Origin of the sequence: Variovorax davisae (genome assembly GCF_030316845.1) — a bacterium.
Taxonomy (GTDB): Bacteria; Pseudomonadota; Gammaproteobacteria; order Burkholderiales; family Burkholderiaceae_C; genus Variovorax; species Variovorax davisae.
This window is the reverse complement of sequence record NZ_JASZYS010000018.1, coordinates 1-55,226: the sequence shown is the minus strand read 5'-3', so window position 1 is coordinate 55,226 and position 55,226 is coordinate 1. Positions and strand designations below refer to the sequence as shown.

Annotated in this window: 54 protein-coding genes and 3 tRNA genes (2 of these 57 only partly in view); 44 read left to right on the top strand and 13 right to left on the bottom strand. The window is 70.5% G+C overall.

Annotated elements, in window-relative coordinates; genetic code table 11:
- Positions 1 to 6: the 3' end of a succinylglutamate desuccinylase/aspartoacylase family protein gene (locus QTI33_RS30505; protein WP_286510315.1), read on the top strand. 1,014 nt of this gene lie to the left of the window's left edge; only the last 6 of its 1,020 coding nucleotides appear in the window; the start codon falls outside the window, past its left edge; its stop codon occupies positions 4 to 6.
- Here the strand turns inward: QTI33_RS30505 and QTI33_RS30500 are convergent.
- Positions 1 to 577, bottom strand: the 5' portion of a protein-coding gene (locus QTI33_RS30500) for a phenylacetic acid degradation protein PaaY (RefSeq protein ID WP_286510314.1). The gene continues 26 nt to the left of window position 1, outside the view; the window shows 577 of its 603 coding nt (coding positions 1-577); the start codon lies at positions 575 to 577; the stop codon falls past the left edge of the window. The genes QTI33_RS30505 and QTI33_RS30500 overlap by 32 nt on opposite strands.
- Positions 578 to 738: 161 nt before the next feature.
- On the opposite strand from QTI33_RS30500, the gene QTI33_RS30495 reads away from it, so the two are divergent.
- The 17 genes from QTI33_RS30495 to QTI33_RS30415 all read left to right on the top strand — a co-directional run bounded on the left by QTI33_RS30495 (position 739) and on the right by QTI33_RS30415 (position 18,794).
- On the top strand, positions 739 to 1,545 hold the full coding sequence (locus QTI33_RS30495; protein WP_286510313.1) for an enoyl-CoA hydratase-related protein: 807 nt from the start codon (positions 739 to 741) through the stop codon (positions 1,543 to 1,545).
- 17 nt (positions 1,546 to 1,562) lie between these two features.
- A complete protein-coding gene (paaI, locus tag QTI33_RS30490) occupies positions 1,563 to 2,009 on the top strand; it encodes a hydroxyphenylacetyl-CoA thioesterase PaaI (protein WP_286510312.1) in 447 nt (148 codons plus the stop codon).
- Positions 2,010 to 2,045: 36 nt separating this feature from the next.
- Complete coding sequence (gene paaK / locus QTI33_RS30485; RefSeq protein WP_286510311.1) at positions 2,046 to 3,365, top strand: phenylacetate--CoA ligase PaaK; 1,320 nt, start codon at positions 2,046 to 2,048, stop codon at positions 3,363 to 3,365.
- Between the two features lie 24 nt (positions 3,366 to 3,389).
- Positions 3,390 to 4,403: a 1,2-phenylacetyl-CoA epoxidase subunit PaaA gene (gene paaA / locus QTI33_RS30480; protein WP_286510310.1), complete on the top strand. Its 1,014-nt coding sequence runs from the start codon at positions 3,390 to 3,392 to the stop codon at positions 4,401 to 4,403.
- A gap of 28 nt (positions 4,404 to 4,431) precedes the next feature.
- Positions 4,432 to 4,737 (top strand): 1,2-phenylacetyl-CoA epoxidase subunit PaaB, encoded by a 306-nt coding sequence (gene paaB / locus QTI33_RS30475; protein ID WP_286372007.1) that lies wholly within the window; start codon positions 4,432 to 4,434, stop codon positions 4,735 to 4,737.
- A 10-nt stretch (positions 4,738 to 4,747) separates the two neighbouring features.
- On the top strand, positions 4,748 to 5,521 hold the full coding sequence (paaC, locus tag QTI33_RS30470) for a 1,2-phenylacetyl-CoA epoxidase subunit PaaC (RefSeq protein WP_286510309.1): 774 nt from the start codon (positions 4,748 to 4,750) through the stop codon (positions 5,519 to 5,521).
- Positions 5,515 to 6,036: a 1,2-phenylacetyl-CoA epoxidase subunit PaaD gene (gene paaD / locus QTI33_RS30465; protein ID WP_444814914.1), complete on the top strand. Its 522-nt coding sequence runs from the start codon at positions 5,515 to 5,517 to the stop codon at positions 6,034 to 6,036. The genes paaC and paaD overlap by 7 nt, the downstream gene beginning before the upstream one ends.
- 10 nt (positions 6,037 to 6,046) lie before the next feature.
- Positions 6,047 to 7,132: a 1,2-phenylacetyl-CoA epoxidase subunit PaaE gene (paaE, locus tag QTI33_RS30460; protein ID WP_286510307.1), complete on the top strand. Its 1,086-nt coding sequence runs from the start codon at positions 6,047 to 6,049 to the stop codon at positions 7,130 to 7,132.
- A 23-nt stretch (positions 7,133 to 7,155) separates the two neighbouring features.
- Positions 7,156 to 7,779: a TetR/AcrR family transcriptional regulator gene (locus QTI33_RS30455; RefSeq protein ID WP_286510306.1), complete on the top strand. Its 624-nt coding sequence runs from the start codon at positions 7,156 to 7,158 to the stop codon at positions 7,777 to 7,779.
- A 54-nt stretch (positions 7,780 to 7,833) separates the two neighbouring features.
- The gene (locus QTI33_RS30450; RefSeq protein WP_286510305.1) at positions 7,834 to 8,988 is read left to right on the top strand and encodes an ABC transporter substrate-binding protein; all 1,155 of its coding nucleotides are present in this window, start codon (positions 7,834 to 7,836) and stop codon (positions 8,986 to 8,988) included.
- An 88-nt stretch (positions 8,989 to 9,076) separates the two neighbouring features.
- Entirely contained in the window at positions 9,077 to 10,105 is a 1,029-nt protein-coding gene (locus QTI33_RS30445) for a branched-chain amino acid ABC transporter permease (protein ID WP_286510304.1), read from the top strand.
- Positions 10,102 to 11,931, top strand: coding sequence for a branched-chain amino acid ABC transporter ATP-binding protein/permease (locus tag QTI33_RS30440; protein WP_286510303.1), 1,830 nt, complete (start codon positions 10,102 to 10,104; stop codon positions 11,929 to 11,931). Before QTI33_RS30445 ends, QTI33_RS30440 begins: the two co-directional genes overlap by 4 nt.
- The gene (locus QTI33_RS30435) at positions 11,928 to 12,674 is read left to right on the top strand and encodes an ABC transporter ATP-binding protein (RefSeq protein ID WP_286510300.1); all 747 of its coding nucleotides are present in this window, start codon (positions 11,928 to 11,930) and stop codon (positions 12,672 to 12,674) included. Before QTI33_RS30440 ends, QTI33_RS30435 begins: the two co-directional genes overlap by 4 nt.
- Before the next feature lie 22 nt (positions 12,675 to 12,696).
- Positions 12,697 to 14,742, top strand: a complete 2,046-nt coding sequence (gene paaZ, locus QTI33_RS30430) for a phenylacetic acid degradation bifunctional protein PaaZ (protein WP_286510299.1) — start codon at positions 12,697 to 12,699, stop codon at positions 14,740 to 14,742.
- 77 nt (positions 14,743 to 14,819) lie between these two features.
- Entirely contained in the window at positions 14,820 to 17,363 is a 2,544-nt protein-coding gene (ligD, locus tag QTI33_RS30425; protein WP_286510298.1) for a DNA ligase D, read from the top strand.
- A 55-nt stretch (positions 17,364 to 17,418) separates the two neighbouring features.
- The gene (locus QTI33_RS30420) at positions 17,419 to 17,808 is read left to right on the top strand and encodes a hypothetical protein (RefSeq protein ID WP_286510297.1); all 390 of its coding nucleotides are present in this window, start codon (positions 17,419 to 17,421) and stop codon (positions 17,806 to 17,808) included.
- 68 nt (positions 17,809 to 17,876) lie between these two features.
- The gene (locus QTI33_RS30415) at positions 17,877 to 18,794 is read left to right on the top strand and encodes a hypothetical protein (protein ID WP_286510295.1); all 918 of its coding nucleotides are present in this window, start codon (positions 17,877 to 17,879) and stop codon (positions 18,792 to 18,794) included.
- Here the strand turns inward: QTI33_RS30415 and QTI33_RS30410 are convergent, their stop codons facing one another.
- Positions 18,795 to 19,409: a hypothetical protein gene (locus QTI33_RS30410; protein WP_286510294.1), complete on the bottom strand. Its 615-nt coding sequence runs from the start codon at positions 19,407 to 19,409 to the stop codon at positions 18,795 to 18,797.
- A 158-nt stretch (positions 19,410 to 19,567) separates the two neighbouring features.
- Between QTI33_RS30410 and QTI33_RS30405 the strand changes: the two genes are divergently transcribed.
- A complete protein-coding gene (locus QTI33_RS30405; protein WP_286510293.1) occupies positions 19,568 to 20,536 on the top strand; it encodes an AraC family transcriptional regulator in 969 nt (322 codons plus the stop codon).
- Positions 20,533 to 20,973 (top strand): cyclophilin-like fold protein, encoded by a 441-nt coding sequence (locus QTI33_RS30400; protein ID WP_286510292.1) that lies wholly within the window; start codon positions 20,533 to 20,535, stop codon positions 20,971 to 20,973. The genes QTI33_RS30405 and QTI33_RS30400 overlap by 4 nt, the downstream gene beginning before the upstream one ends.
- On the opposite strand, the gene QTI33_RS30395 is transcribed toward QTI33_RS30400, so the two are convergent.
- Complete coding sequence (locus QTI33_RS30395) at positions 20,951 to 21,424, bottom strand: YqhA family protein (RefSeq protein ID WP_286510291.1); 474 nt, start codon at positions 21,422 to 21,424, stop codon at positions 20,951 to 20,953. The genes QTI33_RS30400 and QTI33_RS30395 overlap by 23 nt on opposite strands.
- Before the next feature lie 68 nt (positions 21,425 to 21,492).
- The gene (locus QTI33_RS30390) at positions 21,493 to 22,311 is read right to left on the bottom strand and encodes a transglutaminase-like domain-containing protein (protein WP_286510290.1); all 819 of its coding nucleotides are present in this window, start codon (positions 22,309 to 22,311) and stop codon (positions 21,493 to 21,495) included.
- 296 nt (positions 22,312 to 22,607) lie between these two features.
- On the opposite strand from QTI33_RS30390, the gene katE reads away from it, so the two are divergent.
- Complete coding sequence (katE, locus tag QTI33_RS30385) at positions 22,608 to 24,788, top strand: catalase HPII (protein ID WP_286510289.1); 2,181 nt, start codon at positions 22,608 to 22,610, stop codon at positions 24,786 to 24,788.
- A gap of 1 nt (position 24,789) precedes the next feature.
- Here katE and QTI33_RS30380 read toward each other — a convergent pair whose 3' ends face one another.
- Both QTI33_RS30380 and QTI33_RS30375 read right to left on the bottom strand, forming a co-directional pair.
- A complete protein-coding gene (locus tag QTI33_RS30380; RefSeq protein WP_286510288.1) occupies positions 24,790 to 25,449 on the bottom strand; it encodes a glycine zipper 2TM domain-containing protein in 660 nt (219 codons plus the stop codon).
- 25 nt (positions 25,450 to 25,474) lie between these two features.
- Positions 25,475 to 26,308, bottom strand: coding sequence for an amidohydrolase family protein (locus QTI33_RS30375; RefSeq protein WP_286510287.1), 834 nt, complete (start codon positions 26,306 to 26,308; stop codon positions 25,475 to 25,477).
- Between the two features lie 130 nt (positions 26,309 to 26,438).
- On the opposite strand from QTI33_RS30375, the gene QTI33_RS30370 reads away from it, so the two are divergent.
- The 6 genes from QTI33_RS30370 to QTI33_RS30345 all read left to right on the top strand — a co-directional run bounded on the left by QTI33_RS30370 (position 26,439) and on the right by QTI33_RS30345 (position 33,762).
- Entirely contained in the window at positions 26,439 to 29,933 is a 3,495-nt protein-coding gene (locus QTI33_RS30370) for a response regulator (protein ID WP_286510286.1), read from the top strand.
- Positions 29,930 to 30,790, top strand: a complete 861-nt coding sequence (locus QTI33_RS30365; RefSeq protein ID WP_506555364.1) for a CheR family methyltransferase — start codon at positions 29,930 to 29,932, stop codon at positions 30,788 to 30,790. The genes QTI33_RS30370 and QTI33_RS30365 overlap by 4 nt, the downstream gene beginning before the upstream one ends.
- Positions 30,787 to 31,386 carry a chemotaxis protein CheB gene (locus QTI33_RS30360; RefSeq protein WP_286510285.1) on the top strand — a complete coding sequence of 200 codons (600 nt, stop codon included), beginning with the start codon at positions 30,787 to 30,789 and terminating at the stop codon, positions 31,384 to 31,386. The genes QTI33_RS30365 and QTI33_RS30360 overlap by 4 nt, the downstream gene beginning before the upstream one ends.
- Entirely contained in the window at positions 31,376 to 32,581 is a 1,206-nt protein-coding gene (locus QTI33_RS30355; protein WP_286510284.1) for a hybrid sensor histidine kinase/response regulator, read from the top strand. The genes QTI33_RS30360 and QTI33_RS30355 overlap by 11 nt, the downstream gene beginning before the upstream one ends.
- 91 nt (positions 32,582 to 32,672) lie before the next feature.
- The gene (locus QTI33_RS30350; RefSeq protein ID WP_286510283.1) at positions 32,673 to 33,029 is read left to right on the top strand and encodes a response regulator; all 357 of its coding nucleotides are present in this window, start codon (positions 32,673 to 32,675) and stop codon (positions 33,027 to 33,029) included.
- Between the two features lie 7 nt (positions 33,030 to 33,036).
- A complete protein-coding gene (locus QTI33_RS30345; RefSeq protein WP_286510281.1) occupies positions 33,037 to 33,762 on the top strand; it encodes a hypothetical protein in 726 nt (241 codons plus the stop codon).
- Positions 33,763 to 33,767: 5 nt separating this feature from the next.
- On the opposite strand, the gene QTI33_RS30340 is transcribed toward QTI33_RS30345, so the two are convergent.
- The 4 genes from QTI33_RS30340 to QTI33_RS30325 all read right to left on the bottom strand — a co-directional run bounded on the left by QTI33_RS30340 (position 33,768) and on the right by QTI33_RS30325 (position 39,170).
- Positions 33,768 to 33,986: a hypothetical protein gene (locus tag QTI33_RS30340; RefSeq protein ID WP_286510280.1), complete on the bottom strand. Its 219-nt coding sequence runs from the start codon at positions 33,984 to 33,986 to the stop codon at positions 33,768 to 33,770.
- Positions 33,987 to 34,164: 178 nt separating this feature from the next.
- On the bottom strand, positions 34,165 to 36,156 hold the full coding sequence (locus tag QTI33_RS30335; protein ID WP_286510279.1) for an ATP-binding response regulator: 1,992 nt from the start codon (positions 36,154 to 36,156) through the stop codon (positions 34,165 to 34,167).
- Positions 36,153 to 37,094, bottom strand: coding sequence for an ABC transporter substrate-binding protein (locus tag QTI33_RS30330; RefSeq protein ID WP_286510278.1), 942 nt, complete (start codon positions 37,092 to 37,094; stop codon positions 36,153 to 36,155). The genes QTI33_RS30335 and QTI33_RS30330 overlap by 4 nt, the downstream gene beginning before the upstream one ends.
- Positions 37,095 to 37,271: 177 nt before the next feature.
- Positions 37,272 to 39,170 carry an ATP-binding response regulator gene (locus QTI33_RS30325; protein ID WP_286510277.1) on the bottom strand — a complete coding sequence of 633 codons (1,899 nt, stop codon included), beginning with the start codon at positions 39,168 to 39,170 and terminating at the stop codon, positions 37,272 to 37,274.
- Positions 39,171 to 39,424: 254 nt separating this feature from the next.
- Here QTI33_RS30325 and phnD point away from each other — a divergent pair, with 254 nt between their 5' ends.
- Together phnD and QTI33_RS30315 are read left to right on the top strand one after the other, a co-directional pair.
- The gene (gene phnD, locus QTI33_RS30320; RefSeq protein WP_444814915.1) at positions 39,425 to 40,420 is read left to right on the top strand and encodes a phosphate/phosphite/phosphonate ABC transporter substrate-binding protein; all 996 of its coding nucleotides are present in this window, start codon (positions 39,425 to 39,427) and stop codon (positions 40,418 to 40,420) included.
- A 4-nt stretch (positions 40,421 to 40,424) separates the two neighbouring features.
- Positions 40,425 to 41,426 (top strand): phosphate/phosphite/phosphonate ABC transporter substrate-binding protein, encoded by a 1,002-nt coding sequence (locus QTI33_RS30315; RefSeq protein ID WP_286510275.1) that lies wholly within the window; start codon positions 40,425 to 40,427, stop codon positions 41,424 to 41,426.
- Here the strand turns inward: QTI33_RS30315 and QTI33_RS30310 are convergent.
- Positions 41,423 to 41,815, bottom strand: coding sequence for a hypothetical protein (locus QTI33_RS30310; RefSeq protein ID WP_286510274.1), 393 nt, complete (start codon positions 41,813 to 41,815; stop codon positions 41,423 to 41,425). The two genes, QTI33_RS30315 and QTI33_RS30310, sit on opposite strands and share 4 nt — an antisense overlap.
- A gap of 101 nt (positions 41,816 to 41,916) precedes the next feature.
- On the opposite strand from QTI33_RS30310, the gene fusA reads away from it, so the two are divergent.
- Positions 41,917 to 43,977 (top strand): elongation factor G, encoded by a 2,061-nt coding sequence (gene fusA, locus QTI33_RS30305; protein ID WP_286510273.1) that lies wholly within the window; start codon positions 41,917 to 41,919, stop codon positions 43,975 to 43,977.
- 6 nt (positions 43,978 to 43,983) lie between these two features.
- Here the strand turns inward: fusA and QTI33_RS30300 are convergent, their stop codons facing one another.
- Positions 43,984 to 45,315 carry a DotU family type IV/VI secretion system protein gene (locus QTI33_RS30300; RefSeq protein WP_286510272.1) on the bottom strand — a complete coding sequence of 444 codons (1,332 nt, stop codon included), beginning with the start codon at positions 45,313 to 45,315 and terminating at the stop codon, positions 43,984 to 43,986.
- Between the two features lie 252 nt (positions 45,316 to 45,567).
- Between QTI33_RS30300 and QTI33_RS30295 the strand changes: the two genes are divergently transcribed.
- Together QTI33_RS30295 and gph are read left to right on the top strand one after the other, a co-directional pair.
- The gene (locus tag QTI33_RS30295; protein WP_286510271.1) at positions 45,568 to 46,254 is read left to right on the top strand and encodes a response regulator transcription factor; all 687 of its coding nucleotides are present in this window, start codon (positions 45,568 to 45,570) and stop codon (positions 46,252 to 46,254) included.
- A gap of 39 nt (positions 46,255 to 46,293) precedes the next feature.
- Positions 46,294 to 47,010, top strand: a complete 717-nt coding sequence (gene gph, locus QTI33_RS30290; protein WP_286510270.1) for a phosphoglycolate phosphatase — start codon at positions 46,294 to 46,296, stop codon at positions 47,008 to 47,010.
- Here the strand turns inward: gph and QTI33_RS30285 are convergent.
- On the bottom strand, positions 46,971 to 47,564 hold the full coding sequence (locus QTI33_RS30285; RefSeq protein WP_286510269.1) for a chalcone isomerase family protein: 594 nt from the start codon (positions 47,562 to 47,564) through the stop codon (positions 46,971 to 46,973). The two genes, gph and QTI33_RS30285, sit on opposite strands and share 40 nt — an antisense overlap.
- Before the next feature lie 284 nt (positions 47,565 to 47,848).
- Here QTI33_RS30285 and trpE point away from each other — a divergent pair, with 284 nt between their 5' ends.
- The 12 genes from trpE to QTI33_RS30225 all read left to right on the top strand — a co-directional run.
- Positions 47,849 to 49,351, top strand: a complete 1,503-nt coding sequence (gene trpE / locus QTI33_RS30280) for an anthranilate synthase component I (protein ID WP_286510268.1) — start codon at positions 47,849 to 47,851, stop codon at positions 49,349 to 49,351.
- Positions 49,348 to 49,737: a GxxExxY protein gene (locus QTI33_RS30275; RefSeq protein WP_286510267.1), complete on the top strand. Its 390-nt coding sequence runs from the start codon at positions 49,348 to 49,350 to the stop codon at positions 49,735 to 49,737. Before trpE ends, QTI33_RS30275 begins: the two co-directional genes overlap by 4 nt.
- Positions 49,734 to 50,318: an aminodeoxychorismate/anthranilate synthase component II gene (locus tag QTI33_RS30270; RefSeq protein ID WP_286510265.1), complete on the top strand. Its 585-nt coding sequence runs from the start codon at positions 49,734 to 49,736 to the stop codon at positions 50,316 to 50,318. Before QTI33_RS30275 ends, QTI33_RS30270 begins: the two co-directional genes overlap by 4 nt.
- Before the next feature lie 5 nt (positions 50,319 to 50,323).
- Positions 50,324 to 51,382, top strand: coding sequence for a low-specificity L-threonine aldolase (gene ltaE / locus QTI33_RS30265; RefSeq protein ID WP_286510264.1), 1,059 nt, complete (start codon positions 50,324 to 50,326; stop codon positions 51,380 to 51,382).
- Complete coding sequence (locus tag QTI33_RS30260) at positions 51,375 to 52,031, top strand: LysE family translocator (RefSeq protein ID WP_286510262.1); 657 nt, start codon at positions 51,375 to 51,377, stop codon at positions 52,029 to 52,031. The genes ltaE and QTI33_RS30260 overlap by 8 nt, the downstream gene beginning before the upstream one ends.
- A 19-nt stretch (positions 52,032 to 52,050) precedes the next feature.
- The gene (trpD, locus tag QTI33_RS30255) at positions 52,051 to 53,076 is read left to right on the top strand and encodes an anthranilate phosphoribosyltransferase (RefSeq protein WP_286510261.1); all 1,026 of its coding nucleotides are present in this window, start codon (positions 52,051 to 52,053) and stop codon (positions 53,074 to 53,076) included.
- A gap of 14 nt (positions 53,077 to 53,090) precedes the next feature.
- Complete coding sequence (trpC, locus tag QTI33_RS30250) at positions 53,091 to 53,891, top strand: indole-3-glycerol phosphate synthase TrpC (protein ID WP_286510260.1); 801 nt, start codon at positions 53,091 to 53,093, stop codon at positions 53,889 to 53,891.
- A complete protein-coding gene (locus tag QTI33_RS30245; protein WP_286510259.1) occupies positions 53,888 to 54,610 on the top strand; it encodes a uracil-DNA glycosylase in 723 nt (240 codons plus the stop codon). The genes trpC and QTI33_RS30245 overlap by 4 nt, the downstream gene beginning before the upstream one ends.
- Before the next feature lie 96 nt (positions 54,611 to 54,706).
- Positions 54,707 to 54,792 (top strand) — tRNA-Tyr (locus QTI33_RS30240).
- A 66-nt stretch (positions 54,793 to 54,858) separates the two neighbouring features.
- Positions 54,859 to 54,932: transfer RNA gene (locus QTI33_RS30235), tRNA-Gly, on the top strand.
- A 39-nt stretch (positions 54,933 to 54,971) separates the two neighbouring features.
- Positions 54,972 to 55,046: transfer RNA gene (locus QTI33_RS30230), tRNA-Thr, on the top strand.
- On the top strand, positions 55,037 to 55,226 hold a 190-nt coding region (locus tag QTI33_RS30225; protein WP_286510258.1), incomplete at its 3' end, for a GTP-binding protein. The genes QTI33_RS30230 and QTI33_RS30225, both read left to right, overlap by 10 nt.

Genomic DNA, 55,226 nt, shown 5'->3' with positions numbered 1-55,226 from the left:
GCTTGACGTCCGGCGCCGCCACGCGCGGCCGTTCGGCCTCGACCGCGGTCAGCGCCGGCACCTCCTGCATGCTCGCCAGGCTGCGCAGCGTCAGCGCCTGGTAGGTGCGGGTGCCTTCCAGCTTCCAGGCCACTTCCTGGTCGCTGAGGGCGCGCATCACCTTGGCCGGCATGCCGGCGGCCAGCGAGCGCGGCGGGATCTTGCGGCCGGCCGGCACGAAGGCGCAGGCGGCGACGATCGAGGCCTCGCCGATCTCGGCCTCGTCCATCACCACCGCGTTCATGCCCACCAGCGCATCGCGCCGCACGATGCAGCTGTGCAGCACCGCGCCGTGGCCGATGTGGCCGTTCTCCTCGACCACCGTGTCCTGGGCCGGGAAGCCATGGACCACGCAGGTGTCCTGCACGTTCGAGCCGCGCTCCAGCACGATGCGGCCGAAATCGCCGCGCAGCACGGCGCAGGGCCCGACATAGCAGTCGGGGCCGACGATCACGTCGCCGATCAGGACCGCGGTCGGGTGCACGTAGGCGCTCGGGTCGATGACCGGCACCACGCCTTCGATGGAATAACAAGGCATCGCGAAATCTCCGTCGTTTGAATTAAGGGTTATCCCTCGGCGTTTTTGACTTGCGTCAATCTTTTTCCGATCCTATGATTAACCGACCGGTCGGTCAACGATACTTTTGACGCCGGTCAAGACCCCCGCCCCACGCCAAGAACCCAGACAGGAGACACAGCTTGTCCGACTCCCTCGTCCTCGCGACCCAGCAGGGTCCGGTCCTGACGCTGACCTTGAACCGGCCCGCCGCCCTCAACAGCTTCACCGAAGCCATGCACCAGGCGCTGCGCGCGGCGCTCGACGCCGCCGCCGCCGCCGCCAACGCCGACGTGCGCTGCGTGGTGCTGACCGGCGCCGGCCGCGGCTTCTGCGCCGGCCAGGACCTGGCCGACCCGATGGTCGCGCCGGCCGCGCCCGGCGAGCCGCCCAAGGACCTGGCACTCGCGATCAACACGCTCTACAAGCCGCTGGTGCAGCGCCTCAAGTCGATGCCGGTGCCGGTGATCGCCGCCGTCAACGGCGTGGCGGCGGGCGCGGGCGCCAACCTGGCGCTGAACTGCGACTTCGTGCTGGCCGGGCAGTCGGCCAGCTTCATCCAGGCTTTCGCCAAGATCGGCCTGGTGCCCGACACCGGCGGCACCTGGCTGCTGCCGCGCATCGTCGGCCGCGCCCGTGCCCTGGGCCTGGCGATGCTGGGCGACAAGCTGCCCGCGGCCGAGGCCGAGCGCATCGGCCTGATCTGGAAATGCGTGGACGACGCGGCCCTGGCCGACGAGACCGCCAAGCTGGCCCAGCGGCTGGCCGCCATGCCCGCGAAGGCGCTGGCAGCGACGCGCGCCGCCATCGACGGCGCGCAGGCGCTCACGCTCGACCAGGCGCTCGACATGGAAGCCGCGCTGCAGTCGCAGCTCGGCAGCGCCCACGACTACCTCGAAGGCGTGGCCGCCTTCGGCGCCAAGCGCGCCCCCGTCTTCACCGACCGATGAACGCCAGCTCCGCAGACATGTCCCACAGCACCGACCGCACCCCCCAGCAGACCGCCGAGCGGGTCCGCGAGCGCATGTACGCCAACGACCCCGCCGTGCGCGGCCTGGGCATCGACGTGACCGAGGTCGCGCCGGGCCAGGCCACGGTCACGATGACCGTGCGCGGCCACATGCTCAACGGCCACGCGACCTGCCACGGCGGCTTCCTGGCGGCGCTGGCCGACACCGCCTTCGCCTACGCCTGCAATTCGTACAACGAGCTCACGGTGGCCTCGGGCTTCTCGATCGACCTGGTGGCGCCGGCGCGCGAGGGCGACGTGCTCACGGCCCGCAGCTTCGAGCTGTCGAAGGCCGGCCGCACCGGCGTCTACGACAGCGAGATCACCAACCAGCACGGCGAGCGCATCGCGATGTTCCGCGGCCGCTCCTACACCATCAAGGGCAAGCCGGCGGTCGCCGACTGAGATCGCCGCCGACCGAACCGCCAGAGGAGACACCCCATGCCCGTCAAGCAACCCCAGCCCGGCGACCTCGACGCCATCGAGACCGCCAGCCGCGACGAGATCCAGGCGCTGCAGCTGCAGCGCCTGCGCTGGACCCTGCAGCACGCCTACGACCACGTGCCGCACTACCGCCAGGCCTTCGATGCCAAGGGCGTCCATCCGGCCGATCTCAAGCAGCTGGGCGACCTCGCCAAGTTCCCGTTCACGGCCAAGAAGGACCTGCGCGACAACTACCCCTTCGGCATGTTCGCCGTGCCGCGCGAGCAGGTGGCGCGCATCCATGCCTCGTCGGGCACCACCGGCAAGCCGACCGTGGTCGGCTACACGCAGGGCGACATCGACCGCTGGGCCGACCTGGTGGCGCGCTCGATCCGCGCCGCCGGCGGGCGCCGCGGCGACATCATCCACGTGGCCTATGGCTACGGCCTGTTCACCGGCGGCCTCGGGGCCCACTACGGCGCCGAGCGCGCGGGCTGCACCGTGATCCCGATGTCGGGCGGCCAGACCGAGAAGCAGGTGCAGCTGATCCGCGACTTCCGGCCCGACCTGATCATGGTCACGCCGAGCTACATGCAGGTGATCATCGAGGAATTCGTGCGCCAGGGGCTGGACCCGCGCGAGAGCTCGCTCCAGGTCGGCATCTTCGGCGCCGAGCCCTGGACCGAGGCCATGCGGCGCGAGATCGAAGGCAAGGCCGGCATCGACGCGGTCGACATCTACGGCCTGTCGGAAGTCATGGGCCCGGGCGTCGCCAGCGAATGCATCGAGAGCAAGGACGGCCCGGTGGTCTGGGAAGACCACTTCTATCCCGAGATCGTCGACCCCGAGACCGGCGAGGTGCTGCCCGACGGCGCGGAGGGCGAGCTGGTCTTCACCTCGCTCACCAAGGAGGCGCTGCCGATCATCCGCTACCGCACGCGCGACCTCACGCGCCTGCTGGCGCCGACCTCGCGCAGCTTCCGCCGCATGGGCAAGATCGTCGGCCGCTCCGACGACATGCTGATCATCCGCGGCGTCAACGTGTTCCCGACCCAGATCGAGGAGATCGTGCTGCAGCACGCCAAGCTCTCGGGCCAGTACCAGATCAACGTGGCGCGCGACGGCCTGCTCGACACCGTCGTGGTGCAGTGCGAACTGCAGCCGCAGGCCGCGGCGGGCACCGATGCCGCCGAGCTGCGCGAGATCACGCAGTGGCTGCAGCAGCGCATCAAGACCCTGGTGGGCATCTCGACCACGGTGAACGTGCTCACCGCCGGCACCATTGAACGCACGCTGACCGGCAAGGCCCGGCGCGTGGTCGACCAGCGACCGAAATAAGGCCCCGCGCCTGAAAGGATCAACATGTACACCCAAGCGATGGATACGATGGGCAAGGAGCCCGGCGACGCCAAGAAGCCGATACGCTCCGCCGAGGAGCTGCAGCTCGAGCAGCGCTTCGACGCCCGCATCGACGAAGGCGGCTTCATCGAAGCCAAGGACTGGATGCCCGAGCACTACCGCAAGACGCTGGTGCGGCAGATCAGCCAGCATGCGCATTCCGAGATCGTCGGCATGCTGCCCGAAGGCAACTGGATCACGCGCGCGCCGACGCTCAAGCGCAAGGCGATCCTGCTGGCCAAGGTGCAGGACGAGGCCGGCCACGGGCTCTACCTGTACTCGGCCGCCGAGACCCTGGGCACCTCGCGCGACCAGATGGTCGACGCGCTGCACAGCGGCCGCGCCAAGTACAGCTCGATCTTCAACTACCCGACCTTGAGCTGGGCGGACATGGGCACCATCGGCTGGCTGGTCGACGGCGCCGCGATCATGAACCAGGTGCCGATCTGCCGCTGCTCCTACGCGCCCTATGCGCGCGCCATGATCCGCATCTGCCGCGAGGAGAGCTTCCACCAGCGCCAGGGCTTCGAGGCCCTGCTGACGATGATGCAGAACGGCACCGAGGCGCAGAAGGCGATGGTGCAGGACGCGGTCGACCGCTGGTGGTGGCCGTCGATCATGATGTTCGGCCCGCCGGACGACCAGTCGCCCAACTCGGCGCAGTCGATGCGCTGGGGCATCAAGCGCTTCACCAACGACGACCTGCGGGCCAAGTTCATCGACGCCGCGGTCGAGCAGGCCAAGGTGCTGGGCGTGACCCTGCCCGACCCCGACCTGAAGTGGAACGAGGAGCGCCAGCACCACGACCATGGCCCGATCGACTGGAGCGAGTTCTGGCGCGTGATCGGCGGCGACGGCCCCTGCAACCGCGAGCGCCTGGGCGCCCGGGTCAAGGCCTGGGACGACGGCGCCTGGGTGCGCGAGGCCGCGCTCGCCCATGCCGCCAAGCGCGCCGAACCCACCTCCCTGGCGGCCTGAGCGCCGCCGCCTGCAAGGAAGAAACGACATGACGAACCCCACCCCCGCCTCCGCCGCCGAATGGCCCCTCTGGGAGGTCTTCGTGCGCAGCCGCTCGGGCCTCGACCACAAGCATTGCGGCAGCCTGCACGCGGCCGACCCCAAGATGGCGATCCAGATGGCGCGCGACGTCTACACCCGGCGCCAGGAAGGCACCAGCGTCTGGGTGGTGCGCTCCGACCAGATCGTCGCCAGCGACCCGGCGGACAAGGACATGTACTTCGACCCGATGGAAGACAAGGTCTACCGCCACCCGACGTTCTACAAGCTCCCGGGTTCCGTGGACCACATGTGAGCGCCTGACCATGCAAGCCTCCATCGCCATCGAATCCACGCCCGCCGTGCAGTACCTGCTGCGGCTCGGCGACACCTGCCTGATCCTCGGCCAGCGCATCGCCGAGTGGTCCGGCCACGCGCCGATCCTCGAAGAGGACATCGCCCTGTCGAACATGGCGCTCGACCTGATCGGCCAGGCCCGCGCCGTGCTGACGCACGCCGGCCGCATCGAGGGCCTCGGCCACGACGAGGACCAGCTGGCCTTCCTGCGCGACGAGAAGGACTACCGCAACCTGACGCTGGTGGAACTGCCGCGCGGCGACTTCGCCTTCACGGTGCTGCGCAATGCCATGGTCGCGACGCTGATGAAGTTGCTGTGGGAGCGCCTGCGCGAGTCCGCCGACGACGAACTGGCCGGCATCGCCGGCAAGGCGGTCAAGGAGGCGCGCTACCACCAGCAGCATGCGGCCGACTGGGTGGTGCGCCTGGGCGACGGCACCGAGGAATCGCGCCGTCGCATCGAGGCGGCGCTGGCCGACCTGTGGCGCTACACGCCCGAGATGTTCGAATCCGACGCGGTCGACGAGGCCGCGGCCGCCGCCGGCCTGGGGCCGCGCTGGTCCGAGCTGCAGGGCGGCTGGCTGGCCGAGATGGACACCATCCTCGGCGAGGCCTCGCTGGCGCGGCCGGCCGATTCGGCCTTCCGCAGCACCGCCAAGCGCGGCGTCCACACCGAGCACATGGGCTACATCCTGGCCGAGATGCAGCACCTGCAGCGCGCTTTTCCCGGAGGCGTGTGGTGACTGCGCCCGCCGCGGCCGAGACGCGCTGCGCCCAGGCCTGGGACGTGCTCGGCACCGTGCTCGACCCCGAGGTGCCGGCGCTGTCGGTGCGCGACCTCGGCATCGTGCGCGACGTGATCGAGCACGACGACCGGCTCGAGGTGGTGCTGACGCCGACCTATTCGGGCTGCCCCGCGACCGAGGTGATCGAGCACGACGTGCTGGCGGCGATCGACCAGGCCGGCCTCGGCCCGGCCTATGTCACCCTGCAGCGCGCACCGGCCTGGACCACCGACTGGATCAGCGCCGACGGCCGCCGCAAGCTGTCCGAATACGGCATCGCACCGCCCGGACCGGCCGCGACCGACGGCACGGTGCCGATCCGCTTCTTCGGCCGCCGGGTCGACGCGGTCGCCTGCCCGCGCTGCGGCAGCAGCAACACCGAGCGGCTGTCGGCCTTCGGGTCCACGGCCTGCAAGGCGATGTACCGCTGCGTCAGCTGCCGCGAACCCTTCGAACATTTCAAACCCATCTGACGGGCCTCCCATGAGCGTCACCTTCCATCCGCTTCGCGTGCGCGCCGTCGAGCCCGACACCGACGAAGCCGTCATCGTCTCGTTCGATGTGCCGACCGAGCTGCGCGAAGCCTTCGGCTTCACCCAGGGCCAGTACCTCACCTTGCGCAAGGACATCGAGGGCCAGGACCTGCGCCGCTCGTACTCGATCTGCGCCGGCGTCGACGACGGCGAACTGCGCGTCGGCGTGCGCAAGGTCAAGGGCGGCACCTTCTCGAACTGGATCAACGAGAAGCTGCAGCCCGGCGACACGATCAACGTGATGGCGCCGCAGGGCCGCTTCTTCGTGCCGATCGAGCCGCAGTCCAAGCGCCAGCACGTGGGCATCGTCGGCGGCAGCGGCATCACGCCGATCCTGTCGATCATGAAGACGGTGCTGGCGCGCGAGCCGCAGTCGCGCTTCACCCTGATCTACGGCAACCGCAAGCTGCAGTCCACGATGTTCAAGGAAGAACTCGAGGACCTGAAGAACCGCTACATGACGCGCCTGGTGCTGCACCACGTGTTCTCGGGCGAGCCGACCGACGCGCCGCTCAACATGGGCCGCATGGACCGCGCCAAGCTCGGCGACTTCCTGTCCAGCGTGGTGCCGGCCGGCAGCATCGACCATGCCTACATCTGCGGCCCGTTCCAGATGAACGACGAGGCCGAGGCCGCGCTGCTCGCGGCCGGCGTGCCCGAGGAGCGCATCCACATCGAGCGCTTCGGGGTCGCCGCGCCCGAGGGCGCGCCGGTCGGCGCGGTGATCCACGAGGCGAAACCGGGCGACGCCGAAGTGGCGAAGATCGTCATCGTGCGCGACGGGCTGCAGCGCGAGATCGAATTCCGCCGCGACCAGCCCAGCATCCTCGACTGCGCCTCGGCGGCCGGCATGGAAGTGCCTTTCTCCTGCACCTCGGGCGTCTGCGGCACCTGCCGCGCCAAGGTGATCGAGGGCAAGGTCCGGATGGAGCGAAACTTCGCCCTCGACAAGAACGAGGTGGCGGCCGGCTTCGTGCTGACCTGCCAGGCCCACCCGCTCACCGAGCGCGTGGTGCTCTCGTTCGACGAACGCTGAAACCAACACCCCCGAAGGAAGCCATGGCCCGAGGACGCGCTGCCGGATACGACGACCAACGCGACATGATCCTGGAGCATGCCGCGCTGCTGTTCGCCAATCGCGGCTATTCGGCCACCTCGATGAACCAGGTGGCCGAGGCCTGCGGCTTCTCGAAGGGCCTGCTCTATCACTACTACCGCGACAAATACAGCCTGCTCGTGAGCATCGCCGAGAACCACGTCTCGCGCCTCGAGGACCTGGTGAGCGACGTCGAGCGGCAGGGCCTGGCGCCGGCCGAGCGGCTGCGCGAGCTGATCCGCCGCTTCGTCGAGGAATACGCCGGCGCCAAGCACGCCCACCGCGTGCTCACCGAGGACGTCAAGTTCCTCGAGGAAGGCGACCGCGAGCGCGTGCTCGGCACCCAGCGCACCGTGGTGGCGGGCTTCGCGCGCGTGGTCGCCGAGCTGCGGCCCGACCTGCAGCGGGCCGCGCTGGCCAAGCCGCTGACCATGCTGCTGTTCGGCATGATCAACTGGATGTTCATCTGGATGCGCCCCGATGGCGAACTCGACTACGACTCGATGGCGCCGGTGGTGGCCGACCTTTTTCTCGGCGGCCTGCCCGCCGTGCAAGCGCCTCTTCGCGTGACGGCCATCGACGACTGACGGCCCCGCTTCCCGCTTATCCTCAACCCCCTCGAAAAACCGGAGACAACCCGCATGAAACTACTGAAACCGATCGCCCTCGCCGCGATGCTGCTGGCCTCGGCGCTGGCCCAGGCCGACATCAACGTCGGCGTCACCGTGTCGGCCACCGGCCCGGCCGCCTCGCTCGGCATCCCCGAGAAGAACACGATCGCGCTGATGCCCAAGACCATCGGCGGCCAGAAGATCAACTACATCGTGCTCGACGACGCCAGCGACACCACGGCCGCGGTCAACAACACGCGCAAGCTGATCTCCGAGAACAAGGTCGACATCATCCTCGGCTCGACCACCACGCCGAACTCGCTGGCGATGATCGACGTCGCGGCCGAGAGCCAGACGCCGGTGATCTCGATGGCCGCCTCGGCCCGCATCATCGAGCCGATGGATGCCAAGAAGCGCTGGGTCTTCAAGACGCCGCAGAACGACATCATGATGTCGCTCGCGATCGCCGAGCACATGGCTGCCAACGGCGTCAAGACGGTCGGCTTCGTCGGCTTCTCCGACGCCTACGGCGAAGGCTGGTACCAGGAGTTCGCCAAGGCGGCCGAGCTCAAGAAGCTGCAGATCGTGGCCAACGAGCGCTATTCGCGCACCGACACCTCGGTCACCGGCCAGACGCTCAAGCTGATGTCGGCCAAGCCCGATGCGGTGCTGGTCGCGGGCTCCGGCACGCCGGCCGCCCTGCCGCAGAAGAGCCTCAAGGAACGCGGCTACGGCGGCAAGGTCTACCAGACCCACGGCGTGGCCAACGCCGACTTCCTGCGCGTCGGCGGCAAGGACGTCGAAGGCACGCTGCTGCCGGCCGGCCCGGTGCTGGTGGCCGACCAGCTGCCCGCGAGCAACCCGGTCAAGAAATCGGCGCTGGCCTATGTCGCCGCCTACGAAGCCGCCAACGGCAAGGGCTCGGTCTCGACCTTCGGCGCCCACGCCTGGGACACCGGCCTGCTGATGACCGCCGCGATCCCGGTCGCGCTCAAGAAGGCGCAGCCGGGCACGCCCGAGTTCCGCGCGGCGCTGCGCGATGCGCTCGAGCAGGTCAAGGAGCTGCCGGGTGCGCATGGCGTGTTCAACATGACGCCGAACGACCACCTGGGCCTCGACCAGCGCGCCCGCGTGATGGTGAAGGTCGAGAACGGCGCCTGGAAATACATTCCCCCCGCGAACTGAGCGCAGCCGCTTGAAAGGAGGCGCCGCGCGGCGCCTCCTGCCTCCCTCCGATGAATGAAGGCCGCCGCACGGCCGATCCGGAATCAATATGGACTTGCAGATTGCCCTGTTGCTGGGGCAGGACGGCATCGTCAACGGCGCGGTCTACGGACTGATGGCCTTGGCCCTGGTGCTGGTGTTTTCCGTCACGCGGGTGATCTTCATCCCGCAGGGCGAACTGGTCGCGTTCGGCGCGCTGTCGATGGCGGCGCTGACCGCCGGGCGCGTGCCGGCCACGCTGTGGCTGCTGGTCGCCCTGGCCGCGATGACCTTGGTGGTCGAGGCCTGGCGCTGGAAGCGCGGGGCCACGGTCGACTGGAAGTCGACGCTGGTCTGGACCGTGCTGTTTCCGGTGCTCGCGGCCGGCCTGGTGCTGGGCCTGCGCCCCGCGTCGCTGGCGCTGCAGGCGGTGACCACGCTGTTCCTCATCACGCCGCTGGGGCCGCTGCTGTACCGGCTGGCCTACCGTCCGCTGGCCGACGCCACGGTGCTGATCCTGCTGATCGTCTCGGTCGCCCTGCATGGCGTGCTGGTCGGCCTCGGCTTGCTGTTCTTCGGCGCGGAAGGTTCACGCACGCCGGCCTTCTCTGAAGCGCGCTTCGACATCGGCGGCGTGCCCATCAGCGGCCAGTCGTTGGTGGTGGTCGGCGTCGCCTTCGTGCTGGTGGTGCTGATGTTCCTGTTCTTCGAACGTTCGATCGTCGGCAAGGCGCTGCGCGCCACCGCGATGAACCGGGTCGGCGCGCGCCTGATGGGCATTCCGACCGACCTCTCGGGCGACCTGAGCTTCGCGCTCTCGGCCCTGATCGGCGCGGTATCGGGCCTGCTGATCGCGCCCCTGACCACGGTCTACTACGACACCGGCTTCCTGATCGGCCTCAAGGGCTTCGTGGCCGCCATCGTCGGCGGCCTCGGCAGCTACCCGATCGCGCTGCTGGGCGCGCTGCTGGTCGGCCAGCTCGAAGCCTTCTCCTCTTTCTGGGCCAGCGCCTTCAAGGAAGTGCTGGTGTTCACGTTGATCATTCCTGTGCTCTGGTGGCGCTCGCTGCGCAGCCGTCACGTGGAGGACGAGGAATGACCCGCCGCCACCTCACCCTCCTGTGCATCGCCGCGCTGGCGCTCAGCTGGCCCTGGCTGCCCGAGTTCACGGTCACGATGTTCAGCTACATCGCGCTCTATTCGCTGGTCGCGGCCGGCCTGGTGATGCTCACCGGCGTCGGCGGCATGACCTCCTTCGGCCAGGCGGCCTTCGTCGCGGTCGGCGCCTATGCCACCGCCTGGGTCTGCACCTCGCCGACCGCCACCGCCGCGCTCGCCGGCCTCGTGCCCGCGGCACTGCTGCCGTGGGTCGGGCTGCTGTTCGGCCTGGTGCTGACCTTCCTGGTCGCCTGGAGCCTGGGCGCGATCACGCTCAAGCTCTCGGGCCACTACCTGCCGCTGTGCACCATCGCCTGGGGCCTGAGCCTGTACTTCCTGTTCGGCAACCTCGAGTTCCTCGGCGGCCAGACCGGCATCACGGGCGTCCCGGCATTGACCATCGGCGGCCTCTCGCTGGCCTCGCCGCGGGCGCTCGGGCCGCTGATCTGGGCGGTGCTGCTGCTGGCGCTCTGGGCGCTGCACAACCTGCTCGACTCGCGCGAGGGCCGCGCCGTGCGGGCGCTCAAATCGGGCCGCGTGATGGCCGAGTCGATGGGCGTCGACACGGCGCGCTACCGGGTCAAGGTGTTCGTGCTGGCCGCGTTGCTGGCGGCCCTGTCGGGCTGGCTCTACGCGCACCTGCAGCGCTTCGTGAACCCGACGCCGTTCAACATCAACATCGGCATCGAGTACCTGTTCATGGCGGTGGTCGGCGGCTCGGGCCACCTGTGGGGCGCGGTGCTGGGCGCGACCTTGATCACGCTGGTCAAGGAGCAGCTGCAGGACCTGCTGCCGAAGCTGTTGGGCGCCAGCGGCAACTTCGAGGTGATCGTCTTCGGCCTCCTGATGCTGTTCGTGCTGCAGCGCTTCGCCGAGGGGCTCTGGCCCACGCTGGCGCGCGTCGCCGGGCGCTTCCTGAAGGCGGAGCCGGTGAAGCCGGCGAAGGCGATGGCGCCGCTCGACGCCCCCACATTGCCGGCCGCCGGCGAACTGCTGCTCGAGGCCGACCGCGTGACCAAGCGCTTCGGCGGCCTGGTGGCCAACAACGCGGTGGCGATGACGCTCAAGGCCGGCGAGGTGCATGCGCTGATCGGCCCCAACGGCGCCGGCAAGAGCACCTTCTTCAACATGATCTCGGGCGTCGACGACCCGACCGAAGGCGAAGTGCGCCTGCTCGGCGCCGCCATGACCGGCAAGCCCTCGCGCGATTTCGCGGCGCGTGGCCTGGGCCGGACCTTCCAGCACGTGCGGCTGCTCGGCAACCGCAGCGTGCTCGAGAACGTCGCGCTCGGCGCCCACCGGCGCGGGCATCGCGGCTGGATCGCATCGATGCTGCGCCTCGACCGCGCCGAAGAGGCCGCGCTGCTGGCCGAAGCACGGCGCCAGATCGAGCGCTGCGGACTCGGCGCCCATGCCGATGCGCCGGCCGCCTCGCTGGCGCTGGGCCAGCAGCGGGTGGTCGAGATCGCGCGCGCGCTGGCCGGCCAGCCGGCCGCGCTGCTGCTCGACGAGCCGGCGGCCGGCCTGCGCCACCTCGAGAAGCAGGCCCTGGCCGAGCTGCTGTCGCAGCTGCGCGCCGAGGGCCTGGGCATCCTGGTGGTCGAGCACGACATGGAGTTCGTCATGAACCTGGCCGACCGCATCACGGTGCTCGAGTTCGGCGCCGTCATCGCCGAGGGCACGCCGGCCCAGGTGCAATCCAACCCCCGTGTGCTGGACGCCTACCTGGGCGGCAGCGACGACGAACCCATCGCGGCAGCGGCATGACATCTCTTTTCCAACTCCAGGACTTCAGCGTCGCCTACGGCGCGGTCGAGGCCGTGCACCAGGTCGCGCTGCAGGTGAACGAAGGCGAGATCGTCACCGTCATCGGCCCCAACGGCGCCGGCAAGACCACGCTGCTGTGCGCCGCGATGGGCCTGCTGCCGTCCACTGGCAGCCTGACCTTGGCGGGCGAACGCATCGCCCGGCCCAGCGTCGAGGCGATGGTGGCGCGCGGCGTGGCGCTGGTGCCCGAGCGGCGCGAGCTGTTCGGCGAGATGCCGGTCGAGGACAACCTGCTGCTCGGCGGCTTCTACCGCTGGCGCACCGGCCAGCGTGACCAGAAGGAGCGCATGGCGGAGGTGTTCGCGATCTTCCCGCGCCTGAAGGAGCGCCGCGCGCAGCTCGCCAGCACGCTGTCGGGCGGCGAGCGCCAGATGCTGGCCATCGGCCGGGCGCTGATGGCGCGGCCGCGCCTGCTGATGCTCGACGAGCCCTCGCTGGGCCTGGCGCCGCTGATCGTGCGCGAGGTGCTGCACGTGGTGTCGTCCTTGCGCGCGCACGGCGTCTCGGTGCTGCTGGTCGAACAGAACGCGCGCGCCGCGCTCCAGGTCGCCGACCGTGGCTATGTGCTGGAGACCGGCGCCGTGGCGCTGACCGGACCGGCGCAGGACCTGCTCCACGACCGGCGAATCATCGACACCTACCTCGGCCTCGGCAACAAGAGCGCTGCCGTCGCCGCCCCCTGACCCTTTTCCAGGAGAGAACACCATGTCCCAGATCCTTCAGAGCTTCATCGGCGGACGCTGGTTCGGCACCGAGGGCGCGACCGTGCTGCGCAGCGCGGTCAACGGCCGGCCGGTGGCCAGCACGCACGCCGAGGCGATCGACTTCGGCGAGGCGCTGCAGCATGCGCGCACGGTGGGCCTCGCGAACCTGCTGGCGATGGACTTCCAGCAGCGGGCCCAGCGCCTGCGCGCGCTCGCCAAGTACCTGGCCGAGCACAAGGAAGAGCTCTACGCGGTGTCGGCCCACACCGGCGCCACCCGCGCCGACAGCTGGGTCGACATCGAGGGCGGTGCCGGCACCCTGGCGGCCTACGCCGGCATCGGCGGCAACGAGCTGCCCTCGGGCAACCTGGTGCACGAAGGCCCCGCCATGCCGCTGGGCAAGAAGGGCGGCTTCGCCGGCACCCACATCCTGGTGCCGCGGCGCGGCGTCGCGGTCCACATCAACGCCTTCAACTTCCCGGTCTGGGGCCTGCTCGAGAAATGGGCACCGAGCTTCCTCGCGGGCATGCCCTGCATCGGCAAGCCGGCCACTTCGACCAGCTACCTCACCGAAGCGCTGGTGCGCCTGATGCACCGCTCGGGCCTGTTGCCCGAAGGCAGCCTGCAGCTGGTGATCGGCAGCACCGGCGACCTGCTCGACCGGCTCGACGGCATGGACGTCGTGACCTTCACCGGCTCGGCCGACACCGCGGCCAAGCTGCGCGTGCATCCGAACATCGTGCGCCAGTCGATCCCGTTCAACGCCGAGGCCGATTCGCTGAACTGCGCGATCCTGGCTCCGGACGTGATGCCCGAAGACGAGGAGTTCGACCTCTTCGTCAAGGAAGTGGCGCGCGAGATGACGGTCAAGTCGGGCCAGAAATGCACCGCGATCCGCCGCGCCATCGTGCCGCGCCAGCACATCGACGCGGTGGCCGAGAAGCTGCGCGCGCGGCTGGCCAAGACCGTGGTCGGCGACCCGGCGCGCGAGGACGTGCGCATGGGGGCGCTGGCCTCGCATGCGCAGCAGGCCGACGTCGCCGAGCGCGTTCAGATGCTGATGAAGGATGCCGAGTTGGTCTTTGGCGCGCGCGACGGCTTCGCGCCGCAAGGCGAGGGCGTGGCCGAAGGCGCGTTCTTCTCGCCCACGCTGCTGCTGGCGCGCGATCCGCTGGGCAACGATGCGGTGCACGACATCGAGGCCTTCGGCCCGGTCAGCACGCTGATGGCCTACGACGGCCTGGACGAAGCGCTGGCGCTGGCCGCGCGCGGCCGCGGCAGCCTGGTCGGCACGCTGGTCACCAAGGACCCGGCCACCGCGGCGCGCGCGATCCCGATCGCCGCCGCCCACCACGGCCGGATGCTGGTGCTGGACCGCGAGGCCGCGGCCGAATCGACCGGCCATGGCTCGCCACTGCCCTTCCTCAAGCATGGCGGCCCGGGGCGCGCCGGCGGCGGCGAGGAGCTCGGCGGCCTGCGCGCCGTCAAGCACTACCTGCAGCGCGCGGCGCTGCAGGGCTCGCCAAGCATGATCGCGGCCGTGACCGGCGAGTACATGCGCGGCGCGAAGCTCAACGAATCCGAGCTGCACCCGTTCCGCAAGCACTTCGAGGACCTGGCCATCGGCGACTCCCTGCTGACGCACCGGCGCACCGTCGGCGAGGCCGACATCGTGGCCTTCGGCGGCATCTCGGGCGACTACTTCTACATGCACTTCGACGAGATCGCGGCCAAGGAAAGCCCGTTCGGCAAGCGCATCGCGCACGGCTACTTCGTGCTGTCGGCGGCGGCCGGGCTGTTCGTCTCGCCGGCCCCCGGCCCGGTGCTGGCGAACTACGGCCTCGACACGCTGCGCTTCGTCAAGCCGGTGGGCATCGGCGACACCATCCGCGCCCGCCTGACCTGCAAGCGCAAGATCGACCGCAACAAGAAGGACGCCAACGGCGTCGGCCAGGGCGTGGTGGCCTGGGACGTCGAAGTGACCAACCAGGACGGCGACCTGGTCGCGAGCTACGACATCCTGACGCTGGTGGCGAAAAAAGCCTGAGTTCGGGCGCCCCTCGGGGCGCGTTCCTACAGGCGGGTGCTCCGGCGCGCACTAACGTGCCAGCCTGGAGATCCCCCATGCCCGCAGCCTCCCGCACCCGCGAAGCCCTGGCGCCGTACCACGGCAAGCGCGATTTCAAGAAGACGACCGAACCTCGTGCCGGCGGAAAGTCGGCGCAAGGCGTGCTTTCCTTCGTCGTGCAGAAGCACCATGCGAGCCATCTGCACTACGACTTCCGGCTCGAACTCGACGGCACGCTGAAGAGCTGGGCGGTGCCCAAGGGGCCTTGTCTCGATCCGACGGTCAAGCGCATGGCGGTGCAGGTCGAAGACCACCCGATCTCCTACGCGAACTTCGAAGGCACGATCCCGCCGAAGCAGTACGGCGCCGGCACCGTGATCGTCTGGGACCGCGGTGCGTGGTCGGCCGAGGGCGATGCGCGCGAGGCGCTGGCCGAAGGCAAGCTCAAGTTCGAACTGCGCGGCGACAAGCTGCGCGGCCACTGGACCCTGGTGCGCATGCGCGCCAAGGGCGAGAAGCAGGCGCCCTGGCTGCTCATCAAGGAGCGCGATGCCGAGGCGCGCCCGCTGGCCGACTACGACGTGGTCGAGGCCGAGCCCGACAGCGTGCTGAGCGGCCGCGGCGTGGACGACCCGGTGCGGGGCGAGGCGCCGGCCGCGAAGAAAGACGCCGCGAAGAAGAGCGCCGCCAAGAAGAGCGCGGCCAAGGGCGAAGGCCGCAAGGCGACCCTGCCCGCGGCACTGGCCCCGCAGCTGGCAACCCTCGCCTCGGCGCCGCCCGCCACGCCCGGCGACTGGCTCTACGAGCTCAAGTTCGACGGCTATCGCCTGCTGGCCCGCATCGACGGCGACAAGGTGCAGTGCATCACGCGCAACGGCCACGACTGGAGTGCGAAGCTGCCGGCGCTCGTCACGTCGCTCGCCAGGCTGAAGACCACCTCGGCCTGGCTCGACGGCGAGATCGTGGTCGCCGGCGCGCACGGTGCGCCCGACTTCCAGGCGCTGCAGAAAGCCTTCGACAGCGGCGCCACCTCGGACATCGTCTACTGGCTGTTCGACGCCCCCTTCCTCGACGGCCTGGACCTGCGCGCCCTGCCGTTCGAAGCCCGGCGGGACCGGCTGGCCCGACTGCTCGGCCGCCGGCCGCCGGCACAGCTGCGGCTCAGCGAGGTGTTCGACGCAGCGCCGCGCGACCTGCTGGCGTCATCGGCGAAGCTGGGCTTCGAGGGCATCGTCGGCAAGCGCAAGGGATCGGCCTATGTCTCGCGCCGTTCACCCGACTGGATCAAGCTCAAGAACCTGCGCCGCCAGGAGTTCGTGATCGGCGGCTGCACCGCGCCGAAGGGTTCGCGCTCGGGCTTCGGCGCGCTGCTGCTGGGCGTGCACGACGAGGCCGGCACGCTGGTCTACTGCGGCAACGTCGGCACCGGCTTCGACCAGAGCCGGCTGGCCGACATCAAGGCCCGGCTCGACAGGCAGGCCAGCGACCGATGCCCGTTCGGCGAGAAGCCGGCCGGGGTCAAGGCGCAGTGGGTGAAGCCGGTGCTGGTGTGCGAGGTGTCCTTCGGCGAGTGGACTCGCGAGGGCCGCATCCGCCACCCGGTGTTCCAGGGGCTGCGCAGCGACAAGCCGGCGGCCCAGATCCGGCGCGAACGCGCCGAGCCGCCCGAGGCCGCGCCCGCGCGTGCCGACGGCCACGCACGAGGAGCGAAGAAATCCATGGCGATGCGCATCACCCACGCCGAGCGCGTGATCGACACCCAGAGCGGCACCACCAAGGGCGAGCTGGTGGCCTACTACGACCAGGTGGCCGAACTCATGCTGCCGCACCTGAAGGGGCGGCCGGTGTCGCTGGTGCGGGCGCCCGAGGGCATCGGCGGCGAGCTGTTCTTCCAGAAGCATGCGCAGCACAGCGAGATGCCGGGCGTGAAGCTGCTCGACCCTTCGCTCGACCGCGACCACGATCCGCTGCTGCAGATCGACAGCGCGCGCGGGCTGCTGTCGGCGGCCCAGATGAACGTGATCGAGTTCCACACCTGGAACGCGACCTCGAAGGCGATCGACACGCCCGACCGCATGACCTTCGACCTCGATCCGGGCGAGGGCGTGCCGTGGGCGCGGATGCAGGAGGCGGCGCTGCTGGTGCAGACGCTGCTGGCCGAACTCGGCCTGCCGGCCTTCCTCAAGACCAGCGGCGGCAAGGGGCTGCACGTGCTGGTTCCGTTCAAGCGCCAGCACGGCTGGGATGCGGTCAAGGGCTTTTCGCAGGCCGCCGTGCAGCACCTGGCGACCACCATCCCGGAGCGCTTCGTCGCCAAGAGCGGGCCGCGCAACCGCGTCGGCAAGATCTTCGTCGACTACCTGCGCAACGGCTTCGGCGCGACCACCGCCAGTGCCTGGTCGGCGCGCTCGCGCCCGGGGCTGGGCGTGTCGGTGCCGCTGGCGTGGGACGAGCTGCCCGACCTGGGCAGCGCGTCGCAATGGACGGTGCGCAACATCGCCGAACGGCTGGCGGTGGGCAACGGTCCCTGGGACGGCATGGAGAAGAGCCGCAAGGCGCTGGGTCCGGCGATGAAGAAGCTGGGCTATGCGCCGGCCTGAGGCAAGCGCTTCGTTCGCCTTGCGCAATCAGCGCGAGGATGCAATATTCCGTCGCATGAACAAGGTGATCCCGACGCTGCTCCTGGCCCTGGCCGGGTTCCTGACCGCGGGGCCTGCCGCGGCCCAGTGGCACAACAGCCCGCAGTTCGACCGCGACCTCCGGGCCTGCGACCGGCGGGGCGTGAACTTCGAGCGCTGCATGTGGGAGCGGGGTTGGCAGCGCGGCCCCGGCCAGCGCTGGAACCACAACCAGAACTGGCACCGGCCGCCGCACCAGCAGAACTGGCACCGTCCGCCGCAGCATCACTGGAACCAGCCGCCGCCGCCGCGGCGCAACCAGCCCCGGCTGAGCGACATGCAGCAGCGCGCCCTGGACAACTGCCGCCTGCTGCAGCCGTCCGAGCAGCCCCGCTGCCGCGCCACCGTGATGTCGACGGTGCGCTGACGATCCGGGCGGCGGCCGATGGGGATGCGGCATACTGCCAAGCCCCCAACTCGCCACAAGCCTACTGAATGGACAAGGAAGTCGACCCCCAGGTACTCGCAGTCATCGACGAGAAGCGACTGTCAGGACCACGGCTCACCCCGGTCGAGATCGTCGCCAAGATGGGCGTGTTCGATGCCCGCGACAAGCCTTACGAGTACGCCTGGATGGCGACCGGCGACAACGTCATCGCCACCATCTGGGCCGAATACGTCAGCGTCGGCGCCGGTGGGCGCTGGTTCTACCTCGAGTCGCTGGACACCCAGCACCGCGCGAGCGGCGGGGCGCGCACGGCCAACCAGGTCCAGCGCGCCAAGGACCGGCTGGCCTTGCTCAAGCGAACCCTCGACGCCGGCCAGGGCTTCCGGGCGGTGGTGCAGACCAACCGGGTCCCGATCGCCGAACTGGAGACCAACAAGAGCGCCAAGGTGTCGACCCGGGTGCGCGACGACGACGAATGGCACGTCGCCTCCTGGGAGCCCGACCAGCTGCTGGCGGTGCTGGTGCGCGGCCCGCGCGGCTGGCTGCCCTCCGAGGCGGAGGTGCAGGCGGCCAAGGCGCGCGGGGGTGTTCCGGCCCCGGCCGAGGCGGCCCCTGCGGCGGCGCAGGTCACTTCGCCGGAAGAGCTCCAGGCGGCCGCGCTGGACTACGTGACGCGCCACTTCGGTGGCTACGGCTACAAGGCGGAAGATGTGCGCGCCCAGCAGCTCGGCTTCGACCTGGAGGTGTCGAACGCCAAAGGCGTGACCTTGCTGAAGGTGGCGGTGAAGGGCACCGCCTCGGGCCGGCCCGGGTTCCAGCTCACGGGCGAAGAGCGCACGGCCTCCGTGCGCGATCCGCTCTGGCGCCTGCTGGTGGTCACGGACGCCGGCGGTCCGGCGGCGCAGCACAAGATCTACAAGGCGTCCGAGATGAGCCAGGCGCCCGGCTTCGACCCGCTGGCCTGATCAGCGCGGCTCGCGCAGCTGCTCCGCCTCCCGCGCGAGCCGCGCCGCCTCGGCGATCTGCGCGATCGACAGCGCGCCCGTGGGTTCGATCTCGCCGGTGAGGAGGCTCTCGAGCGCCTCCTGCCCCGCCGGCCCGGCCAGCCAGGCGAAGGCGGAGGTGATCGAGCCGCCGCCGAACTTGGCGCGCAGCGCCTTCGCGGCCGCCCGTCCGACCTGGGCGAAGGCCTGCTGGTCCGGCGCGGCCGAGGCGGCACGCACGATCAGGCAGAAGGCATCGAGCTTCTCGGCCTCCGTGCGCAGGCGGCGGGCCTTGGCCGCGCTGTGGGCGGTCGGCCCCAGCAGCGCCGCTTCGAAGGCCTCGCCGAACCGCTGGATCTCGCGCTCTTCGACCCCATCGGCATCCGCTGGCGCGCGCACGGCGACGACGCAGCCGCGCGCCGCGGACGCGCGTTCGGCCGCCGCCTGCGCGGCAGGCGCCGCGGTCGCGGGCCACGCCAGCAGCGGAGACCGCGCACTGCCCTGCACGGCCCATCGGCCCGCGGCATTGAGCCTGCGCGCAGGGCCGTCCGGCGAGGGCGGATCCGCGAGGCAGAGGAACAGGTACGGTGGGGGCATCTTGGCGGTGAATTCGGACGACGGGCCGATTGTCGCCCCAGGGCTGCCGGGTCGCCGCGGGCCTTGCGCTTGCAGGATTCTGGAGGATGTTTGCACGATGCTCCGGCGGACGCGCCCGGGCCGAGACAAGCGGGCGCGAGATGCCTAAGCTTCGCTCCATGTTCACTTCCACCCCTCGCCCCCTGCAGAGCGACCGCCCCGTCGAGCAACTGCAGACCACCGTGATGCGGGCCGAACTCGCCGCGCTGATCGACCGCATGACCGTCGTCGACGGCGCCCACCAGACGGCGATACCGCGCCTCGTCCTGGCCCGGGCTTCGCAGATGCAGCACCCGGTGCACGCGATCCACGAGCCGGCGTTCTGCGTGCTGGCCCAGGGCAGCAAGCGGGTCCTGCTCGGCGAGGACGTCTACATCTACGACAGCAGCCAGTACCTGGTCGTGGCGCAGAACCTGCCGGTGTCGGGCCAGGTGGTCGACGCCTCGCCCGAGGCGCCGTACCTGGGCCTGCGCCTGAGTTTCGACGTCAAGGACATCGCGGCGCTTGGCCTCGACCTGCAGCTCGACACGGCGCTGCCGAGCCGGCGCTCGCCGCGCGGCATCTTCACCGGCGACCTGTCGACCACCCTGCTGGACCCGCTGCTGCGGCTGACCCGGCTGCTGGACACGCCCGAGGACCTGCCGGCGCTGGCGCCGCTGATCACGCGCGAGATCCTGTACCGGCTGCTGAAGGCGCCCGACGGCTGGCGGCTGGCCCAGATGGCGCTGGTCGACAGCCACAGCCAGCGCATCGCCCAGGCCATCAGCCTGCTGTCGCAGCGCTTCCAGCAGGCGCTGCGGGTCGAGGACCTGGCGGACGAGGTCCACATGAGCGTGTCCTCGCTGCACCAGCACTTCAAGGCGGTCACGGCGATGAGTCCGCTGCAGTTCCAGAAGCAGCTGCGGCTGCAGGAGTCGCGCCGCATCATGATCAGCGAGAACGTCGACGCCGCCACGGCGGGGCATCGGGTCGGCTACGAAAGCCAGTCGCAGTTCAATCGCGAATACAGCCGCTTCTTCGGCTCGCCGCCTGCGCGCGACGTCAAGCGCCTGCGCGAGCTCCAGCTGGGCCGGGGAGGCCAGTCATGAAGATCCATTTGAAACTCAACGGCCAGGTGATCCCGGCCACGCTGGCGGACAACCGGACGGCGCAGGAGTTCGTCGCCATGCTGCCGTTGACGCTCACGATGCACGACCTGTTCAGGCGCGAGAAGTTCGGCCCGCTGCCCGCGCCCATCTCGGGCACCGGGACGCGGACCCAGGCCTACGAGGTCGGCGACATGATCTGCTGGGCGCCCGGCCCCGACCTGGCGGTTCTCTATCGCCAGGACGGACAGGCGATCAGCGGCGGGTTCCACGTCCTCGGCCGGATCGAGGCCGGGGTCGAGGCCTTCGCGGCGCCGGGCCCGGTCGAGGTGACGATCGAAGTGCCGGCGGGCGAGGTCGACCGCGCGGCGCTCGCCGTCGCTGCCCGCGGGCAACGCGCGCGGGGCGGCCCTGCCGTCATCGGCGGGCGTTGTTCTTGATCAGGAAGAAGGTCAGGGCGGCGATCATCAGCGCCATGCCGGCGCCGAATGCGGCGATGGCGCTGGTGCCGTCCCAGGCCACGACCTCGCGCAGGAACAGCACGGCCAGCACCGCGATGACCACGCTGACCAGGTTGCCCTTGAGGTCCTCGAGGTTGTGGACCTCGAGCCACTTGGGCAGCGGCAGCTTGTCGTCGATGAACAGCGAATAGAGGCCGATGCTGATGATGTAGACCGCGATGGCGATCAGGAAGACGTCGACCGCTTCCACGATGCCGACCGCGAAGATCTTGACCGCCTTGGCCGACACGGTGCCGCCGCGGATCGTGTCGACGAAGCTCGCGTACAGCGCCAGCGCCTCGTACAGGATCAGCGCCATCGACCCCAGGAAGGTGCCGATCACCGGAACGATCATGATGTAGCGGCTCGAAGCCAGCACGGTTCGCAACATCCGGCACCTCGTCTGTGCAGTGGGGTTCGCCGGATCTTAGCCTTGGGCAGCAGAACGGGTGATTCCCGCTAGGCAAGCACCTCGTTGGTCGTGACCTCGAAGCGCTGCAGCGTGTTGACGCCGAACACCATCGTGATCGGCACGTCGGCCGCATCGCGTCCGCGTGCGATCACCACGCGGCCGATGCGCGGCGTGTTGTGCCGGGCGTCGAAGGTGTGCCAGCGGTCGCCCAGGTAGACCTCGAACCAGGCGCTGAAGTCCATCGGATAGGGCACCGGGGGAATGCCGATGTCGCCCAGGTAGCCCGTGACGTAGCGCGCCGGGATGTTCATGCAGCGGCACAGCGTGATCGCCAGGTGCGTGAAGTCGCGGCAGACGCCGACCCGCTCCCGGTAGCCCTCCAGCGCGGTGCGCGTGGCGCGCGCGCATTGGTAGTCGAAGCGCAGGTGCCCGTGCACGAAGTTGCAGATCGCCTGCACCCGCTGCCAGCCCTGCGGCACGCCGCCGAACTGGGCCCAGGCGAACTGCAGCAGCTCGCTGTCGACTTCGCAATAGCGGCTCGGCAGCAGGAATTGCAGCGTCTCGAGCGGCAGGTCGGCCGGCGCATGTTCGATCGCGCCGAGGCACACCGGGTCCGGCCAGCCGGTGTCGAACACCACCGCGTCGTTGCGCAGCCGCACGCGGCTCACGCCCGCGGGCACCGCGACGCGGGCGCAGTGGTTGTTGAAGCTGTCCGTGTAGTGGTCGGTGCGCAGCGGCGGGCTGATGGTGAGCTGCTCGCTGCCTTGCAGGTCGGCGGCGCGCGAAGGATGCAGCTGCAGCATGTAGATGAGTGCGGTCGGCGCCGTGACCCCGAGCTCGATGTCGAAACCGATTCTGATGAGCATGGTGCGCGGACCTTTGGATGGGGAAAAGCTGGTAAAGCAGGTTTGATGCCGACCGTGGGCGCTTCATCGTAAGGAAGTGCAGCACGGCGCCGCGTGGGCGGGTCCGCCCGAAACCGCGTAGGCCATCGCGCGGAATCGTCGGCGCGGTCCTACCGCCATCGCCTCGCCCGGCCGACACCTGGCAGCGCGCGCCCACTACGGGCCCCGCGCCGGGCCGGCCCTAAGCTGAGCCAACGCCCGCAGTATGGACCGCGGCACGGTCGCCGGCGTCTTATTCCGCAACCCGAGGACACCCGATGACGCAACAGAACAAGGCGGCCGCTGGCCGTCGCCCGAAGCCGGGCGATGGCAGCCAGGCCAAGCAGGATCAATTGGCCGCCTTCACCAGCGACAACGCCGCCCGGCTGACCACCAACCAGGGCCTGCAGGTGCCCGACAACCACAACTCGCTGAAGGCGGGGCTGCGTGGGCCGACGCTGCTCGAGGATTTCATCCTGCGCGAGAAGATCACGCATTTCGACCATGAGCGCATTCCCGAGCGCGCGGTGCACGCCCGGGGTTCGGCGGCGCACGGCTATTTCGAGGTCTACAAGTCGATGTCGCAATTCACCGCGGCCGAGTTCCTGCAGGACCCGGCGGTGAAGACGCCCGTTTTCGTGCGCTTCTCGACCGTGGCCGGGTCACGCGGCTCGGCCGACACGGTGCGCGACGTGCGCGGCTTCGCGGTCAAGTTCTACACGCAGCAGGGCAACTACGACCTGGTGGGCAACAACATCCCGGTGTTCTTCATCCAGGACGCGATGAAGTTCCCCGACCTGATCCATGCCGTGAAGCCCGAGCCGCACCACGAGATGCCGCAGGCCGCGAGCGCGCACGACACCTTCTGGGATTTCGCCTCGCTGATGCCCGAGACCACCCACATGCTGATGTGGGCGATGTCGGACCGTGCCATTCCGCGCAGCCTGCGCATGATGGAGGGCTTCGGCGTCCACACCTTCCGCTTCGTCAACGCACGCGGCGAGAGCCACTTCGTCAAGTTCCACTGGAAGCCCAAGCTGGGCATCCACGGCCTGGCCTGGGACGAGGCGCAGAAGATCGCCGGCAAGGACGCCGACTTCCACCGGCGCGACCTGTGGGAAGCGATCGAGGCCGGCGACTTCCCCGAATGGGAACTCGGCGTGCAGATGATCCCGCAGGACAAGGAGCATGCCTTCGGCTTCGACCTGCTCGATCCGACCAAGCTCATTCCCGAGGAGATGGTGCCGGTGCAGCGCATCGGCCGGATGGTGCTCAACCGCAACCCCGACAACTTCTTCGCCGAGACGGAGCAGGTCGCGTTCCACCCGGGCCATGTGGTGCCGGGCATCGATTTCTCGAACGACCCGCTGCTGCAGGGACGCCTGTTCTCGTACACCGACACCCAGATCTCGCGCCTGGGCGGCGCCAACTTCCACGAGCTGCCGATCAACAAGGGCGTCTGCCCCTTCCACAACTTCCAGCGCGACGGCATGCACCGGCAGACCATCGCGCGCGGACAGGTGGCCTACGAGCCGAACTCGCTGGGAGACGGCAAGGAGTTCAGGGTCGACGGCGGCAGCGCGGGCTTCCAGTCGTTTCCCGAAGCCCTGGAGCCGCCCAAGGTGCGGCGGCGCAGCCCGTCGTTCGACGACCACTTCACGCAGGCCCGGCTCTTCTTCAACAGCCAGAGTGCGCCCGAGAAGGAGCACATCATCGCGGCCTTCCGCTTCGAGTTGTCCAAGGTCGAACGGCCGGCCGTGCGCCAGCGCATGGTGGACAACCTGGCGCACGTGGACGAGAAGCTGGCGCGGCGGGTGGCCGAGGTGCTGGGCATCAACGCGCCTGACGCCAAGGCCGCGGCCGGGCGCGCGGGCTTCCGCGCGCACCGTTTCACGATGCCGGTGGACGAGTCGCCGGCGCTGCGCATGGTCGACACCGGCGGCGGCTCGGTCAAGACCCGCAAGGTCGCCATCCTGGTCGCCGACGGCGTCGACTCGGCCTCGCTGAAGGCGATCCGCGAGGGCATCGAGCAGGCCGGCGCGCAATGCAAGCTGGTCGGACCGCGCCTCGGCACGGTCGCCAGCGCCTCCAAGCGCCAGCTCGACGTCGATGCGACTTTCGTCAACATGCCCTCGGTGATGTTCGACGCCGTGCTGGTCCCGGCCGGCGCGGAGAGCGCCCGCAGCCTGGCTGCCAACGGCGACGCGGTGCACTTCGTGCTCGAGGCCTACAAGCACTGCAAGGCGATCTGCACCGTGGGGGAGGGCGTCGAACTGCTGGCCACGCTGGGCATCGGCGCCGACCCCAAGGCGGCGCCGGCCGGCGTGGTGGTGGCGCCGACCCCGGTCACCAACCTGGGCGACGCCAGCGCTGCGCAGCAGGTGGCGCAGGACTTCGTCGCCGCGATCGCCAGGCACCGGCACTGGGACCGGGCCAACGTCGACGCCGTGCCGGCCTGAGTCACTTGCGGCCGTCGGCCGGCTGCAGCACCTTGCCCTTGAGCGTGACCGCCTTGCCGAGCGGCGGCGCGGTGGCGGTCTCGACCGTGCGCAGCGAACCGTCCTGCATCCGCACGCCGACCTCGTAGACGGTGGCCGTGTGGTAGCGCTTCTCGACCTCGTTGCCTGCGAAGCCGCCGCCCACCGCGCCGATCACCGTCGCCGCGGTGCGGCCGTTGCCATGGCCGATCTGGTTGCCGAGGACGCCGCCCAGCACCCCGCCGGCGACCGCGCCGACGCCGGTGGCCGGCACCTGGCGCTGCATGGGGCGGACCGACTCGACGTGGCCGCAGGTGGCGCAGACCGGAACAGGACGCGGTGCCGCGGCGGCCGGCACTGGCGCCGTCGGCGGCGGCAGGACCTCGGGTGCCCGGACGGGTGCGGGCGCTTGCGCCACCGCCGGTGGCGGCGCGGCCGGCACCAGGCCGGGCTGGCCGTCATCGGGCGCCTGCACGGGCGGCGCGCCGGCCACCGTGGCGGCCGGCGCCGAGGCCGCGTCGCGGCCCGCCTGGTGCAGCAGCACGCCGCCGAGCGCCGCGACCGCCACGGCGAGGGCGCCGATGGTGCCCCACATCGCCTTCAGCGAGCGGCTCGGGGGAGATGGCAGGGGGGTGGCGTCCATGGCAGTTCCTTTCCGGCGCCGCGGCTCAGTCGCTCCATCCCAGAAGCCGCCGGGGCGTTTCCCAGAACAGTCTCCGGCGCTCGCCGGCGTCCGGAAAGAGCTCCGCCATCAGATTCAGCTGTAGGCCATAGTCGATTCGTTCGGTCGCCCGCAGGTAGGGCCAGTCGGAGCCCCAGAGGCAGCGCTCGAGCGTGAACGCCTCGGCCAAGGCCCGCACATAGGGCCAGACATCCTCATGCGGGTGCGGCCGGCCCGAGAATTTCGCGAAGCCCGAGAGCTTGACGAAGGCGTTGCCCGATCGCCCCAGGGCCAGCAACGCCTGGAAGCCTGGCTGCTGCAGGCCGGCCGCCACATCGGGCCTGCCGCAATGGTCGATCAGGATCGGCACGCCGGCATCCGCCAGCAGCGGCCGCAGGGCGGGCAACTGGTCGCGCTCGACCTGCACCTGCAGCAGCAGGCCGAGCTCGCGCAGCTTGCCGATCAGCGCGCCGGCGCCGAGGTAGTACTCGACGCCGAGGAAAGAGGGATTGAAGGCCACGCCCACGATGCCCTGCGCCTTGAGTGCGGCCAGCGCCCCGAGCGCGATGCCGTGGTCGACCACCGCGACCCCCTTCATGCGGCCCTGGCTGCGCGCGATGGCGTCGAGCAGGCAGGCGTTGTTGTCCGTGCCGTAGCCGGAATTGGGGCCGACCACCAGGGCCCGCTGCACGCCGTGGGCCGCCATCACGGCCAGGAAGAGTTCGGCCGAGCCCGTCTCCTGGCCCGCCGGGGCGTAGTGGGTGTCGCTCGCATAGGGGAAGCCCCGGGGATCGAGGATGTGGTTGTGGCAGTCGATCTTGGGTTCGTCGAAGATGTTCATGGGCCAAGGGTAGCGCGGCGCTGGCGCATCGCCAGGCGCGCCGGCCCAGTTCGCGGCCTTATCCGACAGGCCGCCGCCGCCGGGTCTGGCACGCTTGTCGGGTTTTGCTTTGTCCATCCCTGCGCCTCCCATGAAAACTCCGTCCGCGATCGACCCCGAGGAATTCCAGCGCCTGCTCAGCCGCAACCTGAAGCTGCCGCTGCTCGGCGGCGTGGTCGGGGCCGTGGTCTTCGTCGGGCTGATCCTGTACCTGCTGTCGGTGATCGGCTGGGTCGAGCACACCGACCGCGTCACGGGGAGCGCGACCGAGCTGCAGCGCCGCAGCATCGACATGGAGACCGGCATGCGGGGCTTCCTGATCACCGGCGACGAGAGTTTCCTGGAGCCCTACGACAACGCCCTGGCGCGCGTGAAGGACGACTTCGGCGCCTTGAAGGCGCTGGTGTCGGACAACCCCGCGCAGGTGACCCGGGTCGACCGCATCGCCGCGCTGCAGGCGGCCTGGAACGACTTCGCCCGCGAGACCATCGCTCTGCGGCGCAGCGGCGGCGACTACCAGCAGGCGGTGAGCCTGGGCCGCGGCAAGCGCCTGACCGACGACATGCGCGCCGACTTCGCGGCCTTCGTCGACGCCGAGCGCAACCTGCGATTCCAGCGCAACAACGAGGCCAACAGCACCAGCGTCACGATCGTCGCCCTGTTCGTGCTGTTCACGCTGGCCTCCACCGGCCTGCTGGCCTATTTCGGGCGGCGCCAGCTGCTGCGCCTGTCGGGCAGCTACGACGCGGTGCTGGGCGAGCAGGCCGCGCATGCCGAGCTGCTGCAGCAGCAGGCCTGGCTGCGCGGCGCCCAGACCGAGCTGAGTGCCGAACTGGTGGGCGAGCCCGGCGCCCAGGAAATGGGGCGCAAGGTGCTGGCCTTCTTCTCGCGCCATGTCGGCAGCCTGGTCGGCGCGATGTACCTGCGCGAGCGCCATGGCGCGCTGCACCGGGTCGCGAGCTATGGCTTCTCGAGCGCGGCCGAGGCCTCGCCACAGGTGTTCGCCCCCGACGAGGGGCTGGTCGGGCAGGCGGCGTCGCAGCGGCGATTGATGCGGGTCGAGCCGGTGCAGGCCGACTACCTCAAGGTGAACTCCGGGCTCGGCGAGATGGCGCCGGCGGCCGCGGTGCTGCTGCCGGTCCAGAACGACGGCATCGTCAACGGCGTGATCGAGCTCGGCCTGCCGCGCCCGCCGAGCGAGCGCGACCTGCAGCTGCTCGACCTGGTGGGCAGCGCCATCGGCAGCGCGGTCGGCGCGGTGCGCTACCGCCAGCAACTGCAGGACGCGCTGGCCGAGACTCAGCAGCTCAACGAGGAACTCCAGGTCCAGCAGGAGGAGCTGCGCACCGCCAACGAGGAACTCGAGGAGCAGTCGCGTGCGCTGCGGGCCTCGCAGGCCACGCTGGAGAACCAGCAGGCCGAACTGGAGCAGACCAACAGCCAGCTCTCGGAGCGCACCGAGGCGCTGGACCAGCGCAATGGGGCGCTGCGCCGGGTCCAGCGCGACCTCGAGGAGCGGGCCGACGAGCTGCAGCGCGCGAGCCGCTACAAGTCCGAGTTCCTGGCCAACATGTCGCACGAGCTGCGCACGCCGCTCAACAGCGCGCTGATCCTGGCCAAGCTGCTGGGCGACAACCCGCGCGGCAACCTCGACGCCGAGCAGGTGAAGTTCGCCGAGTCGATCTACGCCTCGGGCAACGACCTGCTGGTGCTGATCAACGACATCCTGGACATCGCCAAGGTCGAGGCCGGCAAGCTCGACGTGGTGGCCGAGGAGGTGCCGCTGGCCCGGCTCGGCGAGAGCCTGCGGATGAACTTCGCCCCGCTGGCGGGACACAAGCAGCTCGGCTTCCGGCTCGAGGTCCGGCCCGACGCGCCGGCTTCGCTGGTCACCGACCGGCAGCGGCTCGAGCAGGTCCTCAAGAACCTGCTGTCGAACGCGCTCAAGTTCACCGACCGCGGCGAGGTCGCGCTGACCGTGTCCGGCACGGCCGATGGCGGCGCCGCCTTCGCGGTATCCGATTCGGGCATCGGCATCCCGGCCGACCAGCAGGAGGTGATCTTCGAGGCCTTCCGCCAGGCCGACGGCACCACCAGCCGGCGTTATGGCGGCACCGGCCTGGGCCTGTCGATCTCGCGCGACCTGACCCGGCTGCTCGGCGGCACGCTGGGCGTGCACAGCGTGCCCGGCACCGGCAGCACCTTCACGCTGCAGCTGCCGGCGCGCTCGCCGCAGGCCGACGCGGCGGCAGCGCCCAAGCCGGCGCCCCCTTCGCCGGCCCGCGCCGATCTGCCGCCGGCACCGGCGGCGCCGGCGGCCCCGGTGGCCCCGGTGGCCCCGGTCGCGGCGGCGATTCCCGCGCCCCAGTTCGCCGACGATCGCGCGTTGCCGCGCGACCAGGCGCGCCGGGTGCTCGTGATCGAGGACGAGCCGCAGTTCGCCCACATCCTCTACGACCTCGCGCACGAGCTCGGCTACCGCTGCCTGATCGCCCACGGCGCGGCCGACGGCTTCAGCCTGGCGACCCAGTTCCTGCCCGACGCGATCCTGCTCGACATGGGGCTGCCCGACAGCCCCGGCCTCGGCGTGCTGCAGCGGCTCAAGGACGATCCGCTGACGCGCCACATCCCGGTCCACGTGGTGTCGGCCCAGGACAGCGCCGAGGCGGCGCTGCACATGGGCGCCATCGGCTATGCGCTGAAGCCGACCACGCGCGACCAGCTCAAGGCCGTGTTCCGCAAGTTCGAGGACAAGCTGACGCAGAAGGTCAAGGCGGTGCTGCTGGTCGAGGACGACGCGCTGCAGCGCGAGAGCGTGGTGAAGCTGATCGCCGACGACGACGTCGTGATCACCGCGGTGGCGTCGGGCGAGGAAGCGCTGGCGCTGCTGCGCAGCCGCGTCTTCGACTGCATGGTCACCGACCTGCGGCTGCCCGACATGCAGGGCAGCGAGCTGCTCAAGCGGATGGCGACCGAGGAGATCGTGTCGTTCCCGCCGGTGATCGTCTACACCGGGCGCAACCTGACGCGCGACGAGGAGGCCGAGCTGCTGCGCTATTCGCGCTCGATCATCATCAAGGGCGCGCGCTCGCCCGAGCGCCTGCTGGACGAGGTCACGCTGTTCCTGCACAAGGTCGAGGCCGACCTGTCGAGCGAGCGCCAGACCATGCTGAAGACCGCGCGCGGCCGCGACCGGGTGTTCGAGGGCCGGCGCATCCTGCTGGTGGACGACGACGTGCGCAACATCTTCGCCCTCACCAGCGCGCTGGAGCAGCGCGGCGCCACGGTGGAGATCGGCCGCAACGGCCGCGAGGCGCTCGAGAAGCTCGACCAGGTCGAGGACATCGACCTGGTGCTGATGGACGTCATGATGCCGGAGATGGACGGCCTCGAAGCCACCCGCCGCCTGCGCCGCGACCCGCGCTTCGAGAAGCTGCCGGTGATCGCCGTCACCGCCAAGGCGATGAAGGACGACCAGGCGCAGTGCCTGGCCGCGGGTGCCAACGACTACCTGGCGAAGCCGGTCGACCTCGACCGCCTGTTCTCGCTGCTGCGCGTGTGGATGCCGAAGATGGAGCGGCTGTGACGAAGACCGACCCGGCCGCGCCGCTGCAGGCGCTGCAGCCGCCGAGCGCCACGGAGATCGAGCTGCGCCTGCTGATGGAGGCGATCTACCTCAAGTACAGCTACGACTTCCGCGACTACACCGGCGCCTCGCAGAAGCGGCGGGTGCTGTATGCGCTGGGCCAGCTGGGCCTGCCGAGCATCTCGGCGCTGCAGGAGCGGGTGCTGCGCGACGCCGCGGTGTTCGCGCAACTGCTGCAGTACCTCACGATCCCGGTGAGCGAGATGTTCCGCGACCCGGCCTATTTCCTGGCGCTGCGCCGGCAGGTGGTGCCGGTGCTCCACACCTATGCCTCGCTCACGGTCTGGGTGGCCGGCTGCAGCACCGGGGAGGAGGTGTTCTCGCTGGCCATCCTGCTGCGCGAGGAGGGCCTGCTCGAACGCACCCGCATCTATGCGACCGACATCAATCCGGCCTCGCTCGAGAAGGCGCGCCAGGGCATCTTCCCGCTCGAATCGGTCCGCAGCTACACCGCCAACTACCAGCGCGCCGGCGGCCAGCGGGCCTTCTCGGACTACTACACGGCGGCCTACGACGCCGCCCGCTTCGACCCTTCGCTGTGCGCCGACGTGACCTTCGCCGACCACAGCCTGGCGACCGACAGCGTGTTCGCCGAGACCCACCTGGTGTCCTGCCGCAACGTGCTGATCTACTTCAACCGGCCGCTGCAGGACCGCGCGCTGGGCCTGTTCCACGAGTCGCTGTGCCACCGCGGCTTTCTCGGCCTCGGGGCCAAGGAGAGCATCGACTTCTCGGGCTATGCCGAGCGTTTCGAGGTGCTGTCGCGCGCCGAGCGCGTCTACCGGAAGGCGACATGACGCCGAGCCCCTTGCCTGCCCGGCGCATGGAGGCCGTGGTGATCGGCGCCTCCGCCGGCGGCGTCGATGCGCTGATCGCGCTGCTGGGCGGTCTGCCGGCGCATTGGCGGCTGCCGGTCGCGGTGGTCATCCACCTGCCCGAGGGCCACGAGAGCCGGCTGGCCGAGGTGTTCCGCCACCGGCTGTCGTTCGCCGTCCACGAGGCCGCCGACAAGGCGCCGGTCGCGCCCGGCGCGCTGTATTTCGCGCCGCCGGGCTACCATCTGTCGATCGAGCGCGACCGCTGTTTCTCGCTCAGCTGCGAGCCGCCGGTGCTGTTCTCGCGGCCGGCGATCGACCTGCTGATGGCCTCCGCCGCCGACGCCTACGGCCCGGCCCTGGTCGGCGTGCTGCTGACCGGGGCCAACGAAGACGGCGCCGAGGGCCTGCTGCGCATCCGCCAGGCCGGCGGCCTGACGGTGGTGCAGGACCCGGCAGAGGCCCTGGTGGCGACCATGCCGCGCGCCGCCATCGCCGCCCACACGCCCGATTTCGTGCTGCCCCTGCGCGACATCCGCGCACTGCTCCTGCAACTGGATTCCGCCCATGCCCATTGATGTCGAAAGCAAGCTGCTGATCGTCGACGACCTGCCGGACAACCTGCTGGCGCTGGAGGCGCTGATCCGCGGCCCGGGGCGGTCGGTGTACCGGGCCTCGTCCGCCGAGCAGGCGCTCGCGCTGCTGCTGGAGCACGAGTTCGCGCTGGCGATCCTCGACGTCCAGATGCCGGAGATGAACGGCTTCGAGCTGGCCGAGATGATGCGCGGCACCGAGCGCACGCGCCACATCCCGATCATCTTCGTCAGCGCCGCCGGGCGCGAGATGAACTACGCCTTCAAGGGCTACGAGAGCGGCGCGGTCGACTTCCTGCAGAAGCCGCTCGATGCCCAGATGGTCAGCAGCAAGGTGAGCGTCTTCGTCGACCTGTACCGGCACCGCAAGGCGCTCAAGCACGAGATCGACGCCCTGGCGGCCTCGCACCGCCGGCAGGAGGCGCTGGTCCAGCAGCTGCAGTGCACGCAGCGCGAGCTGGAGCACGCGGTGCGCATGCGCGACGACTTCATGTCGATGGTCTCGCACGAACTGCGCACGCCGCTCAACACGCTCTACCTCGAAACCCAGGTGCGCAAGCTGCACCTGTCGAAGAACAACACGGCGCCCTTCGCGCCCGAGCGCCTGCCGGCGATGATCGAGCGCGACCAGCGCCAGATCCAGAACATGGTGCGGCTGATCGACGACATGCTCGACGTCACCCGCATGCGCAGCGGCGCCCTGTCGATCCAGCCCAAGGCGACGGACCTGGCGCTGCTGGCGCGCGGCGTGGTCGAGAGCCTGGCGCAGCAGGCCGAGGCGGTGGGCCCGCCGATCCGGCTCGTGGCGCCGGCCGGCGTGCCGGGCGTGTGGGACGAGTTCCGCATCGAGCAGGTGCTGACCAACCTGGTCACCAACGCCCTGCGCTACGGCGGCGGCCGGCAGGTCGAGGTCAGCGTGCGCCAGGAGGGCGAGCGCGCGCGCATGAGCGTCAGCGACCAGGGGCCGGGCATCGCGGCCGAGGACCATGCGCGGATATTCGAGCAGTTCGAGCGCACCGACGACAGCCGCCGGCAGGCCCCGGGCCTGGGGCTGGGTCTCTACATCGCGCGCCAGATCGTGCGCTCGCACGGCGGCGAGATCGCGCTGGAGAGTGCGCCGGGGCGCGGCGCCACCTTCAGCGTGAACCTGCCGCTGCGCGCCGAAACGCCGGCGGCCTGAGAACCCGACGCCGCCGCGGGGCGGCGTCCTACACCGCCGCCGCGGCAGCGAGCCCGATACTCTGGAACTTTGCTTTGGCGGAGATTTGCAAGTGAACGTCCTGATCGTCGACGACAACCACGCCGCGGCGGACCTGCTGCAGGAACTGCTGGTGCTGCAGGATCACACGGCATGCTGCACCTACACCGGCCAGCAGGCGCTCGACGTGGCCGCCCACCAGCGCTTCGACGCCGCGCTGGTCGACCTGACCCTGCCTGATTTTCCCGGCACCGAGGTGGCGCGCCAGTTGCGCGCCGGCGCCCGCGGCGAGCCGCCGTTGCTGGTCGCGATCTCGGGCTACGCCGCCGACGAGGCCGTCAACGCCGCGGGGCTGTTCGACCACCACCTGCAGAAGCCGATCGATTTCGACGTCCTCGATCGCATCCTGGCGCGGCCGCTCGCGGGATGACTGCCCGATGAAGGCTTCGCCCGGAGCCCGCAGCTGGATGGCGGCCGGCGTGCGCCACGAGCTGCTGACCCGCGCCCTGCCGGCGCTGCGCCACGAGATGGCGGCCCCGGTGTCGGTGATCCGGATGGGCGTCCTGCTGCTCAAGCGCCAGCTCGCCAACGGGGCCGAGGCCGCGCCCGATGCCGCCGCCTTGGCCGAGCGCGTGGCGCTGATCGAGGACCAGGTGGCGGCCCTGGCCGGCGGCGTGCGCTCGTTGCGCGACTGGGAGCTGGCCACCCACGACGACGGCATCACGCGCAGCGCGCTGGTGGCCCAGTGCACCACGCTGATGCGGGTGGCGTTCGAGCTCAACGGCATCGGGCTGAGCCTGGGCGAGGGGCTCGCGCCGGTCGACGGCGAGCCGCGCTTCCCGGCCGCCGCGGCGCTGCGCTACATGGCGCTGGGGGCGCTCGGCCACCTGCACGACAGCGTGCCCAACCTGGGCGAGATCCGGGTCGAGGCCGAGGGCGACGACGCGCTGCGCTTCGTGGCCAGCCACGGCGCCGCGGAGCCGGTCGAGCCCATCGCCGGCGCCCACCGGGCGCCGCGCGCGCTGGCGATCGATGCCATCGCGCTGCAGGCGCTGGCCGACGGGCTGGGCTGTGCGGTGACGGTGGAAGGCGAGAGCGTGCGATTCGGGCTCGGAGCCGCGATGGACCCGGTCTCGACGGAGCCCGGCCGCGCGCCGGTTTGAAGCGCTCAGCGAAGCTGCGAACCCGTCGTGCCGGCCTCTGCGCCGGTGGCCATCGGGTTCATGCGGTCCTCGCACTCGGACATCATGCGGATGCTGCGTTTGACGCGGGCGGTCATCTTGTCGTTGAGGTGGTTCCAGCCACGGTACATCGGCACCACGACCAGCCAGCCGATGCCGATGACGCCGCCCAGCGCGCCCATGTACTCCCAGTGCATCGGTTCCATGTGTCCCACTCATCCTTCCGCAGCCTGCGGAGCCGGGGTAAAGACACAAATGGTATCAATGGTGCGCGACAAACATGGCGTTTCGCTGTGCCGGTGGCCGCGTCATTCGGGCGCTATGTCACAGCCAACCAACAAGTTGACGCGACAAGGAATGCTTTCGATTTCATCGCAGCGGCCGTCAGGCCATGACGGTGCTGCGCCGGGTCGCCAGCAGGGCCCGCAGCTTGGCCGGTGCCACCGGCTTGGTGAGCAGCATCACGCCGCCCTGGCGCAAGCGCTGCAGCGCCTCGGGCCCGGTGGCGCCTGAAACCAGCACCGGCAGCGCGTCCGGCTGCAGCCGGTGCGCCGCCGCCAGCACTTCCATGCCGTCCTCGTCGTGGGCCAGCTGCAGGTCGCACAGCACGACGTCGAAGTGGGCACCGCCGCTGCCGAGCCGGGCCAGGGCCTCGGCGCGGGTCGAGGCGCAATCGACCTGGCAGCCCCATTGCGTCAGCAGCGTCCGGCTGCCGTCGAGGATCGCCGGGTCGTCGTCCACCACCAGGCAATGCAGGCCCGCCAGCGGCGCCGAGGCCGGCGCTTCGGGCGCCGCCGGCAGCACCTCGCGCGGGCTCGCCAGCGGCAGTTCGATCGCGAAGGTGCTGCCGGCCTGCAGCGCCGAGCGCACCGAGATGCGGGCGCCGAGCAGGGCCGCGATGCGCGAGCAGATCGCCAGGCCGAGGCCGAAGCCCTGGCGGCGGTCGCGCTCGGTGTTCGCGACCTGGTAGAACTCCTCGAAGATGCGGGTCTGGTGGATCGGCGCGATGCCGACCCCGTTGTCGCGCACCTCGATGCGCACCGCGTCGCCGCGTCGCCGCGCCGTGACCAGCACCGTGCCGTCGGGCGGCGTGTGGTGCACCGCGTTGCTGACCAGGTTGCCGACGATGCGCAGCAGCAGCGCGGCATCGCTGCGCACCGCCAGGCCGCGGTCGCGCCACAGCAGCCGCACCCTGGCGGCCACCGCCGGCGCGGCGTGCCGGGCCTCGAGCTGGTCGAACAGCGTGGCCAGCGAGACGCCGCCGATCGCCGGCGTCAGCACCTGGGCGTCGAGCCGCGAGATCTCCAGCAGGTCGTCGAGCAGCACGCCCATGAACTCGGTCGCCTCCTGCAGCCGCAGCACTGCCGGGCGCTGGAGCGTCGAGGCGGTCGGCAGCAGGCCGTCGATGAACAGGCCCATGGCGTGCAGCGGCTGGCGCAGGTCGTGGCTGGCGGCCGCCAGGAAGCGGGCCCGGGAAAGCGCCGCCTGCTCGGCCTCGGCCATCCGCTGCAGCGCGACCGCGGTCGCTTCGCGCACCCGCTCCTCGCTCGCCTGGCGGTTGCGCTGCAGCCGCTCGGCCAGGCGGTTGATGTCGTGCGCCAGGTTGGCGAACTCGTGCCGGGCGCGGCGCGCGCGGGCGCCCGCTTCGCGCTCTCCCTCGTCCTCGGCCACCACGTTGCAGCGGGCGTCGAAGCGGCCCGACTCCAGCGCCGCCACGGTGCGCGAGATCCGCCGCAGCGGCTGGGCGACCGCGCGCGCCGTATGGCGCACCCAGGCCCAGGCGGCCAGCAGCGCGATCATCGCGATGCCGATGCCGGCCATCAGCGAGCGGGTGCGCTCGCGGTCGTAGGCGGTGGTGTCGCGGAAGGTCTGGACCAGGCCGATCGGCGTCTCGCCGGAGGCGGTCGACCCGGCCGGCGCGAAGGCGTTGGCGCGCGAGGCCTCGCGCAGCGTGACCGGCGCCGTGAACATGCGCAGCTGGGCCAGAGACGCGGTCTTCGGTCCGGCCGTGACGTAGACGCCGGCGCTGTTGCTGATTTCGACCCGTGTCACCTGGCCGCCGCGCAGGGCGGCGTTGGCGACGTTCTGCAGCGCCGGCAGGTCGCCGGCGTAGAGGCTCAGGTCGGACATCGCGGCCACCTGGCGCGCCACCGCCTCGCCTTCGGCATCGAAGGCCGCTTCGAGCGTCGCCAGCCGGCCCTGGGTGAACCACCCGGTCAGGGCCAGCGCCACCGCCACGCACGGCACCACGCCGAGCCGGAACAGGTCGCGCTGCAGGCTGGCGCCGACCACCAGCGACCGCCGCTCCGCCACCGGCGGGTCGCTGGCCCGGACGATCGCCGTGGGCGCGGCAAGGCCGTGGCTGGGGGCGGTCATCGCAGGGCGCTCACCCGGGCGGTCAGCTCGCGTTCGTCGGGCAGGCGCAGGCCGAGTCCGCGCGCCACGGTGGCGTTGACGCGCACCGTGGCCGGCGCAGCGACCTCGACCCGCACGCCGGGGGCCGTGCCGGACGGCGCCAGCTTGCGGCCGAGCAAGTGGGCCTGCTGGGCCAGCTGCCGCGGCGTCGACACCGCCGCGGCCAGGCCGCCCGAGCGCACCAGGCCGTCGCTGCTGCCGAACACCGGCAGGCCGGCACTGGCGCCGGCGCGCAGCACTGCCAGCGTGGCGGCCTGGTTGTCGCCGATCTTGTCGGGCAGCACCAGCAAGGCGTCGCTGCGCGACACCAGCAGGCGCAGCACCGCCGCCAGCGACTTGGCGTCCGGCGCGTATTCGACCTGCAGGTCCCAGCCCTGGCCGGCGCGCAGCAGTTCGCTCACGATCGGCTCCGACTCGGCGGTGGCGACGACGCCCAGCCGGCGCTTGGCCGGCAGCAGCGCATCGATCAGCGCCAGCTGGTCGGCCATCGCGGGCTCGCGCAGCAGCACCCCGATCGGGCGCTCCGGCCGCCGCAGGGCGGCCGCGCCCTTGAGGCTTTCGTAGTCGAGCCGGCTGAGCAGCGCGAGCACCAACGGATCCTGGCCGGGCCGCTCGATCGCCGAGCGCGCCGCGCTCAGGCCGATCGCCATCGTCAGGCCGGCCGGCGCGTGCTCCTCGAAGCTGCTCTCGCCGGCCGCCAGGTGAATCAGGTCGAAGCGGCTGTCGGCGTCCTGGGCGTCGCGCAGCTGGCGCACGAATTCGGCATGGGCGGCCGTCTCGTCGGCCATCAGCACCGTCAGCCCGGCCGCCTGCGCGCCGCCGCACAGCAAGGCTGCACAGGCCACGGCGACAAGAGCGCGCCGCGTTCGACGCAGCGTGGGAAAACGGTTGGCAAACATCGGGACTGCATCCGCAGAGGGGTGAGGAGACCAATGTACGGAGCCGGCTGTTTCGGCGCGATAAGGCAGAGGGCTTATGTCGCCTCGCAGCCTGCCGCATTGTGGGAAAGGGGGGCGGAAATCCGCAGCCTGTCGGTCTATGCCGGACGACGTACGGGCGCGTCCGACGGCGGGCGCTTACAGGGCCGCGGCGGCGCTGCGCACCGCGGCCAGCTGGCTGTTGATCGCCTGGCGCAGCACCCGCGGCGAGACCGGCTTGTAGAGCACCGCGACGCCGGCGCTGGCGACTTCACGCAGGCGGTCGGGCTTGGTCTCGCCGGTCACCAGCAGCCGCGCGGTCGACGCCCCGATGCCGCGGGGATGGCGTTCCAGCGCTGCGATCACGTCGAGCCCGTTGTCCCCGCCCTGCAGCAGCAGGTCGCTCACGACGATGTCGGGCGGCCGCTCCCAGGCGTCGGCCAGCGCCAGGGCCTCGGAGCGGCTCTGCGCCGCCAGCACCCGCGCGCCCCAGTTCGCCAGCACCACCTGCAGGCCCTCGAGGATGGTGCGCTCGTCGTCGATCACCAGCACCACCGTGTCGACCAGGCTGGCATCGTCGTCGGCCGGCGGGCCGAACGGCTGCGTGGGCGGCGCCGGCAGGTTGGGCGCGGGTGCCGTCGCGCGCACCGGCACCCGTACGCAGGTGCCCTTGTGCGGCCGGGAAATGAGCTCGACCCGGGTGTTGAGCAGGGCCGCGAGCCGCTGCACCGTGGCCAGGCCCAGCCCCATGCCGCGCGACTCCCGGCCGCCCTGCCGGCCCTGCGGCTCGACCTGGTAGAACTCCTCGAAGACCCGCGGCTGGTGATGGGCGGCGATGCCGATGCCGGTGTCCCAGACGTCGATGCGGATCGCCTTGCCGCGCCGCCGGGCCCCGACCAGGATGCCGCCCTCGATGGTGTGGCGCAGCGAGTTCGAGACCAGGTTGTTGAGGATGCGCGACAGCATCACGTAGTCGCAGCGCACCCAGGCCTCGGTCTTGCGCACCACCAGCCGCAGGTTCTTCTGCTCGGCCACGGCGCGGAAGTTGCGGCTGATCTCGTCGAACAGGGTGTCGAGCGGGAAGTCGGTCCATTGCGGCTGGAGCACGCCGGCGTCGAGCTGCGAGAGGTTCAGCAGTTCCGAGAACAGCCGGTCCAGCGACTCGACGCACTCCCGGATGTGGCCGATGCGCTGCAGCCGTACCGGATCGGTCTCGCCCTTGGCCAGGCCGTCCGAGAACAGGGTCAGCGCATGCAGCGGCTGCCGCAGGTCGTGGCTGGCGGCGGCCAGCAAGCGGGTCTTGGCCTGGCTGGCGACCTCCAGCTGCTGGTTCTTCCTGGCCAGCTCGGCGGTGGCGTCGACGATGCGGCTCTCGAGCTGGTCGCGGCTGTCCAGCAGCGCCCGCGCCGCCAGGTTGAAGCCGTGCTGCAGCCGCCGCACCTCGGCCGAGCCGGCGATCTCGACCTGCGCGTCTTCGCCGGCGCCGAGTCGGTCGACCGCCTCGCCGAGCGCCTGGATCGGCGCGCTGATGCGCCGCGCCGCCCACCAGCCGGCCAGCCCGACGCCGACCAGGCTGGCGCCCAGCACGATCACGACATTGAGCCAGACCGCCTGCTTGGCGCTCGCCACCGCGTCCAGGCTCATCTCGACCATCACCTTGCCGTTGTGCCTGCCGTCCTCGCCGGTGATCGGGGCGACCACCTGCAGCCCGTCGCCGCGCTGCCGGTCCACGGTTTCCGCATTGGCGACGATTTCGCCTTCTTCCGACCAGATCTGCACCTGCTGCACATGCGGCTGGAAGCTGCCGGACAGCGCGGTGCGCTGCAGCGCCCGACGGTCCATGTGCTGCATCTGCGACTGGGCCACCGTCGCCACCTGCAGCGCCACCGTCTGGGCGTTGGCGCGCATCAGCGCAGTCAGGTTGTCCAGGTGCTGGCGCGTCAGCACCGCGATCGCGCCCAGGGTCGCGACGGTCGCCGGCAGCAGCGCCAGCAGGACCAGCTGCTGCGCCAGCGTCAGACCTGCCAGCAGGCGCAGGGCGCGGAAGGACCAGCTCACCGAGGAGCTCGATCGGCTGCGGCTGTCAGCCACTGGGCGGCACCCGGTTGCGCATGGTTCAAGGAAAATGACACGTTTACTGCTTAAGTTGGTTTCTAATTGTGTTGTAGGCAGCACTCGCTTGACCAGCCCGTTCGGCTCGTCCGGCGGTACGTTTCAGAAAGATGCAGGTTCACGCCCTCTGCGCTCCCCCTGTTGTCGCGGCTTTCCGGCCGGATCGGTTCCGGGCCGGGGCGGCGCGCGTGGGGGCCTGGATGCTGCGCGCCGGGCTCGCGCTGGCGCTGGGCTGGCAGCTCGGGGCGGCGGCGCAGCCGGCCGGCGGGGCCGGCGCGGCCGTGCGCTTCGGCATCCTGCCGCTGGGCGGGGCCTTCGAGTCGCGCAATGACTGGGAGCCGCTGCTGGCGGACCTGCGGCGCGCCATCGGCCGGCCGGTCACCATGCTGTCGGTCACCTCGTACGAGGCCCTGGAGCAGGCGATCCAGCGCGACCAGGTCGACATGGCCTTCCTGTCCGGCAAGATGGCGCTCGACGCCGTGACGCTGCGGCGCATGAAGGTGGTGGCCCAGGTGACGCGCCACGACGGCCTGCCGGGCTACCGCGCGCTGCTGCTGACGCGCAAGTCGGGCCCCCGTACCTCGCTCAAGGACCTGCTGGCCGAACCCGAGGGCTGGCGCCTGGCGCGCGGCGAGAGCCGGTCGGTGTCGGGCTTCATCGTGCCGCAGCTGCAGCTCTTCCTGCCCAACCACATCGCGATGGAGACCCGCTTCCGCAGCGAAGTGGTGGGCACCCACCAGGTGACCGCGCTGGCGGTGGCGAACGGCGAGGCCGACGTCGCCACCAACAACACGGCCGACTTCGAACGCTTCCGGCAGCAGTTCCCGGCCGAGGCCGACCGGCTGCAGGTGATCTGGGAGTCGGAACTGATTCCGCATGCGCAGATCGTGATCCGGCGCGACTACGGGCCCGAGTTCGAGAAGAAGGTTCAGCTCTTCCTGGTCGAGTACGCCCGGGGCAAGGGTCCGCGCGGCGACGGCGAGCGCGCGGTGCTGAAGTCGCTGCACGACCTGGCCGGCTTCGTCGCGGCCGACAACAGCTCGCTGCTGCCGGCCGCCAAGCTGGCCTACCAGCTGGCGCGGCAGAGCACCATGACCTCGCAATGGGTCAACGAGGCGGCGCGCCAGGCGCGGCTGCAGCGCATCGAATCCACCTACGCCGAGCAGGTGACGGTCTTGCGCGCGGGCGCGCCGTGAGGGCATGCTGAGGCGAACCTGGCTGGCGATCGCGCCCGTGGCGCTGGCCGCCGCGCTCGGCTGGCACGCCGCGGCCGGAGCGCAGGCCGCGCCGGCCGAGCTGCGCTTCGGCGTGCTGCCGGTCGGCGGCGTGGTCGAGTCGCGCGAAAGCTGGACCCCGCTGCTGGCCGAGCTGAGCCGCGCCTTGGGCCGGCCCGTGACGGTGCATTCGGCCACCACCTACGAGGCGCTCGGCGAGGCCATCCGGCGGCGCCAGGTCGACCTTAGCCTGCTGTCGGCCCAGCTCGCGCTCGATGCCGTGAGCCAGCGCCGGATGGTGGTGCTGGCCCAGGTCGAGCGGCATGGCGGCACGCCCGACCACCGCGCCGTGCTGCTGGTGCGCAAGGACGGGCCGCCCGGGCCGCTCGCCGACCTGCTGGCCCGGCCGGAGCGCTGGCGCCTGGCGCGCGGCGACAGCCGGTCGGTGTCGGGCTTCATCCTGCCGCAGGTCCAGCTGTTCCTGCCGAACCGGATCGCGATGGAGACCCGCTTCCAGAGCGAGATCGTCGGCACCCACCAGGCCACGGCACTGGCGGTGGCCAACGGCGACGCCGACGTGGCGACCAACAACACCACCGATTTCGAGCGCTTCCGCGTCCAGTTCCCGGCCGAGGCCGAGCGCCTGCAGGTGATCTGGCAGTCGGAGCCGACGCCGCCAGCCCAGGTCCTGGTGCGCAGCGACGTGCCGCCGGAGTTGCAGAAGAAGCTGCGCGCCTTCCTGGTGGCCTACGGGCGCGGCAGCGGGCCGCGTGCCGTGGCCCAGCGCGAGGTGCTGAAGTCGCTGCGGGCCTCGCTGGGCTATGTCGCCGCCGACAACAAGGCGCTGCTGCCGGCGGCCCGGCTGCAATACCAGCTCGCCCGGCAGAGCGCGCTGAACGCGCAATGGGTCAGCGAGGCCGCGCGCGAGGCCCGGCTGCAGCGCATCGAAACGGCCTACGCGGAGCAGGTGGCGGCCCTGCAGAACTAGTCTTGCGGCCGCTCCAGCAGCCATTCGGGCGGCGCGTAGATGTCGGCGAAGCGGACGCGGGCGATCGCGTAGTGGATCTCGGTGCCCGGCGGCACGCCGATCGCCGGCAGCGCCGCCTGCAGCAGGGCCCGTCCGGCGGCGATGTCCGAGATGTCGATGTCGACACGGGTGAACGCGACCCGGCGCCGGCCGCGCCGGGTCGGCTCGCCGAGCGAGTCGCCCCAGCCGAGCACCGAGCCGAGCCCGTCGGCGCGCAGCGCCTGGTCGATGCGTTCCTCGCGCTGGTGCCAGCGGTCGTCCACATCCTCGACGACCGGGATCTTGACGACCATGAATTCGCGGCGCTGGTAGCCCGTGGGGCCGGAGGTGGAGGCGATCGGCGGTGCCATGGCCGCCATTGTCCGGCAAGCGGCGGCTGGCGGGCCCGGCTTGCATCGGAGCGGCCGATCCCGTACGCTGGGCCGCCGCCCAGGCGCCGAGGAGACAGCCCATGCCAAGCCGAACGAACGGCCAGACGGCCGAAATGGAAGCGGTACGAACCCTGGCGCTCGTCGGCGCCTCCGCCGCCGGCAAGACCTCGCTCGCCGAGGCCCTGCTGCACAAGGCGGGTGCCATCGGCGCGCGCGGCAGCGTCGAGCGCGGCAGCACCGTGAGCGACCACGATCCCCTCGAGCGCCGCATGCAGCATTCGCTCAATGCCTCGGTCATGCATCTGACGCACGCCGGCACCCGGGTCCACTTCATCGACACGCCCGGCGGCGCCGACTTTCTCGGCCAGAGCCTGCCGGCCCTGGAAGCCGTGGAGACCGCGGCGGTGGTCGTCAACGCCGCCACCGGGATCGAGCCGATGACGCTGCGCATGATGGCCTACGCCGCCGAGCGGCACCTGGCGCGGATGGTGATCGTCAACAAGATCGACACCCAGGGCGTCGACCTCGGCGGCCTGCTGGCGCAGATCCAGGCCGCCTTCGGCCGCGAATGCCTGCCGCTGAACCTGCCGGCCGCCGGCGGCACGCAGGTGGTCGACTGCTTCTTCAACCGCGAGGGCCAGTCCGACATCGGCAGCGTCGAGGAGGCGCACCGGGCGCTGGTCGAGCAGGTGGTCGAGGTCGATGCGGCCTTCGTCGACCGCTATCTGTCCGAGGGCGACGTCGATGCCGCCGAACTGCACGCGCCGCTCGAGCAGGCGCTGCGCGAAGGCCACCTGATCCCGGTCTGCTTCGTCTCGGCGCGCAACGGCGCCGGCCTGGCGGAACTGCTCGACGTCGTCGTCAAGCTGCTGCCCGATCCGACCGAGGCCAATCCGCCGGAGTTCCTGCTCGGCGAGGGCGCCGCGGCCGAGCCGATGCAGGCCCGGCCCGACCCGTCGCTGCACGTGCTGGCCCATGTCTTCAAGGTCACGGTCGATCCCTACGTGGGCAAGCTCGGGATCTTCCGCGTCCACCAGGGCACGGTCACGCGCGACAGCCAGCTCTACATCGGCGACGGCCGCAAGCCCTTCAAGGTCGGCCACCTGTTCATGCTCCAGGGCAAGGACCACGTCGAGGTGGCGCGGGCGTTGCCGGGCGACATCGTGGCGGTGGCCAAGGTCGAGGAGATCCACTTCGACGCCGTGCTGCACGACGCCGCCGAGGACGACCACGTGCACCTGGCGCCGCTGGGCTTCCCGGTGCCGGTGCACGGCCTGGCGGTCGAGCCCAAGCGCCACGGCGACGAGCAGCGGGCCTGGGAGATCCTCGGCAAGCTGGTCGCCGAGGACCCCTGCCTGCGGGTCGAGCACGTGGTGGCCACCAACGAGACCATCATCTACGGCCTCGGCGAGCTGCACCTGCGGGTGATGCTCGAGCGGCTGCGCGAGGTCTACCGCTTCGAGGTCGAGACCCGGCCGCCGCGCATCGCCTACCGCGAGACCGTTTCCGCGCCGGCCGAGGGCCACCATCGCCACAAGAAGCAGACCGGCGGCGCCGGCCAGTTCGGCGAGGTCTTCCTGCGCATCGAGCCGCTGGCGCGCGGCGCCGGCTTCGAGTTCGCCGACGAGGTCAAGGGCGGGGCGATCCCGGGCCAGTTCATCCCGGCGGTCGAGAAGGGCGTGCGCGAGGTGCTGGTGTCGGGCGCGATCGCCGGCTACCCGGTGGTCGACGTGCGGGTGGTGGTGCACGACGGCAAGCACCACAGCGTCGACAGCAAGGACATCGCCTTCGCCACCGCCGGCCGCAAGGCCTTCATGGCCGCGATCCGGGCGGCGCGGCCGATCGTGCTCGAGCCGATCGTGCAGATCGAGATCGCCGCGCCCGACCACGCGATCGGCGACGTCACCGGCGACCTGTCCTCGCGCCGCGGCCTGGTCACGGGCACCGCGAACGGCGGCGCCGGCACGGTGGTGGTCCGGGGCCAGGTGCCGATGTCGGAGCTGGCCAGCTACCAGTCGCGGCTCAACGCCATGACCAGCGGCCAGGGCCGCTACACCATCGTGCTGTCGCACTACGAGGCGGTGCCGCCGGGCACCCAGCAGACCCTGACCGCGCAGCACCGGGTGCGCGACGACGACTGAGCGGGCTCAGCGCGGCACCGTTTCGAGAAACACCACCTCGGCCACCGCGCGGGCGCCGAACTCGCCGACCGCCAGCGATTCGCGCAGCCGCTGCAGGTAGGCCGAGGCCAGCTCGAAGGGCGGCCGCTCCGACGCCTGGGCGAAGGGCATGGGCGAGGACAGCGCGGTCACCAGCACCGTGCCGAAGGGCGGCGCCGCCAGCCAGCTCGACGGCAGGTCGCGTCCGAGCTCGATGATCTCGCCGGCGGCCAGGCGCAGCTGCACCGGCCCCGCGTTGAGGTGCAGCACGGCGCCGTCGGCCGTGTAGTAGTCGACCCACAGGTAGCCGTCGCGCTGCGCGTTCGTGACCTCGATCAGGACCCGGTCGCCCTCCCGCAGGCGGCCCGTCGGCGCCGTCGGCGTGGCGATCGCCAGCCCGAGGGCCAGCTCGCGGTTGCGCGCCTGGTAGGGCTTGAGCAAGGCCAGCACCTCGCAGTGCGGCCAGATCCGCAGCTGGAGGTCGAACGCCGCGGCGCTGACCCCCGGCAGCGCGCGCACGTCGTGCTGCACCTGCGCCATCTCCTCGGCGTGCGAGACGAAGCCCTGCACCCGCGCCTGGCCATCGGGCGCGACCGTGGCGGACAGGTCCGCGCAGGCATAGGTCTGGAGTTGCTGGTCGACGCGCTGGGCCAGCGTCGGCGGCGCTTCGCGCGGTCCCGCGAACATGAACCAGAGCGCGTAGCCCTGCGCGACCAGCAGCGCCAGCGCCGCGCCGGCACGCAGCAGCTGCGCGCGCCGGCGCCCCTGCGGATCGCGCGGGCCGGCCGGCTCGGGCAGGCCGTCGGGCGGCGGCGCGAGGGTGTCCCGGGCCGCGTCGTCGCTCGGCGCCGGCCGCAGCGCGAGCTGCTCGGCGTGCAGCGCCCGGAGCTTGCCGAGCTCGCCGCGGTCGTCATGCTCGAAGTAGTACTGGCCCTTGAAGCCGAGCGCCAGGACGCGGCAGTAGACCTCGTGCACCTCCTCGTCGCCGGCCGCGAGCGTCGACAGGTGATGGAAGAACTCGCTGGCGGCATTGCTGGAATTGAACAGCTGCAGCTGCAGCGGCGATCCGCCCGCGTTCTTGCAGCCGGGGTGGCGCGCGAGGATCTCGTCGATCCAGGCGACCATCGCGAAGCGCGCCGATTCGACCGCCGCGGCGGGTCGGCCGAGCGCCAGGGCCGCTCCCCCGGCCTCTTCCAGCAGGTCGAGCGCCTGCTGCCGGGCGCGCTCGCAGCCGGGCTCGGCACGGCCCGCCGCGATCGATGCATCGAGGCCGAGCCCGAACGAGACGAAGCCGGAGAAGCAGTCGAGCAGGCGCGCCATTCAGCCCTCGCGGCCAGGCCTGTTCACGCCGGGGCGCGGCGGCCGATCGGAGCCTTGCGGTTGCGCCTGCCTCGTTGGCACATGCCCTTGTCCCCGGTCGTTCTTGGATGCGAAACATTCTTTCATCGTCGGCCGCCGGCGCCATATCGCTTGGGAGCTATGTCGTTCGGGCAGCGAAATCCGCCTTGATGCGCGTCCCGTTCACCGTTATCGTCGGCCTGCCCGTATTCATCCATGACGCTGGGGAAAGCCATGAAAATCCTGATCGCCGACGACCACCGGCTCGTCATCGAGGCGGTCAAGGCCAAGCTGTCGGAGCTCGAGGCCGGCATCGACTTCGTCCTGGCCATGAGCGTCGACGAGTTGCTCGCCAGTGCCAGCGACGACCTCGACCTGGCCGTGATCGACCTCAACATGCCCGGTGCCGAGGGCCAGGCCCACATCGACGAGATCCGCCGCCGCCTGCCGGCCGTGCCGGTCATCGTGCTCTCGGGCTACGAAGACCCGGCCGTGATGCGCAGCGTGCTCGAGCGCGGCGTGCTCGGCTTCATTCCCAAGGCCTATTCGCCGGAGGTCATGCTGTCGGCGGTGCGGCTGGTGCTGGCCGGCGGCGTCTACGTGCCGCCGATGATGCTGTCGTCGCTGCCGCCCGGCGTGGTCGCCGGCATCCCGGGCATCGGCGCCGGCGCCGACGCGGCGCAGCGCGGATCGAATGCCGCCGCGGCCCAGACGCTCGAACACCTGCGCAACGTGCTGACCGAACGCCAGGTCGAGGTGCTGCAGCTGCTGTCGCAGGGCAAGCCCAACAAGCTGATCGGACGCGCCCTCGGCATCAGCGAGGGCACGGTCAAGATCCACCTGGCGGCGATCTTCCGTGCGCTCAACGTGCGCAACCGCACCGAGGCGGTGGTCGCGGCCCAGACCGTGACCGAGGCCTGAAGCGGGGCCTTGCCGCATCGCTGCGGCAGCCGGACCTCTATGATCCGGCGCGTGAAACCGCCATCCATCGATCTTTCCCGCTTCGACGCCGCGATCGTCGACCTCGACGGCACCCTGGTCGACACCCTCGGCGATTTCGTCGCCGCCCTGAACCTCATGCTGTGCGACCTGTCGCTGCCGGCGGTCGATGCGCCGGCCGTCGAGACCATGGTCGGCAAGGGCTCCGAACACCTGATCGCGTCGGTGCTGCGCCATGTCGGCGCCGACGCGGCGCTCTACGAGCGCGCCTGGGACCGCTATCAGCACCACTACCTCGCGATCAACGGTGCGCATTCCCGGGTCTACGACGGCGTGGTCGACGGGCTCACGGCATTGCGGGCGCGCGGCCTGCGCCTGGCCTGCCTGACCAACAAGCCGACCGCCTTCGCGCTGCCGCTCTTGGCCGCCAAGGGCCTCGACCGCTGTTTCGAGCAGGTCTTCGGCGGCGATGCCTTCGAGCGCAAGAAGCCCGATCCGCTGCCCTTGCTCAAGACCTGCGAAGCGCTCGGCACGCTGCCGGCGCGCACGCTGATGGTGGGTGACTCCAGCAACGACGCCCGGGCCGCGCGCGCCGCCGGCTGCCCGGTGGTGCTGGTCAGCTATGGCTACAACCACGGCGAGCCGGTGCGCGGCGTGGACGCCGACGGTTTCGTCGATTCGCTGCTCGAACTGAGCGCTCAGGATGACTTGCCGAGCAGCGCGTCCTTGAGCTTGTAGTCGGCCGGCGACGGCCCGATCCAGATGCGCAGCAGCGCATTGAAGAAGGCCTGCTCCTTGATCGGCTCGCCCTGCGGCACGCCGCGCACCGTCACCAGGCTGCCGCTGCCCGGAATCCAGTCGACGGTGAAGCTGTCGCCCGCCTTCAGCTGCTTCTGGTCGGCGAACATCTGGCCCATGCGCAGCAGGCCGGGGATCAGCTGCGACATCTCGCTCTTGGGCGAGTTGTCCTCGACCCCGCGCGTGAACAGCTTGCCGAGTTCGTTGGCGTCGATGTCGCGCAGCATGGTGATGGTCACGCGCTTCGGCCCCGGCGCGGCCAGCACCTCCTCGACGGTGTCGGCCTTCTTGCCCAGGTAGAGCCCGGCGGTGTAGACCTTGAAGACGGCCTTGTAGCGCACGCCGGCGCCGTTCAGCAGCAGCTTGCTGCCGCGCAGGTCGATCTGGTCGTCGAGCTTGACGCCCGCGACGTCGACCTGGGCGGCCGATGCCGCGAGCGACGCGAGGGCAAGGGTGGACAGCGCGAGCAGGCGCCGCAGGTCGAAGGAAGGCATCAGGGTCTCCGTGGGACGCAGGGATTTCTTAAAGAGCCCCAATGTATCTTTTTGTATGCGCCTTGTCCCTGGGCTAAACTCCCGATTCCATGTTCATTCACAACGTCACTCAGACAGGTCAAGGCAGCCGGGGAGCCTGGCCTTGGCGCACGCCATCGTCGTTGCCTGTCTGATTGCACGGCGCACGCCGTGCGCCCGCGGCCTTCGGTTCACCTGAACCGGCCAACCAGAATGACCCCGCCAGCGACCATCGAAGCGTCCGCTGGCCGACGGAGACCCCACCCGTGATCACCGAACTCGAATTCAAGAGCCTCAGCGCGCAGGGCTACAACCGCATCCCGCTGATGGTCGAGGCCTTCGCCGACCTCGAAACGCCGCTGTCCCTCTATCTCAAACTGGCCTACACCAAGGACAGCGGCAAGCACAGCTTCCTGCTCGAATCGGTGGTCGGCGGCGAGCGCTTCGGCCGCTACAGCTTCATCGGCCTGCCGGCGCGCACGCTGCTGCGGGCCAGCGGCTTCGGCGCCGACGCCCTCACCGAGGTTGTAACGGACGGCCAAGTCGTGGAAAAAGCCCATGGCAACCCGCTCGATTTCGTTGCGGCCTACCAACAGCGTTTCAAGGTGGCGCTGCGTCCGGGCCTGCCGCGCTTCTGCGGCGGCCTGGCTGGCTACTTCGGCTACGACACCGTGCGCCACATCGAGAAGAAGCTCGAGCAGAGCTGCCCGCCCGACACCCTGGGCTGCCCCGACATCCTGCTGCTGCAGTGCGAAGAGCTGGCGGTGATCGACAACCTCTCGGGCAAGCTCTACCTGATCGTCTACGCCGACCCGGCCCAGCCCGAGGCCTATGCCAACGCCAAGCGCCGGCTGCGCGAACTGCGCGACCAGCTCAAGTACTCGGTCAGCGCGCCGCAGGTGAAGGCGAGCCAGGCGCACCCGGCGCAGCGCAGCTTCGCCAAGGCCGACTACCTGGCGGCGGTCGAGCGCGCCAAGGAGCTGATCGCGGCCGGCGACTTCATGCAGGTGCAGGTCGGCCAGCGCATCAGCAAGCGCTACACCGAGTCGCCGCTGTCGCTGTACCGCGCGCTGCGCTCGTTGAATCCGTCGCCCTACATGTACTACTACCACCTGGGCGATTTCCACGTGGTGGGCGCCTCGCCCGAGATCCTGGTGCGCCAGGAGCACACCGGCGAGGGCGAGCAGAAGATCACCATCCGCCCGCTGGCCGGCACCCGGCCGCGCGGCGCCTCGCCCGAGCTCGACCGCGCGGCCGAGGTCGAGCTCATCAACGACCCCAAGGAGCGCGCCGAGCACGTGATGCTGATCGACCTGGCGCGCAACGACATCGGCCGCATCGCCAAGACCGGCACGGTGAAGGTGACCGAGGCCTTCGCGGTCGAGCGCTACAGCCACGTGATGCACATCGTGAGCAATGTCGAAGGCACGCTCAAGGACGGCATGGCCGCGATCGACGTGCTCAAGGCCACCTTCCCGGCCGGCACCCTCACGGGCGCGCCCAAGGTGCATGCGATGGAGCTGATCGACCAGCTCGAGCCGACCAAGCGCGGCCTCTACGGCGGCGCCTGCGGCTACATCAGCTATGCCGGCGACATGGACGTCGCGATCGCGATCCGCACCGGCATCGTCAAGGACCAGATGCTCCACGTGCAGGCCGCGGCCGGCGTGGTGGCCGACTCGGTGCCCGAACTCGAATGGAAAGAGACCGAGGCCAAGGCGCGGGCCTTGCTGCGCGCTGCCGAGCTGGTCGAGGAAGGCCTGGAATGAGCACCGAAGACAACAACAACGACTTCTCCCACGAGATCATCGGTGCCGCGGTCGAGGTGCAGCGGGTGCTGGGCACCGGCCTGCCCGAAGCGGTCTACGCGGCCGCTCTCGAGATCGAACTCGCCGAGCGCGAGATCGGCTTCCAGCGCAACGTGCCGGTCGACGCCAGCTACAAGGGCCGTTCGCTCGGCGAGGTCTGCCGCGCGGCCTTCGTGGTCGAGCAGTCGGTGGTGGTCGAGGTCAGGGCGGTCGACGCGCTCAACGACCTGCACCGCGCGCAGGCCCAGGCCGCCGTGCGCCTGTCGGGCCTGCGGCTGGGCCTCCTGATCAACTTCAACGTGTTCCCCGTGGTCAAGGGCGTGCACCGGATCGGAGTCAAGCCATGAAGCTCCTGATGATCGACAACTACGACAGCTTCACCTACAACCTGGTGCAGTATTTCGGCGAGCTCGGCGCCGAGGTCGAGGTGCATCGCAACGACGAGATCACGCTCGAAGGCCTGCAGGCGCGCATCGCCGGGGGCGTCGACCGGCTGGTGGTCTCGCCGGGGCCGTGCTCGCCGGCCGAGGCGGGCGTCTCGGTGGCGGCGATCCAGGCCTTCGCGGGCCAGCTGCCGATCCTCGGCGTCTGCCTCGGGCACCAGGCGATCGGCGCCGCCTTCGGCGGCCGGATCATCCGTGCCCAGCAGCTGATGCACGGCAAGGTCAGCCAGATCACGACCACGCGCGAGGGCGTCTTCGCCGGCCTGCCCGAGAAGTTCAGCGTCAACCGCTACCACTCGCTGGCGATCGAGCGCGCCTCCTGCCCCGAGGCGCTGGCGCTCACCGCCTGGACCGACGACGGCGAGATCATGGGCGTGCGCCACACCGGCTTCGCCCATGCGGTGCGTGTCGAAGGCGTGCAGTTCCACCCCGAATCGATCCTCACCGAGCATGGCCACGCGATGCTCAAGAACTTCCTGGAGTGACGCGAATGAGCCATCCCTCGTCCAAGGTCGTCGACCTGCGCAGCGACACCGTGACCCAGCCGACCGACGCCATGCGCGCCGCCATGCTCGCGGCACCGCTCGGCGACGACGTGTTCGCCGACGACCCGAGCGTCAACGCGCTGCAGCGGCAGATCGCCGAGCTGCTGGGCTTCGAGGCGGCGCTGTTCGTGCCCACCGGCACGCAAAGCAACCTCTGCGCGATCCTCTCGCACTGCCAGCGCGGTGACGAATACATCGTCGGCCAGCAGGCGCACTGCTACCGCTGGGAAGGCGGCGGCGCGGCGGTGTTCGGCAGCGTGCAGCCGCAGCCGCTCGACCACCAGCCCGATGGCACGCTGGCGCTGGACGCGATCGAGGCCGCCATCAAGCCCGACGACGCGCACTTCGCGCGCACCCGGCTGCTGGCGCTCGAGAACACGCTGGGCGGCAAGCTGCTGCCCTTCGCCTACGTGGAGCAGGCCACCCAACTCGCGCAGCGCAAGGGCCTGGCGCGCCACCTCGACGGCGCCCGGCTCTTCAACGCCGCCACCGCGCAGGCGGCCACGCTCGGCACCGAGGTGCGCGCCGAGGCGCGGCGGATCGCCGGCTGCTTCGACAGCGTGTCGGTCTGCTTCAGCAAGGGCCTGGGCGCGCCGGTCGGCTCGGCGCTGTGCGGTTCGCGCGAGTTCATCGCGCGCGCCCACCGTATCCGCAAGATGGCGGGCGGCGGCATGCGACAGGCCGGGCTGCTGGCCGCGGCCGCGGCCTACGCGCTCGACCACCATGTCGATCGCCTGGCCGACGACCATGCGCTGGCACGGCGGCTGGCCGAGGGCCTGCAAGACATCGACGGCCTGCAGGTCGAGGCGCCGCAGACCAACCTGCTGTTCGTCGACCTGACGGGCGCGGCACGTTCGCGCTCGGCCGATCTGCTGGCCCATCTGAAGGAACACGGCGTGCTCGCCACCGGCCTCTACCGGTTGCGCTTCGCCACCCATCTGGACGTCGACGCGGCCGGCATCGACCGGGCCGTCGGCGCGATCCGGAGCTTCTTCCATGCCTGACGCCCATTCCCTGCTGCTGTTCGTCGCCGCCGGCCTGCTGCTGAACCTCACGCCGGGGCCCGACGTGCTCTACATCGTGAGCCATTCGCTGCGCTCGGGCGTGCGCGCCGGCATCCTCGCGGGCTTCGGCATCACCGCCGGCTGCTTCGTCCACATCATCGCCGCGGCGCTGGGCCTGAGCGCGCTGATGGCCGCCTCCAGCACCGCCTTCACGGTGCTCAAGTGGGTTGGTGCGGCCTACCTGCTGTGGGTCGGCGTGCGGATGCTGTTTGCCCGGCCTTCCGGCGCCGCGCCGGCGCTGGCCGCGGCCGGCCCGGCGAGCGCGAAGAGCGTGTTCCTCGGCGGCTTCTGGACCAACGCCCTGAACCCCAAGGTGGCGCTGTTCTTCCTGGCCTTCGTGCCGCAGTTCATCGCGCCGGGCACCGACGACAAGGCGCTCGCCTTCTTCCTGCTGGGCGTGCTGTTCAATTTCAACGCGATCTTCGTCAACGTGGCGTGGGCGCTCGCGGCCGGCTGGACCGCGCGCCGCGTCGGCCTGGTCCAGCGCGGCATGCACTGGCTGCAGCGCGGCGCCGGCGCGCTGTTCGTCGGCTTCGGCCTGCGGCTCGCGCTCACCGACGCGCCGCTGGCTGCGCCCGCTCCCCACTGAAACCAGAGAGACACACACCATGCCCATCACTCCCCAGGAAGCCCTGCAGCGCACCGTCGAGCACCGCGAGGTGTTCCACGACGAAATGCTGCACATCGTGCGCCTCATCATGAGCGGCGAATGCTCGCCCGTGATGATGGCGGCGCTGATCACCGGCCTGCGCGTCAAGAAGGAGACCATCGGCGAGATCACCGCCGCCGCGCAGGTGATGCGCGAAGTCGCGACCAAGGTGCCGGTCAAGGACACGACGAACCTGGTCGACATCGTCGGCACCGGTGGCGACGGCTCCCACACCTTCAACATCTCGACCTGCACCATGTTCGTCGCCGCCGCGGCCGGCGCCAAGGTCAGCAAGCATGGCGGGCGCAGCGTCAGCAGCAAGTCCGGCAGCGCCGACGTGCTCGAGTCGCTGGGCATCAACATCAACCTGAAGCCCGAGCAGATCGCCAAGTGCATCGCCGACGTCGGCATCGGCTTCATGTTCGCGCCGAACCACCATCCGGCGATGAAGAACGTGGCCCCGGTGCGCAAGGAGCTCGGCATCAAGACCATCTTCAACATCCTCGGCCCGCTGACCAACCCGGCCGGCGCGCCCAACATCCTGATGGGCGTGTTCCACGCCGACCTGGTCGGCATCCAGGTGCGGGCGCTGCAGCGCCTGGGCGCCGAGCATGCGCTGGTGGTCTACGGCCGCGACGGCATGGACGAGGTCTCGCTCGGCGCCGCCACCATGGTCGGCGAACTGAAGGACGGCGAGGTGCGCGAGTACGAGCTGCACCCGGAGGATTTCGGCTTCTCGATGTCGAGCAACCGCAGCCTGCGCGTCGAGACCCCGGAGCAGTCGAAGGCGATGCTGCTCGACGTGCTCGACAACCAGCCGGGCCCGGCGCGCGACATCGTGGTGCTGAACGCCGCCGCCGCGCTGTACGCGGCCAACGTCAGCGACTCGATCGCCGCCGGGGTCGTGCGGGCGCGCGCCGCGCTCGACACCGGTGCGGCCAAGGCCAAGCTGGCCGAATTCGCTGCCGCCACCGCGGCGGCCTGAGGAGAACCCGGAACATGTCGAACACCCTGGACAAGATCGTCGCCGTCAAGCGCGAGGAGATCGCCGCCGCCAAGAAGAAAAGCCCGTTGGAGTCGGTGCGCTTCGATGCCGAGAGCCGCGTGCTGACGCGCGACTTCGTCGGCGCCCTGCGCGCCAAGATCGACGCCGGCGCCGCCGCGGTGATCGCCGAGGTCAAGAAGGCGAGCCCGAGCAAGGGCGTGCTGCGCGCCGATTTCATCCCGGCCGACATCGCGCAAAGCTACGCCGAGGGCGACGGCCAGGTCAGCGCCGCCTGCCTCTCGGTCCTGACCGACCGCCAGTTCTTCCAGGGCGGGGTCGACTACCTGAAGCAGGCCCGGGCGTCCTGCGAGCTGCCGGTGCTGCGCAAGGATTTCATCGTCGACCCCTACCAGGTCTACGAGTCGCGCGCGATGGGTGCCGACGCCATCCTGCTGATCGTCGCCTGCCTCGACGATGCCCAGATGCGCGACTACGAAGCCGTCGCGGCCGGGCTCGGCATGGCAGTGCTGGTGGAAGCGCACGACGGCGCCGAACTCGAGCGCGCCCTGAAGCTGCGCACGCCGCTGATCGGCATCAACAACCGCAACCTGCGCACCTTCGAGGTGTCGGTGCAGACCACGCTCGACCTGCGGGCCCAGGTGCCGGCCGATCGCCTGCTGGTGACCGAATCGGGCATCGCGACGCGCGACGAGGTGGCCCGGCTGCGCGCCGCCGGCATCCACGCCTTCCTGGTCGGCGAGACCTTCATGCGGGCGGACGAGCCGGGCGAGGCGCTGGCCGAGCTGTTCAGATGAGCGCTGGCGGGCAACTGGCGGCGGCCGATCCCGCCGATTGGGCGGTCGCGCCGGGCTGGCAGCCGCTGGTCGACGCCTTCTTCGCCAGTCCGGTCGGCGTCAAGCTGCGGGGCTACCTGGGCGAGCGGCTCGATGCGGGCGCCGTGATCTTTCCGCCGCAGCCGCTGCGGGCGCTCGAGCTGACGCCGCCCGAGGACGTCCGCGTCGTCATCCTCGGCCAGGACCCGTACCACGGCCGCGGCCAGGCCGAAGGGCTCGCCTTCTCGGTGGCGCCCGGCGTGCCGCTGCCGCCGTCGCTGCGCAACATCTTCAAGGAGCTGCAGCGCGACCTCGGCACGCCGCCGCCGGCCTTTCCGAACCCGGGCGGCAGCCTGGCGAAATGGGCCACGCATGGCGTGCTGCTGCTCAACACCTGCCTCACGGTGGAAGAGGGCCAGGCCGCCAGCCATTCGGGGCGCGGCTGGGAGGCGCTGACCGACGCCGTGATTCGCCACGTGACCGAGGGCGAGCGGCCGGTCGTCTTCATGCTGTGGGGGGCCCATGCCCAGAGCAAGCGGGCGCTGATCGATACAAATCGTCACAAAATTCTGCTGGCCAACCATCCTTCGCCTTTGTCGGCCTTGCGGCCCCCTCTGCCCTTCATCGGCTGCGGCCATTTCGGCCAGGCGCGCGCTTGGCGCGAAGCAGAAAGCTGGGGGTCGGGCCAAGAAGGGGCCTGATTTCGTGCGAAAATCTAAGGCTCTCGGGAAATGAGCCCGGGTAGAAGGCCTGCGATCGACCAGCCCTGCTACTCGTGCTATATTCCGAGGTTCGCCGGAGAGGTGGCCGAGTGGTTAATGGCAGCAGACTGTAAATCTGCCCTCTTACGAGTACGCTGGTTCGAATCCAGCCCTCTCCACCAGCGATGAATGGATTTTTGCAGAGCGCTTGACTGTGACCGTTGCGGCTCCCTGGTGGGTGCCACGATGCGGGAGTAGTTCAATGGTAGAACCCTAGCCTTCCAAGCTAATGACGCGGGTTCGATTCCCGTCTCCCGCTCCAGAGGTCCAGGTCAGCGTGAAGCGCAGGTTTTTTGATATCGCCCATTTGGCTCAGTGGTAGAGCACTCCCTTGGTAAGGGAGAGGTCGCGGGTCCGATTCCCGCAATGGGCACCAGTTTTGGGGTTGCAGCCGGCCGGTTGCAACCCCATGTCAGTGTGTTGATCTCGTTATTTTTCGGAGTCGAGAAAATGGCAAAAGGAAAATTCACCCGCACGAAGCCGCACGTCAACGTGGGCACGATCGGTCACGTGGACCATGGCAAGACGACGCTGACGGCGGCGATCGCCACCGTGC

Bases quoted from the DNA above. Each gene is read 5' to 3' on its own strand.
- paaI (WP_286510312.1), top strand. From the start codon at position 1,563: ATGTCCCACAGCACCGACCGCACCCCCCAGCAGACCGCCGAGCGGGTC.
- paaK (WP_286510311.1), top strand. From the start codon at position 2,046: ATGCCCGTCAAGCAACCCCAGCCCGGCGACCTCGACGCCATCGAGACC.
- paaA (WP_286510310.1), top strand. From the start codon at position 3,390: ATGTACACCCAAGCGATGGATACGATGGGCAAGGAGCCCGGCGACGCC.
- paaB (WP_286372007.1), top strand. From the start codon at position 4,432: ATGACGAACCCCACCCCCGCCTCCGCCGCCGAATGGCCCCTCTGGGAG.
- paaC (WP_286510309.1), top strand. From the start codon at position 4,748: ATGCAAGCCTCCATCGCCATCGAATCCACGCCCGCCGTGCAGTACCTG.
- paaE (WP_286510307.1), top strand. From the start codon at position 6,047: ATGAGCGTCACCTTCCATCCGCTTCGCGTGCGCGCCGTCGAGCCCGAC.
- QTI33_RS30455 (WP_286510306.1), top strand. From the start codon at position 7,156: ATGGCCCGAGGACGCGCTGCCGGATACGACGACCAACGCGACATGATC.
- QTI33_RS30450 (WP_286510305.1), top strand. From the start codon at position 7,834: ATGAAACTACTGAAACCGATCGCCCTCGCCGCGATGCTGCTGGCCTCG.
- QTI33_RS30445 (WP_286510304.1), top strand. From the start codon at position 9,077: ATGGACTTGCAGATTGCCCTGTTGCTGGGGCAGGACGGCATCGTCAAC.
- QTI33_RS30440 (WP_286510303.1), top strand. From the start codon at position 10,102: ATGACCCGCCGCCACCTCACCCTCCTGTGCATCGCCGCGCTGGCGCTC.
- QTI33_RS30435 (WP_286510300.1), top strand. From the start codon at position 11,928: ATGACATCTCTTTTCCAACTCCAGGACTTCAGCGTCGCCTACGGCGCG.
- paaZ (WP_286510299.1), top strand. From the start codon at position 12,697: ATGTCCCAGATCCTTCAGAGCTTCATCGGCGGACGCTGGTTCGGCACC.
- ligD (WP_286510298.1), top strand. From the start codon at position 14,820: ATGCCCGCAGCCTCCCGCACCCGCGAAGCCCTGGCGCCGTACCACGGC.
- QTI33_RS30420 (WP_286510297.1), top strand. From the start codon at position 17,419: ATGAACAAGGTGATCCCGACGCTGCTCCTGGCCCTGGCCGGGTTCCTG.
- QTI33_RS30415 (WP_286510295.1), top strand. From the start codon at position 17,877: ATGGACAAGGAAGTCGACCCCCAGGTACTCGCAGTCATCGACGAGAAG.
- QTI33_RS30410 (WP_286510294.1), bottom strand. From the start codon at position 19,409: ATGCCCCCACCGTACCTGTTCCTCTGCCTCGCGGATCCGCCCTCGCCG.
- QTI33_RS30405 (WP_286510293.1), top strand. From the start codon at position 19,568: ATGTTCACTTCCACCCCTCGCCCCCTGCAGAGCGACCGCCCCGTCGAG.
- QTI33_RS30400 (WP_286510292.1), top strand. From the start codon at position 20,533: ATGAAGATCCATTTGAAACTCAACGGCCAGGTGATCCCGGCCACGCTG.
- QTI33_RS30395 (WP_286510291.1), bottom strand. From the start codon at position 21,424: ATGTTGCGAACCGTGCTGGCTTCGAGCCGCTACATCATGATCGTTCCG.
- QTI33_RS30390 (WP_286510290.1), bottom strand. From the start codon at position 22,311: ATGCTCATCAGAATCGGTTTCGACATCGAGCTCGGGGTCACGGCGCCG.
- katE (WP_286510289.1), top strand. From the start codon at position 22,608: ATGACGCAACAGAACAAGGCGGCCGCTGGCCGTCGCCCGAAGCCGGGC.
- QTI33_RS30380 (WP_286510288.1), bottom strand. From the start codon at position 25,449: ATGGACGCCACCCCCCTGCCATCTCCCCCGAGCCGCTCGCTGAAGGCG.
- QTI33_RS30375 (WP_286510287.1), bottom strand. From the start codon at position 26,308: ATGAACATCTTCGACGAACCCAAGATCGACTGCCACAACCACATCCTC.
- QTI33_RS30370 (WP_286510286.1), top strand. From the start codon at position 26,439: ATGAAAACTCCGTCCGCGATCGACCCCGAGGAATTCCAGCGCCTGCTC.
- QTI33_RS30360 (WP_286510285.1), top strand. From the start codon at position 30,787: ATGACGCCGAGCCCCTTGCCTGCCCGGCGCATGGAGGCCGTGGTGATC.
- QTI33_RS30355 (WP_286510284.1), top strand. From the start codon at position 31,376: ATGCCCATTGATGTCGAAAGCAAGCTGCTGATCGTCGACGACCTGCCG.
- QTI33_RS30345 (WP_286510281.1), top strand. From the start codon at position 33,037: ATGAAGGCTTCGCCCGGAGCCCGCAGCTGGATGGCGGCCGGCGTGCGC.
- QTI33_RS30340 (WP_286510280.1), bottom strand. From the start codon at position 33,986: ATGGAACCGATGCACTGGGAGTACATGGGCGCGCTGGGCGGCGTCATC.
- QTI33_RS30335 (WP_286510279.1), bottom strand. From the start codon at position 36,156: ATGACCGCCCCCAGCCACGGCCTTGCCGCGCCCACGGCGATCGTCCGG.
- QTI33_RS30330 (WP_286510278.1), bottom strand. From the start codon at position 37,094: ATGTTTGCCAACCGTTTTCCCACGCTGCGTCGAACGCGGCGCGCTCTT.
- phnD (WP_444814915.1), top strand. From the start codon at position 39,425: ATGCTGCGCGCCGGGCTCGCGCTGGCGCTGGGCTGGCAGCTCGGGGCG.
- QTI33_RS30315 (WP_286510275.1), top strand. From the start codon at position 40,425: ATGCTGAGGCGAACCTGGCTGGCGATCGCGCCCGTGGCGCTGGCCGCC.
- QTI33_RS30310 (WP_286510274.1), bottom strand. From the start codon at position 41,815: ATGGCACCGCCGATCGCCTCCACCTCCGGCCCCACGGGCTACCAGCGC.
- fusA (WP_286510273.1), top strand. From the start codon at position 41,917: ATGCCAAGCCGAACGAACGGCCAGACGGCCGAAATGGAAGCGGTACGA.
- QTI33_RS30300 (WP_286510272.1), bottom strand. From the start codon at position 45,315: ATGGCGCGCCTGCTCGACTGCTTCTCCGGCTTCGTCTCGTTCGGGCTC.
- QTI33_RS30295 (WP_286510271.1), top strand. From the start codon at position 45,568: ATGAAAATCCTGATCGCCGACGACCACCGGCTCGTCATCGAGGCGGTC.
- gph (WP_286510270.1), top strand. From the start codon at position 46,294: ATGATCCGGCGCGTGAAACCGCCATCCATCGATCTTTCCCGCTTCGAC.
- QTI33_RS30285 (WP_286510269.1), bottom strand. From the start codon at position 47,564: ATGCCTTCCTTCGACCTGCGGCGCCTGCTCGCGCTGTCCACCCTTGCC.
- QTI33_RS30275 (WP_286510267.1), top strand. From the start codon at position 49,348: ATGAGCACCGAAGACAACAACAACGACTTCTCCCACGAGATCATCGGT.
- QTI33_RS30270 (WP_286510265.1), top strand. From the start codon at position 49,734: ATGAAGCTCCTGATGATCGACAACTACGACAGCTTCACCTACAACCTG.
- ltaE (WP_286510264.1), top strand. From the start codon at position 50,324: ATGAGCCATCCCTCGTCCAAGGTCGTCGACCTGCGCAGCGACACCGTG.
- QTI33_RS30260 (WP_286510262.1), top strand. From the start codon at position 51,375: ATGCCTGACGCCCATTCCCTGCTGCTGTTCGTCGCCGCCGGCCTGCTG.
- trpD (WP_286510261.1), top strand. From the start codon at position 52,051: ATGCCCATCACTCCCCAGGAAGCCCTGCAGCGCACCGTCGAGCACCGC.
- trpC (WP_286510260.1), top strand. From the start codon at position 53,091: ATGTCGAACACCCTGGACAAGATCGTCGCCGTCAAGCGCGAGGAGATC.
- QTI33_RS30245 (WP_286510259.1), top strand. From the start codon at position 53,888: ATGAGCGCTGGCGGGCAACTGGCGGCGGCCGATCCCGCCGATTGGGCG.